This is a genomic window from Streptomyces laurentii, from assembly GCF_040635425.1.
Taxonomy (GTDB): Bacteria; Actinomycetota; Actinomycetes; order Streptomycetales; family Streptomycetaceae; genus Streptomyces; species Streptomyces laurentii.
In genome coordinates, this window is sequence record NZ_JBEYHT010000001.1 from 1 (window position 1) to 56140 (window position 56140).

54 protein-coding genes (1 of these 54 cut by a window edge) are annotated in these 56140 nt (G+C 73.2%); 29 read left to right on the forward strand and 25 right to left on the reverse strand.

Annotated elements, in window-relative coordinates:
* The first annotated feature begins 481 nt into the window (after positions 1 to 481).
* Together upp and ABZ693_RS00010 are read left to right on the forward strand one after the other, a co-directional pair.
* Positions 482 to 1147, forward strand: a complete 666-nt coding sequence (gene upp / locus ABZ693_RS00005; RefSeq protein ID WP_359871554.1) for a uracil phosphoribosyltransferase — start codon at positions 482 to 484, stop codon at positions 1145 to 1147.
* 94 nt (positions 1148 to 1241) lie between these two features.
* Positions 1242 to 2183: a pseudouridine-5'-phosphate glycosidase gene (locus ABZ693_RS00010; protein ID WP_359871556.1), complete on the forward strand. Its 942-nt coding sequence runs from the start codon at positions 1242 to 1244 to the stop codon at positions 2181 to 2183.
* Between the two features lie 109 nt (positions 2184 to 2292).
* Here ABZ693_RS00010 and ABZ693_RS00015 read toward each other — a convergent pair whose 3' ends face one another.
* The 3 genes from ABZ693_RS00015 to ABZ693_RS00025 all read right to left on the reverse strand — a co-directional run bounded on the left by ABZ693_RS00015 (position 2293) and on the right by ABZ693_RS00025 (position 4847).
* Complete coding sequence (locus tag ABZ693_RS00015; RefSeq protein WP_359871558.1) at positions 2293 to 2817, reverse strand: hypothetical protein; 525 nt, start codon at positions 2815 to 2817, stop codon at positions 2293 to 2295.
* Between the two features lie 156 nt (positions 2818 to 2973).
* A complete protein-coding gene (locus ABZ693_RS00020; protein WP_359871560.1) occupies positions 2974 to 3792 on the reverse strand; it encodes a transglutaminase family protein in 819 nt (272 codons plus the stop codon).
* Complete coding sequence (locus ABZ693_RS00025; RefSeq protein ID WP_359871562.1) at positions 3789 to 4847, reverse strand: GNAT family N-acetyltransferase; 1059 nt, start codon at positions 4845 to 4847, stop codon at positions 3789 to 3791. The genes ABZ693_RS00020 and ABZ693_RS00025 overlap by 4 nt, the downstream gene beginning before the upstream one ends.
* Before the next feature lie 112 nt (positions 4848 to 4959).
* On the opposite strand from ABZ693_RS00025, the gene fdxA reads away from it, so the two are divergent.
* A complete protein-coding gene (fdxA, locus tag ABZ693_RS00030) occupies positions 4960 to 5280 on the forward strand; it encodes a ferredoxin (protein WP_031078476.1) in 321 nt (106 codons plus the stop codon).
* Positions 5281 to 5401: 121 nt separating this feature from the next.
* Positions 5402 to 6496: a bifunctional succinyldiaminopimelate transaminase/glutamate-prephenate aminotransferase gene (locus ABZ693_RS00035; protein WP_359871564.1), complete on the forward strand. Its 1095-nt coding sequence runs from the start codon at positions 5402 to 5404 to the stop codon at positions 6494 to 6496.
* Between the two features lie 100 nt (positions 6497 to 6596).
* On the opposite strand, the gene ABZ693_RS00040 is transcribed toward ABZ693_RS00035, so the two are convergent.
* Both ABZ693_RS00040 and ABZ693_RS00045 read right to left on the reverse strand, forming a co-directional pair.
* Positions 6597 to 7073 (reverse strand): ATP-binding protein, encoded by a 477-nt coding sequence (locus tag ABZ693_RS00040; protein WP_359871566.1) that lies wholly within the window; start codon positions 7071 to 7073, stop codon positions 6597 to 6599.
* A gap of 412 nt (positions 7074 to 7485) precedes the next feature.
* Positions 7486 to 8457: a VldE C-terminal domain-containing protein gene (locus ABZ693_RS00045; protein WP_359871568.1), complete on the reverse strand. Its 972-nt coding sequence runs from the start codon at positions 8455 to 8457 to the stop codon at positions 7486 to 7488.
* A 29-nt stretch (positions 8458 to 8486) separates the two neighbouring features.
* Here ABZ693_RS00045 and dapE point away from each other — a divergent pair, with 29 nt between their 5' ends.
* Both dapE and ABZ693_RS00055 read left to right on the forward strand, forming a co-directional pair.
* Entirely contained in the window at positions 8487 to 9599 is a 1113-nt protein-coding gene (dapE, locus tag ABZ693_RS00050) for a succinyl-diaminopimelate desuccinylase (RefSeq protein ID WP_359871570.1), read from the forward strand.
* 79 nt (positions 9600 to 9678) lie between these two features.
* A complete protein-coding gene (locus ABZ693_RS00055) occupies positions 9679 to 10443 on the forward strand; it encodes an LOG family protein (RefSeq protein WP_359871572.1) in 765 nt (254 codons plus the stop codon).
* A 120-nt stretch (positions 10444 to 10563) separates the two neighbouring features.
* Here ABZ693_RS00055 and folP read toward each other — a convergent pair whose 3' ends face one another.
* Positions 10564 to 11424 carry a dihydropteroate synthase gene (folP, locus tag ABZ693_RS00060; protein WP_359871574.1) on the reverse strand — a complete coding sequence of 287 codons (861 nt, stop codon included), beginning with the start codon at positions 11422 to 11424 and terminating at the stop codon, positions 10564 to 10566.
* Positions 11425 to 11527: 103 nt separating this feature from the next.
* Between folP and ABZ693_RS36130 the strand changes: the two genes are divergently transcribed.
* Entirely contained in the window at positions 11528 to 12046 is a 519-nt protein-coding gene (locus ABZ693_RS36130; protein ID WP_435842301.1) for a DivIVA domain-containing protein, read from the forward strand.
* On the forward strand, positions 12043 to 12633 hold the full coding sequence (locus ABZ693_RS00070) for a DNA-3-methyladenine glycosylase I (protein ID WP_359871576.1): 591 nt from the start codon (positions 12043 to 12045) through the stop codon (positions 12631 to 12633). Before ABZ693_RS36130 ends, ABZ693_RS00070 begins: the two co-directional genes overlap by 4 nt.
* 118 nt (positions 12634 to 12751) lie before the next feature.
* On the opposite strand, the gene chcB is transcribed toward ABZ693_RS00070, so the two are convergent.
* Entirely contained in the window at positions 12752 to 13555 is an 804-nt protein-coding gene (gene chcB, locus ABZ693_RS00075; RefSeq protein ID WP_359871578.1) for a 2-cyclohexenylcarbonyl CoA isomerase, read from the reverse strand.
* A gap of 291 nt (positions 13556 to 13846) precedes the next feature.
* Between chcB and ABZ693_RS00080 the strand changes: the two genes are divergently transcribed.
* Positions 13847 to 14014, forward strand: a complete 168-nt coding sequence (locus tag ABZ693_RS00080; protein ID WP_073809075.1) for a DUF3117 domain-containing protein — start codon at positions 13847 to 13849, stop codon at positions 14012 to 14014.
* Positions 14015 to 14146: 132 nt separating this feature from the next.
* Here the strand turns inward: ABZ693_RS00080 and ABZ693_RS00085 are convergent, their stop codons facing one another.
* A complete protein-coding gene (locus ABZ693_RS00085; protein WP_359872101.1) occupies positions 14147 to 14866 on the reverse strand; it encodes an O-methyltransferase in 720 nt (239 codons plus the stop codon).
* Positions 14867 to 14970: 104 nt separating this feature from the next.
* On the opposite strand from ABZ693_RS00085, the gene sigE reads away from it, so the two are divergent.
* The 5 genes from sigE to ABZ693_RS00110 all read left to right on the forward strand — a co-directional run bounded on the left by sigE (position 14971) and on the right by ABZ693_RS00110 (position 19592).
* On the forward strand, positions 14971 to 15729 hold the full coding sequence (sigE, locus tag ABZ693_RS00090) for an RNA polymerase sigma factor SigE (protein WP_359871580.1): 759 nt from the start codon (positions 14971 to 14973) through the stop codon (positions 15727 to 15729).
* Positions 15726 to 16415: a zf-HC2 domain-containing protein gene (locus ABZ693_RS00095; protein ID WP_359871582.1), complete on the forward strand. Its 690-nt coding sequence runs from the start codon at positions 15726 to 15728 to the stop codon at positions 16413 to 16415. The genes sigE and ABZ693_RS00095 overlap by 4 nt, the downstream gene beginning before the upstream one ends.
* Before the next feature lie 108 nt (positions 16416 to 16523).
* Complete coding sequence (locus ABZ693_RS00100; protein ID WP_359871584.1) at positions 16524 to 18314, forward strand: S1C family serine protease; 1791 nt, start codon at positions 16524 to 16526, stop codon at positions 18312 to 18314.
* A 94-nt stretch (positions 18315 to 18408) separates the two neighbouring features.
* Positions 18409 to 18915, forward strand: coding sequence for a sec-independent translocase (locus tag ABZ693_RS00105; protein WP_359871586.1), 507 nt, complete (start codon positions 18409 to 18411; stop codon positions 18913 to 18915).
* A gap of 74 nt (positions 18916 to 18989) precedes the next feature.
* Positions 18990 to 19592: a hypothetical protein gene (locus ABZ693_RS00110; RefSeq protein WP_359871588.1), complete on the forward strand. Its 603-nt coding sequence runs from the start codon at positions 18990 to 18992 to the stop codon at positions 19590 to 19592.
* A gap of 129 nt (positions 19593 to 19721) precedes the next feature.
* On the opposite strand, the gene ABZ693_RS00115 is transcribed toward ABZ693_RS00110, so the two are convergent.
* The 3 genes from ABZ693_RS00115 to ABZ693_RS00125 are packed head-to-tail and all read right to left on the reverse strand — an operon-like array spanning position 19722 to position 22886.
* Positions 19722 to 20855, reverse strand: a complete 1134-nt coding sequence (locus ABZ693_RS00115; protein WP_359871590.1) for an Mrp/NBP35 family ATP-binding protein — start codon at positions 20853 to 20855, stop codon at positions 19722 to 19724.
* 44 nt (positions 20856 to 20899) lie between these two features.
* Complete coding sequence (locus ABZ693_RS00120; RefSeq protein WP_435842302.1) at positions 20900 to 21574, reverse strand: DUF1003 domain-containing protein; 675 nt, start codon at positions 21572 to 21574, stop codon at positions 20900 to 20902.
* On the reverse strand, positions 21567 to 22886 hold the full coding sequence (locus tag ABZ693_RS00125; protein WP_359871592.1) for a magnesium transporter MgtE N-terminal domain-containing protein: 1320 nt from the start codon (positions 22884 to 22886) through the stop codon (positions 21567 to 21569). The genes ABZ693_RS00120 and ABZ693_RS00125 overlap by 8 nt, the downstream gene beginning before the upstream one ends.
* A 235-nt stretch (positions 22887 to 23121) precedes the next feature.
* Here ABZ693_RS00125 and ABZ693_RS00130 point away from each other — a divergent pair, with 235 nt between their 5' ends.
* Positions 23122 to 23967, forward strand: coding sequence for a hypothetical protein (locus ABZ693_RS00130; protein WP_359871594.1), 846 nt, complete (start codon positions 23122 to 23124; stop codon positions 23965 to 23967).
* Between the two features lie 16 nt (positions 23968 to 23983).
* On the opposite strand, the gene ABZ693_RS00135 is transcribed toward ABZ693_RS00130, so the two are convergent.
* Together ABZ693_RS00135 and ABZ693_RS00140 are read right to left on the reverse strand one after the other, a co-directional pair.
* Positions 23984 to 24499: a hypothetical protein gene (locus ABZ693_RS00135; protein ID WP_359871596.1), complete on the reverse strand. Its 516-nt coding sequence runs from the start codon at positions 24497 to 24499 to the stop codon at positions 23984 to 23986.
* Positions 24500 to 24553: 54 nt separating this feature from the next.
* Positions 24554 to 25711 (reverse strand): magnesium and cobalt transport protein CorA, encoded by a 1158-nt coding sequence (locus ABZ693_RS00140; RefSeq protein WP_359871598.1) that lies wholly within the window; start codon positions 25709 to 25711, stop codon positions 24554 to 24556.
* Positions 25712 to 26182: 471 nt separating this feature from the next.
* Between ABZ693_RS00140 and ABZ693_RS00145 the strand changes: the two genes are divergently transcribed.
* The 4 genes from ABZ693_RS00145 to ABZ693_RS00160 all read left to right on the forward strand — a co-directional run bounded on the left by ABZ693_RS00145 (position 26183) and on the right by ABZ693_RS00160 (position 29714).
* A complete protein-coding gene (locus tag ABZ693_RS00145; RefSeq protein ID WP_359871600.1) occupies positions 26183 to 26773 on the forward strand; it encodes a suppressor of fused domain protein in 591 nt (196 codons plus the stop codon).
* A 330-nt stretch (positions 26774 to 27103) separates the two neighbouring features.
* Entirely contained in the window at positions 27104 to 27745 is a 642-nt protein-coding gene (locus tag ABZ693_RS00150; protein WP_359871602.1) for a DUF6758 family protein, read from the forward strand.
* Positions 27746 to 28030: 285 nt separating this feature from the next.
* On the forward strand, positions 28031 to 28891 hold the full coding sequence (locus ABZ693_RS00155; protein ID WP_359871605.1) for a PHP domain-containing protein: 861 nt from the start codon (positions 28031 to 28033) through the stop codon (positions 28889 to 28891).
* A 217-nt stretch (positions 28892 to 29108) separates the two neighbouring features.
* On the forward strand, positions 29109 to 29714 hold the full coding sequence (locus tag ABZ693_RS00160; RefSeq protein ID WP_359871607.1) for a MarC family protein: 606 nt from the start codon (positions 29109 to 29111) through the stop codon (positions 29712 to 29714).
* A 99-nt stretch (positions 29715 to 29813) separates the two neighbouring features.
* Here ABZ693_RS00160 and ABZ693_RS00165 read toward each other — a convergent pair whose 3' ends face one another.
* A complete protein-coding gene (locus tag ABZ693_RS00165; protein WP_359871609.1) occupies positions 29814 to 29966 on the reverse strand; it encodes a DUF8834 family protein in 153 nt (50 codons plus the stop codon).
* Between the two features lie 224 nt (positions 29967 to 30190).
* Here ABZ693_RS00165 and ABZ693_RS00170 point away from each other — a divergent pair, with 224 nt between their 5' ends.
* Positions 30191 to 31030, forward strand: a complete 840-nt coding sequence (locus tag ABZ693_RS00170) for an NYN domain-containing protein (RefSeq protein WP_359872104.1) — start codon at positions 30191 to 30193, stop codon at positions 31028 to 31030.
* Here the strand turns inward: ABZ693_RS00170 and ABZ693_RS00175 are convergent.
* Positions 30942 to 31931: an alpha/beta fold hydrolase gene (locus ABZ693_RS00175; protein WP_359871611.1), complete on the reverse strand. Its 990-nt coding sequence runs from the start codon at positions 31929 to 31931 to the stop codon at positions 30942 to 30944. The genes ABZ693_RS00170 and ABZ693_RS00175 overlap by 89 nt on opposite strands.
* Positions 31932 to 32013: 82 nt before the next feature.
* Positions 32014 to 35082, reverse strand: a complete 3069-nt coding sequence (locus ABZ693_RS00180) for a DEAD/DEAH box helicase (protein ID WP_359872106.1) — start codon at positions 35080 to 35082, stop codon at positions 32014 to 32016.
* Positions 35083 to 35577: 495 nt separating this feature from the next.
* On the opposite strand from ABZ693_RS00180, the gene ABZ693_RS00185 reads away from it, so the two are divergent.
* Positions 35578 to 36309, forward strand: a complete 732-nt coding sequence (locus ABZ693_RS00185) for a ferritin-like fold-containing protein (protein WP_359871613.1) — start codon at positions 35578 to 35580, stop codon at positions 36307 to 36309.
* A gap of 133 nt (positions 36310 to 36442) precedes the next feature.
* Here ABZ693_RS00185 and ABZ693_RS00190 read toward each other — a convergent pair whose 3' ends face one another.
* The 4 genes from ABZ693_RS00190 to ABZ693_RS00205 all read right to left on the reverse strand — a co-directional run bounded on the left by ABZ693_RS00190 (position 36443) and on the right by ABZ693_RS00205 (position 38516).
* Positions 36443 to 36712, reverse strand: coding sequence for a hypothetical protein (locus ABZ693_RS00190; protein WP_359871615.1), 270 nt, complete (start codon positions 36710 to 36712; stop codon positions 36443 to 36445).
* Positions 36713 to 36908: 196 nt separating this feature from the next.
* Complete coding sequence (locus tag ABZ693_RS00195; protein ID WP_359871617.1) at positions 36909 to 37136, reverse strand: DUF3107 domain-containing protein; 228 nt, start codon at positions 37134 to 37136, stop codon at positions 36909 to 36911.
* Between the two features lie 169 nt (positions 37137 to 37305).
* Positions 37306 to 37965, reverse strand: a complete 660-nt coding sequence (locus ABZ693_RS00200; RefSeq protein ID WP_359871619.1) for a TetR/AcrR family transcriptional regulator — start codon at positions 37963 to 37965, stop codon at positions 37306 to 37308.
* Between the two features lie 248 nt (positions 37966 to 38213).
* Positions 38214 to 38516: an Rv3202a family protein gene (locus ABZ693_RS00205; protein WP_359871621.1), complete on the reverse strand. Its 303-nt coding sequence runs from the start codon at positions 38514 to 38516 to the stop codon at positions 38214 to 38216.
* A gap of 186 nt (positions 38517 to 38702) precedes the next feature.
* On the opposite strand from ABZ693_RS00205, the gene ABZ693_RS00210 reads away from it, so the two are divergent.
* From ABZ693_RS00210 to ABZ693_RS00245, 8 genes are all read left to right on the forward strand, one after another.
* Positions 38703 to 39692 (forward strand): alpha/beta fold hydrolase, encoded by a 990-nt coding sequence (locus tag ABZ693_RS00210; RefSeq protein ID WP_359871623.1) that lies wholly within the window; start codon positions 38703 to 38705, stop codon positions 39690 to 39692.
* A gap of 329 nt (positions 39693 to 40021) precedes the next feature.
* Positions 40022 to 41056, forward strand: a complete 1035-nt coding sequence (locus tag ABZ693_RS00215; RefSeq protein WP_435842303.1) for a DUF3152 domain-containing protein — start codon at positions 40022 to 40024, stop codon at positions 41054 to 41056.
* Positions 41057 to 41265: 209 nt separating this feature from the next.
* Positions 41266 to 42972, forward strand: a complete 1707-nt coding sequence (locus tag ABZ693_RS00220; RefSeq protein WP_359871627.1) for a DUF3492 domain-containing protein — start codon at positions 41266 to 41268, stop codon at positions 42970 to 42972.
* On the forward strand, positions 42965 to 44215 hold the full coding sequence (locus ABZ693_RS00225) for a hypothetical protein (protein ID WP_359871629.1): 1251 nt from the start codon (positions 42965 to 42967) through the stop codon (positions 44213 to 44215). The genes ABZ693_RS00220 and ABZ693_RS00225 overlap by 8 nt, the downstream gene beginning before the upstream one ends.
* A 211-nt stretch (positions 44216 to 44426) precedes the next feature.
* A complete protein-coding gene (locus tag ABZ693_RS00230; protein ID WP_359871631.1) occupies positions 44427 to 45389 on the forward strand; it encodes an NAD-dependent epimerase/dehydratase family protein in 963 nt (320 codons plus the stop codon).
* Entirely contained in the window at positions 45377 to 46129 is a 753-nt protein-coding gene (locus ABZ693_RS00235; RefSeq protein WP_435842304.1) for a spherulation-specific family 4 protein, read from the forward strand. Before ABZ693_RS00230 ends, ABZ693_RS00235 begins: the two co-directional genes overlap by 13 nt.
* Positions 46130 to 46207: 78 nt before the next feature.
* The gene (gene moeZ, locus ABZ693_RS00240; protein WP_359871633.1) at positions 46208 to 47386 is read left to right on the forward strand and encodes an adenylyltransferase/sulfurtransferase MoeZ; all 1179 of its coding nucleotides are present in this window, start codon (positions 46208 to 46210) and stop codon (positions 47384 to 47386) included.
* A 398-nt stretch (positions 47387 to 47784) separates the two neighbouring features.
* Positions 47785 to 47991: a DUF397 domain-containing protein gene (locus ABZ693_RS00245; protein WP_359871635.1), complete on the forward strand. Its 207-nt coding sequence runs from the start codon at positions 47785 to 47787 to the stop codon at positions 47989 to 47991.
* Between the two features lie 84 nt (positions 47992 to 48075).
* Here the strand turns inward: ABZ693_RS00245 and ABZ693_RS00250 are convergent, their stop codons facing one another.
* From ABZ693_RS00250 to ABZ693_RS00270, 5 genes are all read right to left on the reverse strand, one after another.
* Positions 48076 to 49656 (reverse strand): alpha/beta hydrolase, encoded by a 1581-nt coding sequence (locus ABZ693_RS00250; RefSeq protein WP_359871637.1) that lies wholly within the window; start codon positions 49654 to 49656, stop codon positions 48076 to 48078.
* Positions 49657 to 49757: 101 nt separating this feature from the next.
* Positions 49758 to 50483, reverse strand: coding sequence for a respiratory nitrate reductase subunit gamma (gene narI, locus ABZ693_RS00255; protein WP_359871639.1), 726 nt, complete (start codon positions 50481 to 50483; stop codon positions 49758 to 49760).
* Positions 50483 to 51226, reverse strand: coding sequence for a nitrate reductase molybdenum cofactor assembly chaperone (gene narJ / locus ABZ693_RS00260; protein WP_359871641.1), 744 nt, complete (start codon positions 51224 to 51226; stop codon positions 50483 to 50485). Before narJ ends, narI begins: the two co-directional genes overlap by 1 nt.
* Positions 51223 to 52758, reverse strand: a complete 1536-nt coding sequence (narH, locus tag ABZ693_RS00265) for a nitrate reductase subunit beta (protein ID WP_359871642.1) — start codon at positions 52756 to 52758, stop codon at positions 51223 to 51225. The genes narJ and narH overlap by 4 nt, the downstream gene beginning before the upstream one ends.
* Positions 52759 to 52761: 3 nt before the next feature.
* A protein-coding gene (locus ABZ693_RS00270) for a nitrate reductase subunit alpha (protein WP_359871644.1) crosses the window boundary here: on the reverse strand, positions 52762 to 56140 show its 3' portion. It continues 305 nt past the right edge of the window; the window shows 3379 of its 3684 coding nt (coding positions 306-3684); its start codon lies off the right edge, out of view — the gene reads right to left on this strand; the stop codon is at positions 52762 to 52764.

The following is a 56140-nucleotide window of genomic DNA, read 5'->3' on the forward strand; positions in this document are numbered from 1 at the left end:
CCCTCGATCCGGGGCGGGAGAACCGGCCGATGGCGGAGGCCCTGCGGCTCTGGCTTCGGGAGTTCACCTACGACAGGGAGCCGGCTGTCGATGAGACAGCCGGCCGCCCCATCGCGTTGCCGCGCACCCCGAACCGGCGGAGACGGGCCATTCACCCTGGCCGCAAACCGAGCCCCCACCCGCCGGGCCGCACACATCCCGACTGCCGGAGCGACACCCGGCCCCACCGGTCACCGGGTCGCCGCTCGCCCCTGGCGGGCGGCCACACCGGAAACCCACCGGGACCTCGGCCTCCGGCACCTCCACCCGGTGTCCACCGGTGCGTCCACTCCTTGGACATGGCTTTGAGGGGGAACTCCGCGCCTGCCGACACTGGGGTGACATGCGCATACCAGGTTTGTGCGACTGAGGACAGGAACGACGGCGGACGTCCCACCCCCCCCGGGCTCCGCCTGGCGGTATCGACCTTCAGGAGTGTGCTGTGACCGCGACCCCCCACGTTCATCTGCTGCCGCAGACGGATCAGCTGCGCGCCATCCACACGATCATCCGTGACCGCGACTGCGCCCACGAGGACTTCGTGTTCTACGCCCGGCGTGTCATGCGGCTACTGCTCGAACACGGCCTCGACCTGCTGCCGTTCACCAAGAAACAGGTCACCACGCCCGTCGGCGTCACCTACGACGGGCTCGAGTTCGCCACCAAGATCTGCGCCGTCCCCGTGATCCGGGCCGGCGAGGCCCTGGAAGGCGAGCTGCGCGACATCCACCCCGGCATCCGGATCGGCAAGATCCTCATCCAGCGCGACAAGCAGACCAAGCTGCCGCACCTCTACTACAGCCACCTGCCCGAGGACATCGCCGACCGGCACGTCCTGCTGCTCGAACCCATGCTGGCCACCGCCGGCTCCGCGCTCGCCGCCATCGACGTCCTCAAGGACGCCGGCGTGAGCGAGGACCGCATCATCATGGTCAACTTCATCTCGTCGCCCGAGGGCATCGCCCGGGTCGGCGCCGAGCGCCCCCACGTGAAGATCGTGACCAGCGCCGTCGAGGAACGGCTCAACGAGCACGCGTTCATGATCCCCGGCATCGGCGACTTCGGCGACCGCTACTTCGGCACCACCGACTGCGGTGCCCGGACATGAGCGGCCCTCCCGGCCTTCCCGGCCCTTCCGGCCCGCCCGGCCTCCCGCCGTACCGCCGCACCCGCCCCACCGCTCTCCCGATCGAAGGAACGCGATGACCCCGCCCAGCCCCACGATCCCCGTCGTCTACGCCGAAGAGGTCCGCGAGGCCCTGCACGAGGGACGTCCCGTCGTCGCCCTCGAATCCAACGTCATCACGCACGGCCTGGCCTACCCGCACAACGTCGAGACCGCGCTCCAGGTCGAGGCCGCCGTCCGCAAGGGCGGCTCGGTCCCCGCGACCATCTGCGTCGAGGACGGCGCGATCCGCGTCGGCATGAGCGCGGACGACATCGAACGCTTCGCGTCCACGTCCGGTATCCCCAAGGTGTCCAGCCGCGATCTCCCCGTGGTCCTGGCGCGCGGCATACGGGGCGCCACCACCGTCGCGTCCTCGCTCGTCGCCGCCGAACTCGCCGGGATCGCGTTCTTCGCCTCCGCCGGCCTCGGTGGCGTCCACCGGGGCGCCGAGACCACCATGGACGTCTCCTCGGACCTGATCCAGCTGACCCGCTCCAAGGTCGCCGTCGTCTGCGCCGGCGCCAAGATGATCCTCGACCTGAAGCTGACCATGGAGTACCTGGAGACCCAGTGCGTCCCGGTCGTCTCCCACGGCTCGGACGACTTCCCCGCCTTCTACTGCGCCTCCAGCGGCGTGAAGGCCCCGCACCGCATCGACGACGAGGATCTGATCGCCCGCGTCGTCGCCACCCACTGGGCCACCGGGCACCCCGGGGCCGTCGTCATCACCGCGCCCCCGCGCGCCGAGGACGCCGTCGACCCCGTCCAGGCCGAGGCCGCCATCGCCGAGGCCCTCGCCCAGGCCGAGCGGGACCAGGTCACGGGCCAGGGGCTGACCAAGTACCTGATGCACGCCGTCGACCGGGCCACCGGAGGCCGTACCGCGCAGGCCAACATGGCTGTCCTCATCTCCACCGCCGAGGTCGGCGGCCGCATGGCCGCCGCCTACGCCCGTCACCGGCAGGCCGCCGGCTGACCGGCGCATAGGAGGACAGGGGACGAGGCCAGCGGAGGAGGAGGACGAAGGGGCTACGGGCCGGGCGGCGCCACGGCGTCGCCCACGGCCTGTCCCCCCGGCGCAGGTCCTAGCCCAGCCACTTCCGCAGCAGTTCCTCGCGCTCCGAGCGGCGCGGCGTCCCGCCCTCCCAGGCGCGCCCCCACGCCGCCATCGCCGCGAGCGTCGTCTCCATCGTCGCCGCGCCCTCCGTGAGGCGGTTCAGGAGCGCCAGGGAGAGGTCCACCTCGCTCTGCGGGTAGCCGGAGGAGGCCGCGACGTACGCCGCCAGGTTCCGCTCGCCGCCCTCGGTTCCCACCCGCACCAGCAGCAGCGGCGGGGCCTCGATCCCGCCGCCCATGCCGGGCAGGGCGATCTCCTTCACCGTCTCCAGGGCCATCCCCGTGACCGTGCCGACCTGGCGGATCAGGGTCTTCATGGGTATGTCCGCCACCGTCAGGGAGCGGATGTCCTCCCACGGATACAGCTGGGACTGTCCGTCGCCGAGGCCCGTCACGCCCTCGTCGGCCAGCCGCACGCCGGGCGCGTGGCCGGCCGGCTTGGCGCCCACGTAGACGTCGCCCTCGGCGATCCAGAACAGGCCGACCATGGCCATGGTTTGCTCACTTCCCCCGACAACGGCTCCGCCGTCGCGCACACTTCGAACACCGAACACCGAACACCGAACGAGATAAACGAGATACAGGTCGACGGCGGAACGAACGGCCGGGCCCGGAAAGTTCCGCTTTCCGGCCCCGGATCCGTCCGGCCGTCAGTTGAGCAGCGCCCGCGCCGCCTTCGCGCGCCGCCGGATCGCCTCCGCCGCGCTCGGCTCGACCGCGTCCATGACCGTCGCGTACGCCTCCATCTCGGCCGCGCCGGTGAGGAAGTCGCCGCGCTGTACGAGCAGTTCGGCCCGCTCGTAACGCAGCCGGGCCGGATGCGAGGGCAGCAGCAGCGACAGTTCGACCGCCCATAGCGCGACCCCGGAACGCTCGGGCCGGGAGGCGGCCCACGCGCGGATGTTGTTGAGGATGCGCAGCACGATCGCCGGCGCCGTCGCGGGCCGCAGCATCGACGGGTCGAGGGCCTCGCCGGTGGCGCTCGTGACGATGAGCTCGGCGTCCGTGCCCGTCATCGGCCGCCCGCCGGCGAACGGATCGGCCAGCCGGAGCTCGGCCGGGTCGCCGAAGCCGACCACGAAGTGACCGGGCAGCCCGAGCCCGTACACCGGCGCCCCGGCCCGGCGGGCCACCTCCAGCCACACCACCGACAGCAGGATCGGCAGCCCGCGCCGCCGTCTCAGCACCTCGTGCAGCAGCGAGGACTCCAGCCGCTGGTAGTCGGCGTCGACGCCCTGGAAGCCCTCGCGCCGGCCGAGCAGCTCGGACAGCGCCGCCACCCACGCGTCGGCGCCCCGCGTCCCGTACGGCACGAGCCCGGCGAGCCGGTCGAGTTCGACCTCCGCGAGGTCGAGGTCGGCCTGGGTCAGCTCCGGGTCGGCGACCGCGCCCACCAGCAGGCAGAGCCGGGCGAGATCGGGCCGGTCGGACCGGGCCTCCTCCGCGAACTCCCGCCGCCAGTCGGTCACGCGTCCGTCCCCTGGTCGCCCGGCCCCCGATCGTCTGTCGTCGGGAGATCCGCGGCCGCGGCCCGGGGGCGGTAGTGGTGGTAGTGGTGGTGCACGGTGAAGCCCATCCCGTCGTACAGCGCGCGGGCGCCGTCGTTGTCCGCCTCGACCTGGAGCCAGGCCGCCGACGCGCCCTCCTCCAGCGCCCGGCGGGCGAGCGCCGTCATGACGGCCGTCGCCAGGCCCCGGCGGCGGTGCGCGGAGGCGACCTCGACCGCCATGAAGCCGGCCCAGCGTCCGTCCACCACGCAGCGTCCGATCGCCGCCGGTACGTCATCGGTGCCCGCGACGGAAGCGAACCACACACTCGGGCCGCTGCCGAGGACCTTGGTCACATGCGGGCCGGGCTCCCCGGTCCGCTGGTAGCGGCGCAGCCACGGGTCGTCGACCGAGCGGCCCAGCCGGACGGCCGAGACGTCGGCGTCCGTGTCGTCGAGCGGCGCGAGGCCCGCGATCCGTACCTCGGCGGACACCTCCCGTACCCAGTCGCGCCGTTCCAGTTCCGCGCAGAGCACCTCCTGGGTGCCCTCGGCGCCGGTCGCGGCCTGGACGTACGCGGGCAGCCCGCGGGCCGCGTACCACGCGCGTACGTGCTCCAGGGCGGCGTCCAGCGGGAGGCCGGGGTCGCCGAGCGGGAGGACCGAATTGGCCCGCCGGGTGAAGCCGGCGGCGGCCCGCAGCGTCCAGTCGCCGAGCGGTTCGCTCTCCAGCGGCTGCCAGCCGCGCGCCGTGACCCGGGCCAGTTCGGGGAAGGAGGCGGCGGGGCCGCGGCGGCGCGCGGGAGCGGCGGGGACGACCTTGCCCGCGGCGAGCCTGTCCTCGGCGACGCGGACGGTGTCACCCGTCCTTCGTGTGATCAGCAACACGCCGGAGTCCCATGAGGTGAGCACCCCGACCGCGTCCGTGAAGTGCTCACCTGGAACTCGTGAGTCCGTCACGTACCGAACCGAGACACGTTTTCCCACGTCAGCAGTGGTAATGCGGATGTCAAGCCGTCCGCCGCCGATGAATTCCACGCCTTCTGCGCCCCTCCTGTTCGGATCGCCCCCGAGAACGGAGATACTAGGGGTGGGCATCGACGACGCCGCGCTCCCGCGCAGACCAGCCCTACCGAGGAGGAACGACAGCGTGACCTACGTCATCGCGCAGCCTTGTGTCGACGTGAAGGACAAGGCGTGCATCGAGGAGTGCCCCGTCGACTGCATCTACGAGGGCCAGCGATCCTTGTACATCCACCCGGACGAATGTGTCGACTGTGGCGCCTGTGAGCCGGTCTGCCCGGTCGAGGCGATCTTCTACGAGGACGACACTCCGGAGGAGTGGAAGGACTACTACAAGGCGAACGTCGAGTTCTTCGACGATCTCGGTTCGCCCGGTGGCGCCTCCAAGCTGGGCCTGATCGAGCGGGACCACCCCTTCATCGCCGCCCTGCCGCCGCAGAACGGCTGAGCACTCCGATATTCCGCCCGGTCCCGTACGGCCTCGCCGCTGTACGGGACCGGCGCGTTTGGACCGACATGCTCCGGTCGGGTTCCGGCCGGCGTGTACGTACGAGGAAGTGAGCCACATCGTGAGCGCCGTCTCTTCGCGTCTGCCCGTCTTCCCCTGGGACCGGCTGGAGCCCTACAAGGCCACCGCCGCCGCCCACCCGGACGGCATCGTGGACCTGTCCGTGGGCACCCCGGTGGACCCGGTCCCCGCGCTGATCCAGGAGGCGCTGGTCGCGGCCGCCGACTCGCCGGGCTATCCCACGGTGTGGGGGACGAAGGAACTGCGGGACGCGCTCACCGGCTGGTGCGCACGGCGGCTCGGCGCGGTGGACCTCGCCCATGAGAACGTGCTCCCGGTCGTCGGCTCCAAGGAGCTGGTGGCCTGGCTGCCGACCCAGCTCGGCCTCGGCGCGGGCGACAAGGTCGCCTACCCGCGGCTCGCCTACCCGACGTACGAGGTGGGCGCGCGGCTGTGCGGCGCGGAGCCCGTCGTCTACGACGACCCCACGGAGCTGGACCCGGCCGGGCTGAAGCTGCTGTGGCTCAACTCGCCGTCCAACCCCACCGGGCGGGTGCTCGGCAAGGACGAACTGACCCGGATCGTGGCCTGGGCGCGCGAGCACGGCGTGCTGGTCTTCGCCGACGAGTGCTACCTGGAGCTGGGCTGGGAGGCCGACCCGGTCTCCGTGCTGCACCCGGACGTGTGCGGCGGCTCGTACGAGGGCGTCGTGGCCGTCCACTCGCTCTCCAAGCGCTCCAACCTGGCGGGCTACCGCGCGGCGTTCATCGCCGGCGACGCCGCGGTCCTGGGCGAGCTGCTGCTGATCCGCAAGCACGGCGGCATGATGACCGCCGCGCCGGTGCAGGCGGCGACGGTCGCGGCGCTCGGGGACGACGCGCACGTGGCCGAGCAGCGCGCGCGGTACGCGGCCCGGCGGGCGGCGCTGCGGGGCGCGCTGGAGGCGCACGGCTTCCGGATCGAGCACAGTGAGGCCAGCCTGTACCTGTGGGCGACGCGGGACGAGCCGTGCTGGGACACGGTGGCGTACCTGGCCGAGAAGGGCATCCTGGTGGCGCCCGGCGACTTCTACGGGGTGGCGGGGGAGCGGTTCGTCCGGGTCGCGTTCACGGCGACGGACGAGCGGGTCGACGCGGCGGTCAAGCGGCTGGGCTGATCCCGGCGCCGCGGGACCTCACGGACACGGCAGAGGCCCGGGAAGCACGTTTCACGCGTGTTTCCCGGGCCTCGGTGTGCGCCGTGGCGGTACGGAACCGTCAGTGGCCGATCGGGAGGCCGCCGATCAGGCCCGAGCCCGGCAGGCCGCCGCCCTTGCCCTTGCCCTTGCCGCCGCCCGCGGCACCCGCGGCCTCGCCGACGGTCTTGCCGGCCTGGCCGGCGGTGTCGCCGACGATCTTCTGGGCGGCGGGGGTGGCGGTCTTGCCGGCCTGGCCGACGACCTTGCCGGCGGCCGGGACGGCCGAGTCGGCGACCTTGCCGGCGGCCGGGACGGCCGAGTCGGCGACCTTGCCGCCGGTCTTGCCGACAGTGCTGGTGGCGGTCTGCGCGGCGGCGTCGACGGCGTTTCCGGCGTTGGACGTGTCCAGGGAGGTCAGACCCGTCAGGGCGCCGGCGGCCGGGGCGAGGGAGGGCTCCGTGGCGCTCGCGACACCGGCCGCGCCGACCACGGGGGCTGCGCCGGCCGCGACGAGGAGGGCGGCCTGGGCGATCCGACGGGTCAGGGGGAGGGACATGATGCTCCTTCGGCGGAGTGGATATGACGCGGTGACAACCGGCCCCGGGGCGGGGAAGGTTGCGGACGCCGAAGGTAAAGACTGGGTAATGCGTCGTATTGTCGGGTGGGGAGGAAAGCGGACGAACGCACTCAACGTGCCGACGGCCGCCGAACCGTCACTTCCCTTGTCCCGTAAGGGGATCGAGGCGGTCGAGGGGCCTCCGACGGAAGATCGGGAGGAGGGGGTGAGGCGGGGGCGCGGATGACGCGCCCGGGGGATCCGTCGTACGGCTGCCCGAGAAGGCCGTGGGAGGCGCATATGCCGCACGACGGTCAGGGGCGGGTGTCCTCTGCCGCACGTGCGTCCGGACGGATCGGCATATGACCACCGCTTCCACGGACGCAGCCGGGGACCGGCCCGAACCGCCCCGCTAACGCGCCAGCGTGAGCCGCACGGACGAGCCGTCCGTGCCCCGCGTGCCCGCGCCGCCCCGTACCGGCTCCCAGCCGCCCGAGGACGCGTCCGCGACCCACCTCCGGTCCCCGTAGACCACCTCGGCTATGCGCAGCTCCTCCGCCCGCGCCACCGCCCACTGCGCCAGCGCCCAGCCCCGCTCCGCCCGCGGGACCCGGGTCTCGCGGACCGGCACCGTCAGCTCCACCCGCGCCGCCGGCGCGCCCCCGGCGGCCGAGCCGGGCGCTCCCGCGGCCCGCTCCGACTCCGCCCCCGGCCTCGTCTTCGGCGCGGACCGCGCGCCGAACGCCCTCACCAGCTCGTCCCGCACCCGCGCCGGATCGCCCGGCCGCCCCTCCGTCGCGTCGGCCGTGCAGCTCAGCGCGGCCGGCGCGCGGCCGGTCAGCGCCGCCGACAGCAGCGTGGCGTCCGGCTCGTGCTTCGCGTACGCCTGCGGGAAACCGCTGCGCTGCACCTTCTGCGCCGCCACCGTCAGCGGCAGCCGCGAATAGCCCGGGACCTTCTCCAGGCCCTCGTAGAACTTCGTCGACGCGTACACCGGGTCGAGGATCTGCTCCGGCGTCCCCCAGCCCTGCGAGGGCCGTTGCTGGAACAAGCCGAGCGAATCCCGGTCGCCGTGCTCGATGTTGCGCAGCGCCGACTCCTGGAGCGCGGTGGCGAGCGCGATCGTCACCGCCCGCTCCGGCAGTCCGCGGGCGCTGCCCACCGCCGCGACGGTCGCCGCGTTCGACGCCTGCTCGGGCGTGAACTCGTAGCGGTTCTGCCCGCTTCCGATCACGCACCGCGGCGGGCCCATGCTGCCCGTCACGTCGTGCAGCGTCACATAGGCGGCCACGCCCAGGAGTGCGGAGAACGCCGCCGCGAACCGGACGGCGCGGCCGCGGCGGGCGGGGGCGGGGACACGGCGGGGCTCGGACACGCGCCCCACCGTACTGGAGGCGGGGATAGGGTCGGCACATGGCCGACACCGCTTCCTCCGCCCCTTCCGCCGACCCCGCACCCGTGCTGGACCTCACGCTCGACGGCGCCGCGCTGACCGCGGCACTCGTCGACGTCCCGTCCGTCAGCGGGACGGAGAAGCCACTCGCCGACGCCATCGAGAACGCCCTGCGCGCCCTGCCGCACCTCACCGTCGACCGGTTCGGCAACAACGTCGTCGCCCGCACCACCCTCGGTCACCCCGAGCGGGTCGTCCTCGCCGGCCACATCGACACCGTGCCGATCGCCGACAACGTCCCCTCCCGCCTCGACGACGAAGGCGTCCTGTGGGGCTGCGGCACCTCCGACATGAAGTCCGGCGTCGCCGTCCAGCTGCGGATCGCCGCCACCGTGCCCGTCCCCAACCGCGACCTCACCTTCGTCTTCTACGACAACGAGGAGGTCGCCGCCCACCTCAACGGTCTCGGCAAGGTCGTCGAGGCCCACCCGGACTGGCTCGCGGGCGACTTCGCCGTCCTCCTCGAACCCTCCTACGGGCAGGTCGAGGGCGGCTGCCAGGGCACCCTGCGGGTCAAGCTGCACACCGCGGGCGAGCGGGCCCACTCCGCCCGCTCCTGGATGGGCTCCAACGCCATCCACACCGCCGCCCCGATCCTGGCCCGGCTCGCCGCGTACGAGCCGCGCAAGCCGGTCATCGACGGCCTGGAGTACCACGAGGGCCTCAACGCGGTCGGCATCGAGGGCGGCGTCGCCACCAACGTCATCCCCGACGCGTGCGTCGTCACCGTCAACTACCGCTACGCCCCCGACCTCTCCCCGGCCGAGGCCCTCGCCCACGTGCGCGAGGTCTTCGCGGACTGCGACATCGCCGAGTTCGAGATCGACGACGAGAGCCCCGGCGCACTGCCCGGCCTGTCCCACCCCGCCGCCGCGGCCTTCATGAAGGCGGTCGGCGGCACCGCGCAGCCGAAGTTCGGCTGGACCGACGTCGCCCGCTTCAGCGCGCTCGGCGTCCCGGCGGTCAACTACGGCCCCGGCGACCCGCTCTACGCCCACAAGCGGGACGAGCACGTGCACGTCGAGCGGATCCACCACTGCGAGGCACGGCTTCGCGAATGGCTCACCGATTGATTCCGGCAATTCGAGTCTTCTTCACCTGACGCGTCCTAACCTGACCGGGACGATCAATGGACGGTGAAAGGAGCAGGCCATGGGCGTACCCCGCGAGCCGAGCAAGCCGGTGGAGCAGCGGCTGGGACCGGTGCTCCGGCGGCGTGAACAAGTCCAGCCCGGCACGACCGACCAGCGGCTGCTCGACACCGAGGGCGACTCGGAGTGGGTGCACACCGACCCCTGGCGGGTCATGCGCATCCAGTCCGAGTTCGTGGAGGGCTTCGGCGCCCTCGCCGAACTGCCCAGTGCGATCAGCGTCTTCGGCTCCGCCCGCACGCTGCCCGACACGCCCGACTACGACGCCGCCGAGCGGATCGGCCGCGCGCTCGTCGAGGCGGGCTTCGCGGTGATCACGGGCGGCGGCCCCGGCGCCATGGAGGCGGCGAACAAGGGCGCCCGGGCGGCCAAGGGCGTCTCGGTCGGCCTCGGCATCGAGCTGCCCTTCGAACAGGGCCTCAACCCGCACGTCGACATCGGCGTGAACTTCCGCTACTTCTTCGTCCGCAAGACGATGTTCGTGAAGTACGCGCAGGGCTTCGTCGTCCTGCCGGGCGGCCTCGGCACCCTCGACGAACTGTTCGAGGCGCTCACCCTCGTGCAGACCCGCAAGGTCACCCGCTTCCCGATCGTCCTGTTCGGCACGGCGTACTGGAAGGGCCTCGTCGACTGGCTGCGCGACTCCGTCGTCGCCGGCGGCAAGGCGGCCGAACACGACCTGCTCCTCTTCCACGTCACGGACGACGTCGACGAGGCGGTGGCGCTGGTGACGAAGGAAGCCGGCACCAAGGAGCACCGGCGGTAGAACCCGCTCCCGGGGGGAGGGGCGGGGCGCATATGCCCCGCCCGTCTCGCGTCCGTCACGCGTTCTCGTGCCCCTACGCGCGTGTACGCGCGTGTACGGGCGTACACGGCGTGCGTACGGCTACGCGAGGCCGCGCCGGGCCACGGCGGGCGGGCGGTGGCCCGCGATCGACGCCACCATGTCGAGGACCTGCCGCGTCTCCGCGACCTCGTGCACCCGGTACACCCGGGCGCCCAGCCACGCGCTCACGGCCGTCGTCGCGAGAGTGCCGAGCACCCGCTCCTTGACCGGCCGGTCCAGCGTCTCGCCCACGAAGTCCTTGTTCGACAGCGACACGAGCACCGGCCATCCGGTGTCCGTCATCTCGCCGAGCCGGCGCGTCGCCTCCAGGCTGTGCCGGGTGTTCTTCCCGAAGTCGTGACCCGGGTCGATCATGATCCCGTCCCGCCGTACGCCGAGCGCGACCGCCCGCTCCGCGAGCCCGACCGTCACCTTCAGGATGTCGGCCATCACGTCCTCGTACTCCACCCGGTGCGGCCGGGTACGCGGCTCCGCGCCGCCCGCGTGCGTGCACACCAGGCCCGCGCCGTACCGCGCCGCGACCTCCGCGAGCCGCGGGTCGACCCCGCCCCACGCGTCGTTGAGCAGGTCCGCGCCCGCCTCGCACACCGCCTCGCCGACGTCCGCCCGCCAGGTGTCCACGCTGATCACCACGTCCGGGTGACGGCGGCGTACCTCGGCGACGAAGCCGACCGTGCGGCGCGCCTCCTCCTCGGCGGTGACCTCCTCGCCGGGGCCCGCCTTGACCCCGCCGATGTCGACGATCGCCGCTCCCTCGGCCACGGCCCGCTCGACCCGGGCGAGCGCCGGCTCGTCCCGGAACGTCGCGCCCTGGTCGTAGAAGGAGTCCGGGGTCCGGTTCACGATCGCCATGATCACCGGCTCGTGCGGCCCGAATTCTCGCCGTCCCAAGCGCAGCATCCCTTTTGTCCTCCCTCGCGTCCGTTCGCCTGCGACCCTAACCGTCAGTGGCGCATGGCACGATCGGCACCGGACGTTTTCCACGGACGGGAGAGGCGCGCAGGTGTTCTGGTTTCTGCTGATCACGATGGTCGTGGTCGTCGCGGCGGTCACCCTTGCGGTGGTCGGCGGCGGCGAGAGCGAGGTCCTGCCCGAGGCCGCCCCCGAACAGCTGGTGGATCCGCTGCCGCTGACCCGGCCGGTCGCCCGCGGCGACATCGAGGCACTGCGGCTCCCGGTCACCGCCCGCGGCTACCGGATGGCGGACGTGGACGACGTCCTGGACCGTCTCGACGCCGAACTCGCGGAGCGGGACGCCCGGATCGCGGACCTGGAGGCGGCGCTCGCGGCCGCCCGGAGCGGGAGTGACGGGACGCCGGCCGACGATGCCGCGGACGGCGGGACTCCCGGCGTGACGATGGACAAGGTGACGGACGACGTGACGGACGACGTGGCCGACGACGTGGCGGGCGACCTGACGGACAAGGCGCCGGACGGGAACCAGGACGAGAAGCAGGACGAGCCGGCGGCCGGCACGGCGACGGACGCGGCCGCGGCGAACGGCAAGGAGGACGCGGCGTGAGCGACGGAACGGCCATCGCGGGGCCGGACGGCCTGCTCCGCTGCCCCTGGGGACTGTCCACCGAGGACTACGTCGCGTACCACGACGAGGAGTGGGGCCGCCCCGTCCACGGCGACGACGCGCTCTTCGAGCGGCTGTGCCTGGAGGCCTTCCAGTCCGGCCTGTCCTGGATCACGATCCTGCGCCGCCGCGAGACCTTCCGGACGGCGTTCGCCGGCTTCGAGATCGCCGAGGTGGCGGGCTTCGGCGAGGACGACCGCACCCGGCTGCTCGCCGACGAGGGGATCATCCGCAACCGCGCCAAGATCGACGCCACCCTCGCCAACGCGCGCGTCCTCGCCGACTGGGAGCCGGGCGAACTGGACACGCTGATCTGGTCGTACGCCCCCGACGCCGAGAACCGCCCGGTCCCGGCCACGATCGCCGACGTCCCGGCCGTGACGGACGAGTCGAAGGCCCTGGCCAAGGCCCTGAAGAAGCGCGGTCTGAAGTTCATCGGCCCGACGACGGCGTACGCCCTGATGCAGGCCTGCGGTCTGGTCGACGACCACGTGGCGGACTGCTTCGCCCGCGGCGCCGGCCGCTAGGTGTATTGACCCACAGGGTTGTTCACGCGGGTCAATACACCTAGGACCTGCCTGACGGGCGTGCCAAAGGAACAGCCCCGCGCGCGTGGGTCGCGCACGGGGCTGTGTGCCGGGAGGCTCAGCGGCCGACGTACTTCGGCTTCTCCTTGGCGAGGAAGGCGCGCACCGCGATCCGGTGGTCCTCCGACGAGCCCGCCTTCGTCTGGAGCTCGTCCTCCTTCTCCAGGGCCTCGGCGAGCGAGTGGTCCGCGCCGTACGCCAGGGACTCCTTCAGCGCCGCGTAGGCGAGCGTCGGGCCCGAGGCGAGCTTGCGGGCGGTCTTCGCGGCCTCCTCGGCGAGCGCGTCCGCCGGGACCAGCCGGTTCACGATGCCCAGCTCGTACGCCTCCTGCGCGGTGAGCGTACGGGGGAAGAGCAGCAGGTCGGCGGCGCGGCTCGGGCCGATCAGGCGCGGCAGCGTCCAGGACATGCCGGAGTCGGCGGTGAGCGCCACCCCGGCGAAGGACGTGTTGAAGGAGGCGGTCTCCGCGACGATCCGGTAGTCCGCGGCGAGCGCGAAGCCGAAGCCCGCGCCGGCGGCCACGCCGTTGACCGCCGCGACGACCGGCTTCGCCATGCCGGTCAGCGCGCGGACGATCGGGTTGTAGTGGTCCCGCACCGTGTTCATGGTGTGGTGGGTGCCGGCCTCGTCGTCGGCCTGGAGCAGGCCCACGTGCTCCTTGAGGTCCTGGCCCACGCAGAACGCCCGCTCGCCGGCGGCGGTGAGGAGCACCGCGCGGACGGCCGGGTCGGCGGCGGCCGCCTCCGCCGCGTCGCGCAGCGCGACCTTGGCGGCGACGTTCATCGCGTTCATGGCCTCGGGGCGGTTGAGGGTGATGGTGGCGAGTCCGTCGCTCACCTCGTACAGCACCGTGTCGGCCATCGCGGGTTTCCCTTCGCCTTTTCGCGTCGTTGACCCGCTCAGCATGGCGGAGATCACGTCGCGATCGGCCGGTCCGCGCATGTGAGCTGCGTCAACAAATCAGGACCCGGCGAGGGGCCGGCAGTGGCGAAGTATCGCAGGTGGAACGGCGAAATGTGTGGCTTTGTGAAAGCGCGTTGCGGAAGCGATGCCTGCTGATGTTGGTCATCGGGTCCTGTGATGCGGGATAATGACCGGGAAGCAATCGTGTTCGATGCTGACGATGAGCTGGTTTCAGGAAGGGGAACGAGCATGGCGGCCATGAAGCCGCGGACGGGTGACGGCCCGCTCGAGGTGACCAAGGAGGGGCGGGGCATCGTCATGCGCGTTCCGCTCGAAGGCGGCGGCCGGCTCGTAGTCGAGCTGACCCCGGACGAGGCCCAGGCACTCGGCGACGCACTGAAGCAGGTCGTCGGCTAGTCACGCCCAGTCGCGTATTTCCGCTTCTGCCCCGGTGCGGTACCCACCGCACCGGGGCAGTGGTGTACCGGGGGCCGGACAGCGGTCCGCCCCGCCGCGCGCGGACGGCCGGGTCGTGAAGGACGTACGGGGTCAGGCGCCCCGGCGCACGGCGCACAGCAGGCCGTCGCCCACCGGCAGCAGGGTGGGGAGCAGCTCACGGCTCTCCCGTACGGTCCGCAGCAGCTCGCGGATGCGCTGCACCTCGGCCGGCTGGGCCGCCGAGTCGACCGTCCGGCCGTCGGCGAAGACACCCTCGAAGCAGACCAGACCGCCGGGCCGCAGCAGCCGCATCGATTCGTCGAGGTAGTCCAGCAGCTCCAGCCGGTCACCGTCGCAGAACACGAGGTCGTAGCCGCCGTCCGCGAGCCGCGGCAGCACTTCGAGGGCGCGGCCCGGGATGAACCGGGCCCGGTTGCCGGCGAAGCCCGCCGCGCGGAACGCCGCCTTCGCGTGCGCCTGCCGCTCCGGCTCCATGTCCACGGTGGTCAGCACGCCGTCCGGACGCATGCCGAGCAGCAGATAGATCCCGGACACGCCCGTGCCGGTGCCTATCTCCGCCACCGCCTTGGCGTCCGCCGTCGCGGCCAGCAGGCGCAGGGCCGCACCGGTGCCCGACGACACCGAGGGAATGTTCGCCTCGTCGGCGCGGTCACGGGCCCAGAGCAGCGCTTCGGCCTCGGCGACAAAGGCGTCGGCGAACGCCAGACTCGTCTGCCGGTTGGCGGTAATGGCCCTCTCCTGTTCCCCTGGCTGTCCCCGTAGTTGACGGACGGCGTCGACTGTATCCGCTGGACGCGGGAACCCGCAGATGGGACCGCGCGTTCACAAGGGCAGGAAGCGACGCCGGGACGGCGGATGAGCCCGTCCCAAATTCGCGTAAAGAGTTTTATCCGGAGCTAACGGGCGAGGTGGCTATGGTAGGGACTCCACTGGACACCACCAGAGCCGACAGGGGAGGTGCGGCTGCGCCTGTGGATCGGGGAGGAGTGCTTCGGCGTCTTCTCAGATCAGCGGGTGAGCCGAAATCCGTGACCGACACCGCTGACCGTTCCCGCGCCGCCGACTCCGCGCCCACCACCGCGACCTTCGCCTCCGAGGCGGACGCGCAGGCATGGACCCCTCCCAGTTGGGAGGAGATCGTCAGCACGCACAGCGGTCGTGTCTACCGTCTCGCGTACCGCCTCACCGGCAACCAGCACGACGCCGAGGACCTGACCCAGGAAGTGTTCGTCCGGGTCTTCCGTTCCCTGTCGTCGTACACGCCGGGCACCTTCGAGGGCTGGCTGCACCGCATCACCACGAACCTGTTCCTGGACATGGTGCGCCGCAAGCAGCGCATCCGTTTCGACGCGCTCGCCGACGACGCCGCCGAGCGGCTGCCCAGCCGTGAGCCGTCCCCGCAGCAGGCCTTCAACGACACGCACTTCGACGCCGACGTGCAGCAGGCCCTCGACACCCTCGCGCCCGAGTTCCGCGCCGCGGTCGTGCTCTGCGACATCGAGGGACTGTCGTACGAGGAGATCGCCGCGACCCTCGGCGTGAAGCTCGGCACGGTCCGCAGCCGGATCCACCGCGGCCGCTCGCACCTGCGCAAGGCCCTCAAGCACCGTTCGCCCGAGGCGCGCCAGGAGCGTGCCCTCGCCACCGTCGGAGGGGAGGGCGGAGCGGCGTGAGCGGCACCAGTCCGTCACCTACCCCCGCGGAACAGCACCTCGGGGACCGGCTCGCCGCGCTCGTCGACGGCGAGCTCGGCCATGACACCCGTGAACGGGTCCTCGCGCATCTGGCGACCTGCCCCCGCTGCAAGGCCGAGGCCGACGCCCAGCGCACCCTGAAGAGCGTCTTCGCGTCCAGCGCGCCCCCACCGCCCTCGGCCGGGCTCCTCGCCCGCCTCCAGGGGCTGCCGGGGGGACCGCTCGACCAGGGGGGACCCTTCGACGACCTGCTGCGTGAGGGCGGTGTGCGCGCCGACGGCTTCGCCACGGCCGCGCCCGTCACCCCGGACGGCGGCTTCCCCATCCACGAGGTCGGCGACCGTTCCTCGTGGCGGGGCAGACGCTTCGCGTTCGCGGCGGCCAGCGCGGTCTCGTTCGCCGCGATCGCCCTCGGCGGCACGCTGACCTTCGACACGGCACGCGGCGGCCAGAGCGGCAGCACCGTGACCCCGCTGCGCGCCCCGGCGACCTTCGCGTCCGGCTCGCGCCGTGACGCGACCCCGGAGCCCGCGCCGCCGACGGTCATCCCGGCCCGTCTCGAACTGTCCCCGTTCGCCCGTCCGATGAACCCGGCGCTGCGGCTCTCCTACCAGCCCGGACCCGGCCCGACCTCCACCCCGGCCCCGAGTCCCTCCCACCGCTGACGGACGACCTGGTTGAATCCAGGGGCGAGGCCGTGTGAAGACACGGCCTAGGGGCGCGCCGTCCGACGACGCGGGCGGCGCGGACAGGTCATCTGTTGCGGGGAGCGCATGAAGAACGGGAAGCCGACGTGGTGGAGCCGTACCTCGACCACGGCCACGGGCACGGACGCCAGACCGGACGGACCTCCTGAACCGGCGGACGACGCCGACTTCACGCTCGCGGCCCCGGCGGCGGCCCCGGAACCCGCGTCGGCACCCGCACCCACTCCCGCGTCGGACCCGGCCGCGGACGTGCCGGCCGCGCCCGAGTCGACGCCCCCTCAGGCGCCCGCGCCCGTCGTGCCCGAGCCGGTGGTGCCTGCCGAGCCCGTGGTGCCCGCGCCCGTCGTCCCGGCCGCGCAGGCGACCGACGCGCCGGCGGCCGAGGCCCCGGAGCCCGTGCCCGCCGAGCCCGTCGCGCACCCGGACCCGGGCCCCGCGCCCGTACCGCCACAGCAGCAGGCCCCGCAGCCGCTGCACGCTCCCGACCCGTACGCGACACCGCCGTACGGCGAACCGGGCCCCTGGGCCCCCGCGCCGCCCGTCCAGCGGCCCATGCCGCCCGCGGCCGCGATGCCGCAGGGCCCCGCGCCCGTACCGGCCCCACCCGTACCCGCCCCGCCCGGCGCCGTTCACGCGCCCGCGCCCGGCCCCGTACCCCCGGCGCCGCCCGCCGGGCCGCCGGTCGGTCCCGCGTACGACCCGTGGGGCGCCCAGCCCGTCCTCCCGGGCGCCGGCAAGCCGCCCCGCAAGCCGCGGCGCGGACTCGCGCTCGTCTGCGCGCTGGCGTTCGCCCTCGTCACCGGCGTGATCGGCGGCGGGGTCGGCGCGTACGTGGAGCGGCACGGCGGCATCTCCGCCATCGAGCTGCCCCAGTCCGACACCAAGGACATCGGCCGCGCCCCCGACAGCGTCGCCGGGATCGCCGCCACCGCGCTGCCCAGCGTCGTCACCATCCACGTCAGCGGCGGCGGCTCGGCCGGCACCGGCACCGGCTTCGTGCTCGACACCCGCGGCCACATCCTCACCAACAACCATGTCGTCGACGCCGCCGCGTCCTCCGGCGAGATCTCCGTCACCTTCAGCAACGGCGAGTCCGCCCGCGCCAAGCTGATCGGCCGCGACACCGGCTACGACCTCGCCGTCATCAAGGTGTCCGGGGTCTCCGGCCTCAAGCCGCTGGCGCTCGGCAACTCCGACAACGTGCGCGTGGGCGACCCCGTCGTCGCCATCGGCGCCCCCTTCGACCTGTCCAACACCGTCACCTCCGGCATCATCAGCGCCAAGGAGCGCCCGATCACCGCGGGCGGCGAGAAGGGCGACGGCAGCGACGTCAGCTACGTCGACGCGCTCCAGACCGACGCGCCGATCAACCCGGGCAACTCCGGCGGCCCGCTCGTCGACTCCGCCGCCCGGGTCATCGGCATCAACAGCGCCATCCGCGCGGCCGGCGGCGGCGCCGACCCCGAAGGCGGCCAGTCCGGTTCCATCGGCCTCGGCTTCGCCATCCCCATCAACCAGGGCAAGCGGGTCGCCGAGGAGCTCATCAACACCGGCAAGGCCACCCACCCGGTCATCGGTGTGAGCCTCGACATGCGCTACACCGGCGACGGCGCCCGGGTCGGCGCGAAGGGCGCCGGCGGCGCCCCCTCCGTCACCCCCGACGGGCCCGCCGACAAGGCCGGATTCCGGTCCGGCGACGTCATCACCAAGGTCGACGGCCAGCGCGTGCACAGTGGCGAGGAGCTGATCGTGAAGATCCGCGCCCACCGTCCGGGCGACACCCTGAAGCTCACCGTGACACGCGACGGCAAAGAGCAGACAAAGACCTTGACGCTGGGGTCCTCCACCGGCGCCTGACGGCCACCTGGAGGACATCACGCGGTACCCGCCGGACAAATTCGGCGGGTACCGTGGAGCGGGCCGCCCGGGACCGGCGAGAAGGAGCGACAGGGTGTTCAACGACATAGGCGCACTCGAGCTGGTGACGCTCGTGGTGCTCGCCGTGCTCATCTTCGGCCCGGACAAGCTGCCGAAGCTGATCCAGGACGTCTCCCGCTTCGTCCGCAAGATCCGCGAGTTCTCCGACGGCGCCAAGGCCGACATCCGCAGCGAGCTGGGACCGGAGTTCAAGGACTTCGAGTTCGAGGACCTCAACCCCAAGAACTTCATCCGCAAGCAGCTCGCGGAGAACGACGACCTGAAGGAACTGAACGAGCTCCGTTCCTCCTTCGACCTCCGCAAGGAGATGAGCGACGTCGCCGACGCCGTCCACGGCCGCGACACCCCGGCCGTGGCGACGTCTTCCCAGGCATCCCAGGCCGCCCCGGTCGCCGCGCCGACGGCCGTCAACGGCACGCCCGACCTCCTGAAGAAGGCCGACGGCACGCCCGACCTCCTGAAGAAGCAGGACAAGCCGGGCACGACCGAGCACCCGCCGTACGACTCCGACGCCACCTGACGACGGCCCGTCACCGGTACCGCGCTCCGCGGTGGCTATCCTCGCCTCTGTCGACGAACGAGGAGGCGGCCGAGATGACGACGACGCGCGGGGTGGAAACCGACGGTTTCCTACGCGCCCCCTTCGCCTGGTACGGGCTCGACGAGGCCTTCACGGGCCCGCGCCGGCTGATGCGGGTGGGGACGGCGGCCGACGGCAGCGTGCGGCACGGTTCGCTGGGCCACGGTGACGAGCCGTCGATAAAGTCCGACGCGGGCACCGCCGAGAAGGAACGGTTCACGGTCGTCGTGACGGTCGCCGCGCACCCCGTGGGCGGCAGCGGCGACGGTACGGGCTTCCTGGACGCCACCACGGTCTCCTCGGCCGCCTGGCTGGCCGGCTCCGGGCTGCTCGCCCACACCTGGCCCGCGCAGCTCGACCACACGCTGCGCGACAACTGGCTGGACCAGCAGACCGAGACCGCCTTCGAGCTGGCCGACGACCTTGACGGGCCCGCCTGGACCACGCTGTCGCTGCCGGTGGACGGCGTCCCGGTGCCGTTCCACTACCGCGAGACCGAGTTCGGCTGGGTGCTGGCCGGCGCGGGCCCGGACGTGCACATCGGCGCGTACGGGCGGGGCATGAGCGCGTACGGCCTCGCCTTCTCGCAGGTGAAGGACCTCGGCCCGTACTCCTGAGGAGCCTGACGGGCCTGACGGGCCCGACGGGACACGTACGTACACGTGAAGGGGCGCCCCGGACGGATGGTCCGGGGCGCCCACTTCACGTACACACGCCGTACACGGATCGCGTACGGCGCGCGCGGATCAGAACTTGTTGCGCGGCGTGATGCCCAGGCTCAGGCCCGACAGACCGCGCTGACGGCCGCCGAGCTTGCCCGCGATGGTGCGCAGCGCCTGGCCCGCCGGGGAGTCGGGGTCGGACAGGACGACCGGCTTGCCCTCGTCGCCGCCCTCGCGCAGCCGGACGTCGATCGGGATGGAGCCGAGCACCGGGACGGTGGCGCCGGTGGTCTTGGTCAGGCCCTCGGCGACCTTCCGGCCACCGCCCGTACCGAACACGTCGACCATCTCGTCGCAGTGCGGGCACGGCATGCCCGACATGTTCTCGACGACGCCGACGATCTTCTGGTGGGTCTGCACGGCGATCGAACCGGCGCGCTCGGCGACCTCGGCCGCCGCCTGCTGCGGAGTGGTGACGACCAGGATCTCCGCGTTCGGCACGAGCTGCGCCACGGAGATCGCGATGTCACCGGTGCCCGGGGGCAGGTCGAGCAGCAGGACGTCCAGGTCGCCCCAGTACACGTCGGCGAGGAACTGCTGGAGCGCGCGGTGCAGCATCGGGCCGCGCCACACGACGGGTGCGTTGCCCGGGGTGAACATGCCGATGGAGATGACCTTCACGCCGTGCGCCGACGGCGGCATGATCATGTTCTCGACCTGGGTCGGCTTGCCGTCCACGCCCAGCATGCGCGGCACGCTGTGGCCGTAGATGTCGGCGTCCACGACACCGACCTTCAGCCCGTCGGCCGCCATCGCCGCCGCCAGGTTGACCGTCACCGAGGACTTGCCGACGCCGCCCTTGCCGGACGCGACCGCGTAGACCCGGGTCAGCGAGCCCGGCTTGGCGAAGGGGACCTCGCGCTCGGCCGTGGTGCCGCGCAGCGCCGCCGCCAGCTCCTTGCGCTGCTCGTCGCTCATCACGTCCAGGGAGACGTCGACGCCGGTGACCCCCTCGACGCGCGAGACGGCGTCCGTCACGCGCTGGGTGATGGTCTCGCGCATCGGGCAGCCGGAGACCGTCAGATAGACCGTCACCGCGACCCGTCCGTCGGACCCGATGTCCACCGATTTCACCATGCCGAGTTCGGTGATCGGCTTGTTGATCTCGGGGTCGTTCACCGTCGCCAGTGCTTCGCGCACCGCGTCTTCCGTAGCCATGACTCCGATGGTACGGCGACCACCACCGGCCGGTGAAAGCCCCGTCAGCGGTCGGGTAGATCACTCCGTTTCCCGTCCCCGTACGGGAATAGACCGCCGTGCCGTCCTTGTCGCTCTCCCTGCCGGTTCCCGGGCCCCTCGCGGCCGCCGTCCCGGTGTCCGTTCCCGTGCCGGTCGTCCAGCTCCTTGAGCAGGTCCTCCAGCTCCGAGCGCATCCAGTCGCGGGTCGCCACCTCGCCCAGGCCCATGCGCAGCGCGGCGATCTCCCGCGTCAGGTACTCGGTGTCGGCGATCGAGCGCTCGTTCTGCTTGCGGTCCTGCTCCAGATTGACCCGGTCCCGGTCGTCCTGCCGGTTCTGCGCGAGCAGGATCAGCGGGGCCGCGTACGAGGCCTGCAGCGACAGCATCAGGGTCAGGAAGATGAAGGGGTAGTTGTCGAAGCGCAGCTCCCGGGGCGCGGACACGTTCCACACCACCCAGGCGATGATGATCACCGTCATCCAGACGATGAACCGCCCCGTGCCCAGGAAGCGGGCGATGCGCTCCGACATCCGCCCGAACGCCTCGGGGTCGTACTCCGGCAGCAGCCGGGCGCGACGGATGCGGGGCTGGTCGAGCCGGATCCGGGGCAGGGCCCGCTCCCGGTCGCGCTCGCGGTCCCTGTCGCGCTCTCGCTCGCGGTCCCGTTCCCGGTCCCGGTCCTGCGTCCGTTCAGCCACCGCGCACCCCCTCGTCCCGTTCGGCCCGCTCCCGCTCCGCGCGCTCGTGCGGCGCGTGGAACTCGGTCTCCCGCCAGTCGTCCGGCAGCAGGTGGTCGAGGACGTCGTCCACGGTCACCGCGCCGAGCAGCGAGCCGCTCTCGTCCACCACCGGCGCCGCGACCAGGTTGTACGCGGCGAAATAGCTGGTGACGGCGGGCAGCGGGGTGTCCGGCCCGAGCGGCGGCAGATCGCTGTCGATCAGCGCCCCGACCAGCGTGAACGGCGGGTCCCGCAGCAGCCGCTGGAAGTGCACCGTGCCCAGGTACTTGCCGGTCGGCGTCTCGTCCGGCGGCCGGCACACGTACACCTGCGCCGCGAGCGCCGGGGAGTTGTCCTGCTGGCGCACCCGGGCGAGCGCGTCGGCGACCGTGGCGTCCGGCCGCAGCACGATCGGCTCGGTGGTCATCAGACCGCCCGCGGTCCGCTCCTCGTACGCCATGAGCCGCCGTACGTCCGCCGCGTCGCTCGGCCGCATCAGCGTGAGCAGCCGCTCCTTCTCCTCCTCCGGCAGCTCCGACAGCAGGTCGGCCGCGTCGTCCGGGTCCATCGCCTCCAGGACGTCCGCGGCCCGCTCCTCCTTCAGCTTGCCGAGGATCTCGATCTGGTCGTCCTCCGGCAGCTCCTCCAGGACGTCGGCGAGCCGGTCGTCGTCGAGGGCGGTGGCGACCTCGGCCCGGCGCTTGGGGGAGAGGTGGTGCAGCATGTTGGCGAGGTCGGCGGGGCGCAGGTTCTCGAAGGTGGCGACCAGGTTCTCCGCGCCCTGCCCGTGTTCTTCGAGCGAGAAGCCGGTGACGGCCGACCACTCCACCGTCAGCGTCTCGCCCTTGCGCCGCAGCGCGCCGCCCTTGCCGCGCCGGACGAAGACCTTGTCGATCTCCCAGTCACGGCGGGCCGGCAGCTGCTGGATGGCCACGTCGAGGACGGTGACCTCCTCGCCCTCGCGGCCGTCCGGCTCGACGAGCCGGACCCGCCGGTCGAGCAGTTCGCCGAGGACGAGCCGTTCGGTGGGGCGCTGTTCGAAGCGGCGCATGTTGACCACGCCGGTGGAGATGACCTGGCCGGACTCGACGCCGGTGATCCGGGTCATGGGGACGAAGACCCGGCGCCGGGACAGCACCTCGACGACCATGCCGAGCAGCCGTGGCGGGCGGCGGCCCACCCGCAGCATGGCCACCAGATCGCTGACCCGGCCGACCTGGTCGCCGACGGGATCGAAGACGGGGACGCCGGCGAGATGGGAGACGAAGATCCGAGGGGCGCCTGCCGCCATGCCGCGCGCCTCCTTCGTGCCGGATGATCCGGTTTGTGGCCTTCTTGTCGCTGAATGTGCCTGATTCAGGCTAGCCCGTGTCGATCTATGACGCTTCGGCAGCACCCCCGGACGGCGTCCCGTGGGCGGCTGCGGGACGCGCGGGCCGGCCCCGGTACGCTGCCGTCGGCCGCCCCCACCGGACTCCGGTTCCGCCGGCCCCCCGTCCCCCCTCACCGAACAGAGAGGTGCCCTGGTGACCCTTCTCCGTCCGTTCCCGCGCATCCGCCGCGCCGCGCTTCCCCTGGCCCTGTGTGCCGGCCTCGCGGCCACGCTGACCGGCTGCGGCGGCGACGAAGTCGATCCGGACGCGGGGACCAACGGGGTCGGGAAGCTCGAGGCGCCCGCCATCGAGAAGAAGGCCCAGGCGGCGGCGGACGGGGCGAAGGCGGTACGGCTCGCGGGCACGCTGGTCAGCAAGGGCGGCACGTACAAGCTGAACATGCGGCTCAAGCCGGACGGCGGCACCGGGTCGGTGACGACGAAGAACGGCACCTTCGAGCTGCTGCGGGTCGGGGAGGAACTCTTCCTGAAGGCGGACGCGGGTTTCTGGGCGCACGAGGAGTCCGGGTCGGGCTCGGGGCCGGGCCCGGGGTCCGGATCCGGCACAGGGTCGGGTTCCGGTTCCGGTTCCGGTTCCGGTTCGGGTTCGGGCAAGGGCGGGGACGGCGGGGCCCAGGCCGCCGACAAGCTCGACGACAAGTACGTGAAGGTGCCCGAGGACGACCCCTCGTACAAGCAGCTGCGCGGCTTCACCGACATGGGGCTGCTGCTCGACGGTCTGGTCGCGCTGCACGGCACCGTGGTCAAGGGCGACCACGAGAAGATCGGCGGCATCCGCACCATCAACATCCGGGGCGGTCAGAACGGCGACGGCGGCTCCCTCGACGTCTCCCTGGACGGCAAGCCGTTCCCGCTCCGCCTGGCGCGCGGCGGCGGCGCGGGCGTGGTGGTGCTGTCCGAGTGGGACCGCGACTTCCCGCTGGCCGAGCCCGCGGAGGGCCAGACCGTGGACTACGGGCAGCAGCTGCCCCGTACCTGACGGCCCCCGTGCCGGGTCAGCCCCGGCGGCGCTTACGCCTCAGCAGCAGCTTCGGCAGTGCCGCCGGCACCGGCTCACGGGTGATCGCCGCCGACGGCAGCGGTACGGCGGCCAGCGAGCCGTCCGGCAGCTCGGTGGTCGACTCCCGGGGGACGAGGCGCAGCACCCGGCACTCGCGCGCCCAGCGCGCGGGCATCGTCTCGGCGTCGGGCGCGTTCAGCCGCTTGCCCCGCAGCTCGGCGACGGCCGCGTCCCACTCCTCCGTACCGGGCGGCAGCTCGTGTACGGCGGCGGTCCAGGCCACGAGCCGGCCGCCCTTGTCCTTGCTGCGGACGGTGACCTCGGCGGTGGCGCCGTCGACGAGCCCGGGCAGCGGCTGCTCGCCGGGGCCGTCGCCGACGACGAGCGCCCCGCCCTCGTGCCATACGTGCCAGAGTGCCCGGGCGGCCGGGGCCTGGCCCCGTACCCAGACGAGGCCGGACTTCCTGGTGGCCTCCTCGACGAGGGCGGACCCGAACAGCGCGTCTGTCATGCCCGCAGCCTATCGACCGGCGGGCCCCCGACCCCCTGCTTCCTGCCAGGCGGGCTACAGCCAGCCGTTGCGCTTGAGCGTGCGGTGGATGGTGAAACAGATGGTGGCGATGCCCACGAGCACCATGGGGTAGCCGAACCGCCACTCCAGCTCCGGCATGTGCTTGAAGTTCATCCCGTACACGCCGCAGACCGCCGTCGGGACGGCCACGATCGCCGCCCACGAGGTGATCTTGCGCATGTCCTCGTTCTGGGCGACGGTCGCCTGCGCGAGGTTGGCCTGGAGGATCGAGTTCAGCAGCTCGTCGAAGCCGACGACCTGCTCCTGGACGCGCGCGACATGGTCGGCCACGTCCCGGAAGTACTTCTGGATGTCGGGGTCGACCAGCCGCATCGGCCGCTCGCTGAGCAGCTGCAGCGGGCGCATCAGCGGCGTGACGGCCCGCTTGAACTCCAGCACCTCGCGCTTGAGCTGGTAGATCCGCCCGGTGTCGGCGCCGCGCGTGGAGCCTTTGGCGGGCGGCGAGAAGACGTCGATCTCGATCTGGTCGATGTCGAGCTCGACGGCGTCCGCGACCGCGATGTAGCCGTCGACGACGTGGTCGGCGATGGCGTGCAGGACCGCCGAGGGGCCCTTGGCCAGCAGCTCCGGGTCGCCCTGGAGGCGGTGGCGGAGGTTGCGCAGCGAGCCCTGGCCGCCGTGCCGGACGGTGATGACGAAGTCGGGGCCGGTGAAGACCATGACCTCGCCGGTCTCCACGACCTCGCTGGTGGCGGTCAGCTCGGCGTGCTCGACGTAGTGGATGGTCTTGAAGACGGTGAAGAGGGTGTCGTCGTAGCGCTCCAGCTTGGGCCGCTGGTGGGCGTGGACGGCATCCTCTACGGCGAGCGGGTGCAGCCCGAACTCGGCGGCGATACCGGCGAATTCGGCCTCGGTCGGCTCGTGCAGACCGATCCAGGCGAAGCCGCCGCTCTCCCGCACCTGCTGCATCGCGCCGCGCGGCGTCAGGCAGTCGCGGTCGTCGATGCGGCGGCCGTCGCGGTAGACGGCGCAGTCGACGACGGCGGTGGGCGCCGACGGGTCGCGGGTGGCGTCGTAGCCGGCGTACGGGGAGGCGGGCGCGGCCGGGCCGGTGTGCTTGCGCAGCGGGTGCCGAAGAGAGTGCCGCAGGGAGGGGCGTACGGCGGCGCGCAGGTCACGGATCATCGACATGGGCGTACTCCTTCACGGAGAGGCCGTCGGCGAGCGTGGCACAGCCCGGAATGGGGACGTGGAACCATGTCGTCCACAAAGCGGGCGGCACCGGGGATCGCGGTGACGGCGTTCGCAACAGACGGGGCGAAGAGCGCTGCTCTCGGGGGAGAGCGGTGCTCTCGGGAGACGAGGGCGCTCTTCCGTCGTGCGAGGTGCCGGAGATGAGGACCGCGGTGGGGTCCTGACGTCACCGGCCACCTGAGGAGACCGTCCGCGCCGGGGTTACGACTGCGGCGGTGTGGCGGCGGAAGAGCGGCTGGTACTGCCCGATCGACTTCGATCCATCGCAGTCCCACCTCCTCCGGCCGGTCCCTGGTGAGGGATGACGTGTGACGAGCAGTCGGAAGTCCGACCAGTGGCCAAGACTATCAGCCGACTGAGGGTCAATCCCTTACTTTGCCCGTTCCATACGCGCTTTATGCTCGCTCCATGGCAGAAATTCTCGCTCTGGTCGAAGCCCGGCTGCGCATGGCCCTCGGCGAGCCGGACGCCCGCGCCGCCGTCACCTTCCTCGGTACCGACCGGATCGAGGTGCTTCGCTTCATGGACGCCGAGGCCGGCCTGGTGCGCTACGCCACCCTCGGCATGTCCGCCCAGCCGATGGCCGACCCGACGGCCGTCCTCGCCGACCCCGTCAAGGGCCCCCGCGCCGAGCTGGTCCTCTCGATACGGGCCGGCCGCGCCGACACCGACAAGGTGCTCCGCCCGCTCGCGGTCCTGGCCGCGAGTCCGCAGGTCGAGGGCGTGATCGTGGCCCCCGGCGCCTCGCTCGACGTGGGTGACCCGCTGTGGCCGGGCGCGCCCTTCAGCTCCGTCCTGGTCGCCGAACCGGGCGGCCTCGTCGAGGACCTCGACCTGGACGAGCCGATGGACCCCGTGCGGTTCCTCCCGCTGCTGCCGATGACCTCCAACGAGGCCGCCTGGAAGCGGGTGCACGGGGCCGAGGCCCTGGAGGAGCGCTGGCTGGTGAACGGCACGGACCTGCGCGACCCGCGGCGGACGTCCGTACGCCTGGACTAGGGCCTTTCTTTTGGATCTTGCTGGGGTCGCGTGCCCCGGCACGCGCGCTCGCCGCGTTGTCGTCGGTCGCCAACGCTCCGCGTTGTCTCCCTCCTCCGCCTTGCGATCACACGCACCGGACCCCGCTCCCTGATCCAGCCTGACCCAAAAGAAAGGCCCTAGCGCGGGGTCTCCGGCGCGCTGACATACGGGGCGCGTGGGGCGCGGGAGACGGGTGGGGGACGTGTCCATGGCCGCGCGTTCAGGCCCGGGTGAACCTTTCGGGCCGGACGGGTGATCGCTGGTGATCGTCCTTGACGCGAGGCCCGAGAGCTAGGACCGTTGAGCCCTATGAGGGGCGAACCCAGTTGCCCGAAGTGCGGTGGCCGGGTCAGGGCGCCCGGTCTCTTCGCCGACTCCTGGCAGTGCGACGTACACGGCTCGGTGTACCCGCTGCAGCCCGTGATCCCGCCCAGCGTCGAGGCCCTCGGCGTGGTGGTGCACCGGGCCCACGTGCCCGTGTGGATGCCGTGGCCCCTGCCCGTCGGATGGCTCTTCACCGGAGTCGCGTACGCCGGCGACGACCGCAGCGGCGGGCGCGCGACCGCCGTCGCCTGCTCGGGCCCCGGCCCCCTGGGCGGCATCGGCGAGCTGCTGCTCGTCGCCGAGGAACTGGGCGTCGGCCTCGGCGCCCGCTTCGCCGGCATCGACGGCCCCGACCCCGGCTCCGGCGGCATGTCGATCGACAAGCCGCCCCAGGTCAAGGTCCTCGCCGCGGGCCGCCCCACCCCCCTCTGGCACGTCACCGACGCCCCCCACGACCGCGCGGTCTTCGCGGGCGAGGCGCGCGGCCTGTGGCTGTGGGCGATCGTCTGGCCCGAACAGTCCGGCCTGCTCATGTACGACGAACTCATCCTCACCGACATCCGCGACGCGGGCGCGGAAGTGGACCTGCTGCCGTTCGGGGCGCTGACGCCGAGGCTGCTGGGCTGATCCCGCCCCGCCCCGCCCCGCCCCGACCCGACTCGACTCGCCGTGACGTGCGGGGTGCGGGGTGCCCGGTGCCGGTGCCTTTGTGTGCGGGCCGCGCTCACACCCGTACCGGCAGACGCTCTGCGCCCATGCCGGTCCCCGACCTCACCCCGTACCGCCCCCTGGCGTCCCCCACCCCACCCCGTAAGGGGCGTCGGGTTTGTCGAGTCCGTACGAGGGCGTTCGATTCGCCCGTTATGCTGAAGCGTTGCTCTCGTCCGCCCCGAAACCCTGGAGTCCCGCGTCGTGCGTATCGACCTGCACACCCACTCCACGGCCTCGGATGGCACGGACACCCCCGCCGAGCTGGTGCGCAATGCCGCGGCCGCCGGGCTGGACGTCGTCGCGCTGACCGATCACGACACGACCCGCGGGTACGCGGAGGCGATCGCCGCGCTGCCGGAGGGGCTCACGCTCGTCACCGGCGCCGAGCTGTCGTGCCGCCTGGACGGGGTGAGCCTGCACATGCTGGCGTACCTCTTCGACCCCGAGGAGCCCGCGTTCGCCGCCGAGCGCGAGCTGGTCCGGGACGACCGGGTGCCGCGGGCGCGCGGCATGGTCGAGAAGCTTCGGGCGCTCGGTGTCCCGGTGACGTGGGAGCAGGTCGCCCGGATCGCCGGTGACGGCTCGGTGGGGCGCCCGCATGTCGCGGAGGCGCTGGTCGAGCTGGGTGTCGTACCGGATGTGTCGGGCGCGTTCACGCCCGAGTGGCTGGCGGACGGCGGCCGGGCGCACGTCGAGAAGCACGAGCTGGACCCGTTCGAGGCGATCCGGCTGGTCAAGGCGGCCGGCGGCGTGACGGTCTTCGCGCATCCGCTGGCGGTCAAGCGCGGCCAGTGCGTGCCCGAGTCCGCGATCGCGCGTCTCGCCGCGGCCGGTCTCGACGGCATCGAGGTCGACCACATGGACCACGACGAGCCGACCCGGGCGCGGCTGCGCGGGATGGCCGGCGAGCTGGGGCTGCTGGCCACCGGCTCCAGCGACTACCACGGCAGCCGCAAGACCGTCGGCCTCGGTGACTTCACGACCGATCCCGAGATCTACGGCGAGATCACGCGCCGCGCCACGGGTGCCTTCCCGGTGCCCGGCGCCGGCGGGCTCCGCTGACCCTCCTTTTTTCGGCCCGCGCTCTTCCGCGTATCCGGCCCGGCTGCCCTTCACCCACCCCGTCCCGCGGGGTGACCGGTGGGGTGCGCGCCCGGGCCATGGCCCCCTGATCTGACGTCCTGCGTGGGACCCCCATCCCGGCCCCATGCCGCCCTTTTTCCGGAATCACTCATTCCGGATGTCGTGTTCGCCCCTTTTCCCGCAAGGCCCATACACCGTGTTCGACGTCGCCGTCTTCGGCTCGCTCTTCCTGACCCTCTTCGTGATCATGGATCCCCCCGGGATCACGCCGATCTTCCTCGCCCTGACCTCCGGCCGCGCCACCAAGGTGCAGCGCCGGATGGCCTGGCAGGCCGTCGCCGTCGCCTTCGGCGTCATCAGCGTCTTCGGCGTCCTCGGCCAGCAGATCCTGGCGTATCTGCACGTCTCCGTCCCCGCCCTGATGATCGCGGGAGGTCTGCTCCTGCTGCTCATCGCGCTCGACCTGCTCACCGGCAAGACCGACGAGCCGAAGCAGACCAAGGACGTCAACGTCGCCCTCGTCCCCCTGGGCATGCCGCTGCTGGCCGGCCCGGGCGCGATCGTGTCCGTCATCCTGGCCGTACAGAACGCCGACGGCTTCGGTCAGCAGATCTCGGTGTGGAGCGCCATCGTCGCCATGCACGTGGTGCTGTGGGTGACCATGCGCTACTCGCTGCTGATCATCCGCGTCATCAAGGACGGCGGCGTCGTCCTGGTGACCCGGCTCGCGGGCATGATGCTCTCCGCCATCGCCGTCCAGCAGATCGTGAACGGCGTCACCCAGATCATCCAGGGAACCTGATCCCGGCCGACCCCCGAGCGGCCCGGACAGCACTGCGCCCCCGTACGGATTCCGTCAGCGGAGTCCATGCGGGGGCGCGGTGTCCAAAGGCGGTAGCCGCTACGAAGCCGAGGCGTCGGCCGGCCGGATCCAAATGCGCTGGCCGATCGCTGCGGCCTGCTGCACGATCCCGTTGACGGAGGCGGCGTCGACGACGGTCCGGTCGACGGGCGTACCGTCGATGTCGTCGAGGCGCAGGATTTCGAAGCGCACAGGCTTCTCCCTTCGTCGAGTGATCCTCCACATGGAGAACTGGGGTTACATACCTACTCAACGAGGTGTACCACCCAAACATTCCCTACGCTAAGGAAATTTTTCGGATGACTAACTACTCGCTGGTAGAGAGCGACGGGCCGGACGAGCCGCCCGACGGGCGGACGGCGGCGCTGGCCGCGGTCGAGGCACGCCTGGAGCACACCAACGAGCTGCTGCGCCGCATGCTGGCCGAGGTGGCGAAGACCCCCTCGACACACGCGATCTTCGTCGACGCCGGGTACGTGTACGCCTCCGCCGGCCTGCTGGTCGCCGGAACCGAGGACCGGCGCAACTTCGACCTCGACGCCGAAGGTCTGATCGACGCCTTCATCGACACCGCGCGCACGATCTTCGCCGACAGCCGGCTGCTGCGCGTCTACTGGTACGACGGGGCCCGCCGCCGTATCCACACCTCCGAGCAGCAGGCCATCGCCGAGCTGCCCGACGTCAAGGTGCGCCTCGGCAACCTCAACGCCAACAACCAGCAGAAGGGCGTCGACTCCCTCATCCGCACCGACCTGGAGTCCCTCGCCCGGCACCGGGCCATCAGCGACGCCGCCCTCGTCGGCGGCGACGAGGACCTGGTCTCGGCCGTCGAGGCCGCGCAGGGCTACGGCGCGCGCGTGCACCTGTGGGGCATCGAGGCCGCCGACCACGGCAACCAGGCCGACCCGCTGCTGTGGGAGGTCGACAGCCAGCGCGTCTTCGACCTCGACTTCTGCCGGCCGTACGTGACCCGCAAGCCCGTCACCCTCTACGAGAACGAGAACGCGCCGCTGCCCTCCCGCGAGGACGTCGCCTTCGTCGGCGCGCGCATCGCCGCCACCTGGTTCGCCGAGCGCGGCCGCGACCGGCTGGCCGAGCTGCTGCCCGGCCACCCGTATCTGCCCGGGCCCGTCGACGGCGAACTGCTCACCGAGGCGGAGCGCCTGCTCAAGCGCTCGCTGCGCGGCCACCCTCCGCTGCGCCGGGCGCTGCGCGACGGTTTCTGGCAGCACCTGCGGATGGTGTGCCAGAACTGAGGTCCCGGGAGCCGAGGCCGCGCGAGCGAGGATCCCGCGCGGCGAGGTCCCAGAAGGCGGTGAGCCGCGCCGCCAGCTCCACCGGGTGCGACACGTTGGGGGAGTGGCCGGCGCCGGCCACCACCGTGTGATGGGCGCCGGTACGGGCGGCGGCCGCCGCCAGGTCCGGCACCGGCCAGACCGTCTCCTCCGCCCCGTACGCGATGTGCAGCGGCAGGGGCAGCGCCCGCAGCGCCGCCGTCCCGTCCGGGTCGCCGACCAGCAGCCGGCCCGCGCCCGCGAGCTGGGCGATCCGGGTGCGCATCCAGCGGCGGCGCAGGAACCGTACGATCTCCGGCGGATCCGCCGCCCCCGGCTCCTCGCCGCGGGTGTCCAGCCAGCGGGTCGCCGACCAGACCCGTTCCTTCGACAGCAGCGCGAGCGCGGTGCGCAGCGCGCGGACGCGGACCCGCTGGCCGCGGGCGACCCGGCCGGGGCCGGAGGAGAGCAGCGTCAGGGAGAGGTACGCCTCGGGGGCGAGGTCCGCCGCCGCGCGGGCCACCAGGCCGCCGAAGGAATGGCCGAGCAGATCCACCGGGCCGTCGCCGAGCGCCGCGGCCTGCGCCACCGCGTCGAGCGCGAGCGCCTTGCGGCGGTAGGCCGCCCGGCCGCGCGGGCCCGGGGTCTCGTGCTGGCCGCGGCCGTCGACGGCGACCGCGCGGTAGCCGGCCTCGCTCAGCGGCCCGAGCAGGGCCAGGAAGTCCTCCTTGCTGCCGGTGAAGCCGGGCAGCAGCAGCGCCGTGCCGTGCCGGGGGACGCCGGCGGGCGGCGCCGTGTCGAGGACGGCGAACTCGCCGCGCGCGGTGGACAGCCGGTAGGTGCGGGTGCGGGGCGGCAGCGCCAGGGAGCGGGGCTTGCTCATGAAAGGACTGTAACCGGAGCCGTACGCACCGCGGCCCGGTCCCTCGACGAGGAACCGGGCCGCGGTGCGGTCATCGCAGCCGTCACGCCTCGGGCGCGGCGGCCTTCTTGGTGGCGCGCTTGCGCGGCGCCGCCTTCTTCGGCTGCTCCGCGGCGGCCGGGGCCTCCGCGGTCACGGCCTCGACGGCCTTCTTCGCCGTACGACGCCGGGGCGCCGTCTTCGGCTCGGACGCGTCCGGGGCCACGGCGGCGACCGCCTTCTTCGTGGTCGCGCGCTTGCGGGGCGCGGCCTTCTTCGGCGCCTCGGCCTCGGCCTCGGCGGCGACCGGCTCGGCGGCGACCGGCTCGGCGGCCGGGGCCGCGACGGTCTTCTTGGCGGTGGCGCGCTTGCGCGGGGCCTTGGGGGCCTCGGCGGGCGCGTCGGCCTCGACGACCGGCTCGGCGGTGACGGCCTTCTTGACGGTCCGCTTGCGCGGGGCGGCCTTCTTCGGCGCCTCGGCCGGGGCCTCGTCGGCCTTCGGCTCGGCGACCGGCTCCGCGACGGCCTTCTTGGCGGCCGCGCGCTTGCGCGGCGCCTTCGGGGCCTCGGGCTCCGCGGCCGGCTCGGCGGCGACGGGCTCGGCGGTGACGGCCTTCTTGACGGTCCGCTTGCGCGGGGCCGCCTTCTTCGGCGCCTCTGCCCTGGGCTCCTCCGCCTGGGGCTCGGCGGCCTGGGGCTCGGCGGCCTTCGGCGCCTCGGCCTTCGGCTCCGCGACGGGCGCGGCGGCCGGGGCCGACTCGACGATCACCACGGCACCGGTGCCCGCGGTCGACGTCACCGGGCTCGACGCCCGGCGGGTCGCCCGGCGACGGGCCGGCTTCGGCTCCTCCACCGGCGCGGCGGCCACGGGGGCCACCGGCTCCTCGGCCTTCGGCGCGGCGGCGGGCTCGGCGGTGTCGGTCACCGGGCGGGTGACCCGGCGGCGGCCCCGCGGACCGGCCGAGGCCGGTGCGGCGGCGACCGGCGCGGCGGTGGCCTGCGCGGGAACGGCGGCCGGGGCGGTCGCGGCGGGAGCGGCGGCCGTACGGACCGGCTTCCGCTCCTGGGCGGCCTGGGCCGGGACGACCGCGGCGGCGGCCAGCGCGGCGGCGGCCGACTCCACGGTCTGGAAGGACACGCCCTCCTCCGTACGGCGCGGACGCACCGGACGCTTGCGCGGCGCGGAGGCGGGCGCCGAAGCGGCCCGCTGACGCGGCTCGGCGACGGCCGGCGCGGCCGGAGCCTCGGCGGTACGGCCACGGCCACGCGAACGGCGGCCACGGCCACCCTCGGCGGCGGGGGCCTCGGCGCGCGGCGTCTCGGCCGGCGCGGTCACCGGAGCGGCCTGGGCGGCCGGCTCGGCGGCCTCCGCGCGCCCGCCACGACGGCGGCGCGGGGCCTCCTCCGTGACGGTGACGGCGGGAGCGACATCGACGGGCGCGGACGCGGACACGGTCTCGGTCACGGCCTCGGCGGTCGCCGGGGCCGTACGGGCCTCGCCACCACGGCCACGACGTCGGCGGGGACGGCCTTCGGCGGCCGGGGTCTCCACGACGGGGGTCTCGACGACCGGGGCCGGGGCGACCGGGGTCTCGACGGCGGCCGGCTGCGCGGGCTCCACCGTCTTCACGGGCTCGGGAGCCTCGGCCGGCTCCACCGGGGCGGCAGCGGGGGCCGGGGTCGCACCCGCGACCGGCACACCGGCGCCGACTCCGCCACCACGGGTACGGCGGCGGCGCGGGCGACGCGGACCGGCCGGCGCCTCGGCACCGTCGGTCGCCTCGGGGGTGGTCTGGTCCACGGCCACGGGAGCGGTGGTGGTCGCCGCGTCGGCGACACCCTCGCCACTCCGCGTACGGCGGCGCTGGCGCGGGGTGCGGGCCGGACGCTCCTCGGCGGCCTTCTCGCGCTCCTGGCGTCCGCCGCGGCCACGACGGCCGCCCGGCTCGCCCAGGTCCTCGATCACCTCGGCGTCCAGACCGGCACGGGTGCGCTCGGCGCGCGGCAGTATGCCCTTGGTGCCGGCGGGGATGTCGAGGGCCTCGTAGAGGTGCGGCGAGCTGGAGTACGTCTCGACCGGGTTGTGGAAGTCGAGGCCGAGCGCCTTGTTGATCAGCTGCCAGCGCGGGATGTCGTCCCAGTCGACGAGGGTGATCGCCGTACCGCTCGCGCCCGCGCGGCCGGTTCGGCCGGTGCGGTGGAGGTAGGTCTTCTCGTCGTCGGGGATCTGGTAGTTGATGACGTGGGTGACGCCCTCGACGTCGATGCCGCGGGCGGCGACGTCGGTGGCGACGAGCACGTCGACCTTGCCGTTGCGGAAGGCGCGCAGCGCCTGCTCGCGGGCGCCCTGGCCGAGGTCGCCGTGGACGGCGCCGGAGGCGAAGCCGCGGCGCTCCAGCTGCTCGGCGATGTCGGCGGCGGTGCGCTTGGTGCGGCAGAAGATCATCGCGAGGCCGCGGCCGCGGGCCTGCAGGATGCGGGAGACCAGCTCCGGCTTGTCCATGTTGTGGGCACGGAACACGTGCTGCGCGATGTTGGCGTGGGTCACGCCCTCGTCGTCCGACGAGGTGGCGCGGATGTGCGTGGGCTTCGACATGTAGCGGCGGGCCAGACCGATGACGGCGCCCGGCATGGTCGCCGAGAACAGCATGGTCTGACGCTTCGCCGGAAGCATGCTGAGGATCTTCTCGACGTCGGGCAGGAAGCCCAGGTCGAGCATCTCGTCGGCCTCGTCGAGGACGAGCGTCTTGATCTTCGACAGGTCGAGCTTGCGCTGGCCGGCCAGGTCGAGCAGGCGGCCCGGGGTGCCGACGACCACGTCGACGCCCTTCTGCAGCGCCTCGACCTGCGGCTCGTAGGCCCGGCCGCCGTAGATGGCGAGGACGCGCACGTTGCGCACCTTGCCGGCGGTCAGCAGGTCGTTGGTGACCTGCTGGCACAGCTCACGGGTGGGGACGACGACGAGGGCCTGCGGGGCCTCGGTCAGCTCCTCGGGGGTGGCACGCCCGGCCTCGGCGTCGGCGGGGACGACGACGCGCTCGAGGATGGGGAGGCCGAAACCGAGGGTCTTGCCCGTACCGGTCTTGGCCTGGCCGATGACGTCGGTGCCGGACAGGGCGACCGGGAGCGTCATCTCCTGGATGGGGAAGGGGGTCACGATGCCGACGGCTTCGAGGGCCTCGGCGGTCTCGGGAAGGATCCCGAGCTCTCGGAAAGTCGTACTCAGGGTGCTGCCTCTTCTGTGAGACGCGGCGCGAGGCGAACGAAGGGGGTCTCACCGTGCCGCAATCCGTCGGCGGGATCGCGAGGATCACCGCCCGGTAGGGCGCGGGACCACTGCCGTCGCTCGAGCGTCGTGCCGCTGAGGGGCCCTTCCGCGGGTCCGCCGGAAGGGTTGTCGGGCCGGAGCCGATCGGGCCACCGACCGGGCATCCTCATTCATGAGTCGGCCTCCTGGGTACGTCCGAACGTGCGAAAACTTGTCCGCATACTCAGCAGGCGCATTACCACTGTACCCCGGAATCGCGCAGGTGTGTCGGGAGAATTCCGGACGAGGCCACGGTCACAGGGCCGCACCGGCGCGGACCGGGCCCCGGGCGGACCGCCCGAGCGGGCTATTGTGCGGCTCATGGAGACGCCTGACAACGCCACACCCACCGGTATCGCCGCCCAGGACTGGGCCACGGCCTCCGCCGTGCCGCAGTACCGCGCCGCCGTGATCGACCTGCTCGGCGCGCTCGCCTACGGCGAGCTCGCGGCCTTCGAGCGGCTCGCCGAGGACGCCAAGCTGGCGCCGACCCTCGCGGACAAGGCGGAGCTGGCGAAGATGGCCTCCGCCGAGTTCCACCACTTCGAGCGGCTGCGCGACCGGCTCGCCGCCGTGGACGCCGAGCCGACCGAGGCCATGGAGCCGTTCGCCCGCGCGCTGGACGACTTCCACCGCCAGACCGCCCCGTCGGACTGGCTGGAGGGCCTGGTCAAGGCGTACGTCGGCGACTCGATCGCCAGTGACTTCTACCGGGAGGTCGCGGCCCGCCTCGACTCCGACACCCGCGCCCTGGTGCTGTCGGTCCTCGACGACACGGGCCACGGCAACTTCGCCGTCGAGAAGGTCCGGGCCGCGATCGACGCCGACCCGCGGGTCGGCGGCCGGCTCGCCCTGTGGGCCCGCCGGCTGATGGGCGAGGCGCTGTCGCAGGCGCAGCGGGTGGTCGCGGAGCGCGACGCGCTGTCGACGATGCTGGTCGGCGGCGTGGAGGGGATGGCCGCGGGCTTCGACCTCGCCGAGGTCGGCCGGATGTTCTCGCGGATCACCGAGGCGCACACCAAGCGGATGGCCGCGCTGGGCCTCGCCGCCTGACGCCGTCTCTTCTGATCTCCCGCAGGCTGTACGTACGCGGTCGGCGCGTCCCGCACGGGATGCCCGGCCGCGTCGTGGTGTCCGCGCCGTGACGACGCCTCAGCCGCGGGTCCGCCGGCGGCCGGAGGGTCCGTCAGACGGTGGCTGAGCGGCGCAGCCGTCGCGCGGCCGGCCGCAGCAGCAGCGACAGCAGGACCGCCGCGATCGCGACGGCGCCGACGAGAGTGGCCAGGAAGTGCCCGGGCCCGAGCGCCCCATGGGTCACGAGCGCGCCGAAGACCGCGCCGAGCGCGCCGGTGAGGAGCACGGCGCCCCGCACGGGGAGGCGGCCGGCGAAACGGTGCGCGGCGGCCCAGGCCAGTGCGGCACCGAGCAGGGCGGAACCGAGAGCTTCCAGGAACACGGGGGATCACCTCGCGGGGGATGCGGGGCGGGCAGTGCGGTCACACCCGTCCTACCCGGTCACTCGGGATGACAATCCTCTCGGCGCCCCCGGCCGACCCTGATCCGACCCTGAGATGTCCGCGGGTGTCCGCGTAGCCGAAAGGCCCGGCGGACTCACGTCCACCGGGCCTTTCACACGCCTTCGGGCGCGTCGCTCAGAGCGCGCCGAAGCCCACCCGGCGCACCGCCGGCTCGCCGAGCTCGACGTATGCGATCTTGTCGGCCGGTACGAGGACCTTGCGGCCCTTCTCGTCCGTCAGGCTGAGCAGCTGCGACGTGCCCGCGAGAGCGTCGGCGATCGCCTTCTCGACCTCCTCGGCGGACTGTCCGCTCTCCAGCACGATCTCCCGGGGTGCGTGCTGCACGCCGATCTTGACCTCCACGGCTATGTCCCTCCGAACGGTCAGCCTTGCGCGAGGATCCCGCGCCGTACCAGCCCACATTAGCCCGGTGAGGGGACGGGCACGGCCCGCGTACGGCACGCCAAGAGCGAACAGGGCCTGTCACCGGCCCCGTGGGGCGCGGTGACAGGCCCTGTCCTCGCGTGCGCGGTCAGTGGCCTTCGGCGGTCAGCTGTCCGTCGGTGGCGTGCAGCGGGAAGCCCGCGATGCCGCGCCAGGCCAGCGAGGTCAGCAGGGCCACCGCCTTGTCCCGGGGCACCGGGGACGAGCTGGACAGCCAGTAGCGGGCCACGACCTGCGAGACGCCGCCGAGGCCGACGGCCAGCAGCATCGACTCGTCCTGGGAGAGACCGGTGTCCTCGGCGATGACGTCCGAGATCGCCTCGGCGCACTGCAGCGAGACCCGGTCGACGCGCTCGCGCACGGCCGGCTCGTTGGTGAGGTCGGACTCGAAGACCAGCCGGAAGGCGCCGCCCTCGTCCTGGACGTACGCGAAGTAGGCGTCCATGGTGGCCGCGACGCGCAGCTTGTTGTCCGACGTGGACGCGAGCGCGGTGCGCACCGACTGGAGCAGGGCCTCGCAGTGCTGGTCGAGCAGCGCCAGGTAGAGCTCCAGCTTGCCCGGGAAGTGCTGGTACAGCACCGGCTTGCTCACGCCGGCCCGTTCGGCGATGTCGTCCATGGCCGCCGCGTGGTACCCCTGGGCGACGAACACCTCCTGGGCCGCGCCGAGGAGCTGGTTCCTTCGGGCACGGCGCGGCAGGCGCGTGCCCCGAGGGCGTGCTGCCTCTGTCTGCTCGATGGCGCTCACGCCGCCTCCCAAAGATCGATCCATGCGCGCATTGGCGTCGCGCCCGCCATCGTACTTTTGGGTAACGCGGCCGTGCGCGGTGCGCACGCAGAATTTCACGGACCGGACGCCCAGGGCGAGGGGGAATGGTCATCTCCCTGGGAACACGGTCCCGGATCCGTCCGTCTTCCGGACTCCGCCGGCCCGGGATCCGGCTGCCGGCGCCTTGCCCGTCCGGCGTCCGGGGGCCGGTTCCGTCCGGCCGCCGTTCAGCGGTAGTCCTCCTCGTCGGCCGCGACGACCCGGCCCTGCTCGACGATGTCCGCGTCGTTCGCCTGGTCGCGGCGCCGCCGCAGCCGGCGCAGCGGCTCGTCCTCGCGCTGCTGCACTTCCTTGCGCTGGTCCGCCGCGTCGGCCTCCGGCACCTCCTCGTCGATCGGGACGTCGTGCTCCGAGGGGAACGTGTGCCGCTCCTCGGCGCCGGTGCCGCCCTGGGCGCCGTCCGGTTCGCGGGCGTCGTTCGCCTGATGCGCCTCGTTCGCCTCGTTCGCCTCGTGCGGGTCGGCGGTCATGCGGCTCCTTCCGTCGAGCGGGTCCGCGGGCCGGGGGCCGGTGGGCCGGTGGATCGGTGTGCCAGGGGGCCGGCGCTGGTCGCCGGGCCTCCCTTACGAGCGTAGGAGCTTCGCCGGAGGGCCGCACCCGAGCCTGTGACGGCGCACACACGCATCCCGGCGTGATCGTCTCGTAATATCGCTGCCATGTCCTCGACCGAGCTGCCGGAAACCCGGACCGCCGACGCGCCACCCGCGACCCGGCCGTCCCGCACGGCGCGGATCGCCGACGGCGAGGAGCTGCGGTCCGTGGCGCTGCCCGGACTCACCCTGGCCGTGCGGAGCCGCCCCGGCGACCGCCCGGGACTGCCGCCCGCGCTGTACGTGCACGGGCTCGGCGGCTCCTCGCAGAACTGGTCCGGCCTGATGCCGCTGCTGGCCGACCTCGTCGACGGCGCCGCGGTCGACCTGCCCGGCTTCGGCGACTCGCCGCCGCCGGACGACAGCAACTACTCGGTGACCGGCCACGCCCGCGCGATCATCCGGCTGCTCGACGCCGAGGGCCGCGGCCCGGTGCACCTGTTCGGCAACTCGATGGGCGGCGCGGTCGCCACCCGGGTCGCCGCCGTGCGCCCCGACCTGGTGCGCACCCTCACCCTCGTCTCCCCGGCGCTGCCCGAGCTGCGCCCCCAGCGCTCCGCCTGGCCGACCGTGCTGCTCGCGGTGCCCGGGGTCGCGGGCCTGCTCGCGAACCTCACCAAGGACTGGACGGCCGAGCACCGGGTGCGCGGGGTCCTCTCCCTCTGTTACGGCGATCCGCGCCGGGTCACCGAGGAGGGGCTGCGCGAGGCCGTCGAGGAGATGGAACGCCGCCTGGAACTCCCGTACTTCTGGGACGCCATGGCCCGTTCCTCGCGCGGCATCGTCGACGCGTACACGCTCGGCGGCCAGCACGGTCTGTGGCGGCAGGCGGAGCGGGTCCTCGCCCCCACGCTGCTGGTGTACGGCGGGCGCGACCGGCTCGTCTCGTACCGGATGGCGCGCAAGGCGGCCGCCGCGTTCCGCGGCTCGCGGCTGCTGACGCTCCCGGACGCGGGGCACGTGGCCATGATGGAGTACCCGCGGGCCGTCGCCGCGGCGGTACGGGAGCTGATCACCGACGCCGGGAGCGAGGCGGCGGCCGAGGGCGGGAGCTGAACCGGACCGTGGGACGACATCGTCGCAAGAACCCCGACGCGCCGGCGGACGAGACCGGGCGGACGGAGCGGGCAGGACAGGCGGGGGCGGGTGCCGGGCCGGGGACGGGGCGACGCAGGCGGGCCGACGGGCCGGCGCCGCTCCCGCATCCGGACCAGGGCCCGGACCAGGGATCGAGGCAGGGCCCGAGGCAGGGACCGGCCCAGGGCCCGGGGCAGGTTCCGTACCCCGCTCAGGGGAGCCCCGCCGGGCGCCCGCGGGCGCCGTACGGCACGGCCGCGCCCGGCGGTCCCGCCGTACGCGGCGGGCATCCGGCGCACGACGAGGGCGTGACGCCCCCGCCGCCCGCCCGCTACCCGTATACCAAATCCGGCCCGGCGGCCCCCTTCATACCCGCGCCGCGCCGCGCGGCCCCGCCCGCGCCGCCGCTGCCGTCGCCGCCTTCCCCTCCGGCCCCGACGGCGGGCGGGACGATCGAGGCCGGCGACGACGAGCGGCCGGAGCCGGCCGAGCCGGCCGGCGAGAAGCAGGAGAGCCGGAGCGGCGGGGTCGGCCGCACCCTCACCGGGATCGCCGCCGCCGCGATCACCACCGTCCTCGCCGTGGTCGTCGCCGGGCAGGTCGCCGACAGCGAGCCGGGCGGCACGTCCCAGGCCCGTTCGGCCGACGGCGCCCCCAGCCGCGCGGGCGGGGAGCACCCGGGCCGCTCCGACGACCGGGGTGCACAGGCGAGGCCGGCGATACCGGCGAAGGCCGCGCCGCCGACGTACGACCAGCTGATGGCCCGGCCGTTCCCGATCGACCCCAAGCTGAAGGGGCCGGGGCGGTTCGAGACCGTCCCCGGCGCCGACAAGGCGCCCGGGCGCGGGCACAAGATCCGCTACCGGGTCGACATCGAGAAGGGGCTCGGGCTCGACGGCCGACTGTTCGCGCAGGCCGTCCAGCGCACCCTCAACGACCGGCGCAGCTGGGCCGGCGACGGCGACATGACCTTCGAGCGGGTCTCCGGCGGGACGCCGGACTTCGTGATCACCCTGGCCAGCCCGGGCACCACCGGCACCTGGTGCGCGAAGTCCGGTCTGGACACCACGGTGGACAACGTCTCCTGCGACTCCGCCTCCACCGAGCGCGTGATGATCAACGCGTACCGCTGGGCCCAGGGCTCGGAGACCTTCGGGCAGCAGGAGATGCACGCGTACCGGCAGATGCTCATCAACCACGAAGTCGGGCACCGGCTCGGCCACGGCCACCAGAGCTGCCGTACACCCGGCACGCTCGCGCCGGTGATGCAGCAGCAGACCAAGTCCCTGGACATCGACAACATCAAGTGCCGCGCCAACTCCTGGGTGCACCCGGACGCGTGACGCCGCGTCAGCTGTGCGCGGAGAGTGATCCGGCCGCCCCGTAGCGCGACGAAACGCGCGCGGGGCGGGAAAGTCACGCGCATTCACCCCTTCCGGTGGTGCGACGGACAACCGTCCATCACGCCCCCCGTTCGTCCGCTTACGTTCATCCCGCCGCGGGTCACCGGAGCGACCGGTGACCGCCGTCGCGGGAGAGCGGAGGTGTACCCATGCGGATCGGACTGCTCACGGAGGGTGGCTATCCGTATGCCACGGGTGAATCCGCCCTCTGGTGCGACCGGCTCGTCCGCGGGCTCGCGCCGCACACCTTCGACGTCTACGCGCTGACCGGCGACGCCGGCCAGGAGCCGGCCGGCCGGCTGCCGCTGCCGCCCCACGTCCGCGCCGTGCGTACCGCCGCGCTCGGGGACGCCGAGGGCGGGGGGCCGGGCGGACGGAGCGACCGGTGCGGGTACGGGCGGCGGGAGCGGGGGCGCTTCGAGGCCGCGTTCGCCGACCTCGCGTACGGCGTCTGCGCCGGTGACGTCGACACCGGAGCCGGGCCGCACGCGGACCCCGCCGAGCGGTTCGCCGCCGGGCTCTACGCCCTCGCCGAACTCGCCCGCGCGCACGGCGGACTGCCCGCCGCGCTCCGCTCCGAGACCGCCGTCCGCGTCCTGGAGTCCGCCTGCCGCGCACCCGGCGCCCGCCGGACCCTCGCCGCCGCCACCCTCCCCGACCAGCTGGCCGTCGTCGAGCAGTGGGAGCGCCTCCTGCGCCCGCTCTCCCTCGACTGGTACGACGCGTCCGACGGCCTCGGGCGCGTCGACCTCTGCCACGCCGCCTCGGCCGGGGCCGCGGCCCTTCCCGGGCTGGTGGCCAAACGCTTCTTCGGCACCCCGCTGCTGGTCACCGAGCACGGCTCCCGGCTCCGCGCCCACTACCTCGCCACCGCGGGCGCCCCCTTCACCACCCCCGTACGCGCCCTGCTCGCCGCGTTCCACGGCCGGCTCGCCGGCGAGGCCTACCGCCGGGCCGACCTGCTCACCCCGGGCAACGCGCACACCCGCCGCTGGCAGGAGCGCTGCGGCGCCGACCCGGACCGGCTGCGCACCGTCCACCCCGGGATGGACGCCGAACGCTTCGCCGAGACCGGCGAGCACGAGGACAGCGGCGACCCGGCGACCCTCGCCTGGATCGGCCGGGTCGAACCCGCCAAGGACCTCGTCGCCCTGCTGCACGCCTTCGCCGCGATACGGCGCCGCCAGCCCGACGTCCGGTTGCGGATCATCGCCGCGCCGGTACGGGACGCGGACGCCGCCGGGTATCTCGCGCTCTGCCGGAGCCTGGCCGCGCAGCTCTTCCCGGCCGAGGCGGCGGGCGCCCACGCCGCCGGCGAGAGCCCGGTGTCCTTCGAGGAGCTGGGCAGCCCCGAGGCGCCCACGCTGGAGGACGCGTACGCCGCCGGCGCGGTCGTCGTGCTCTCCAGCGTCGCCGAGGGCTTCCCCGTCGGCCTGGTCGAGGCCATGCTCTGCGCCCGGGCCACGGTCTCGACCGACGTCGGCGCGGTCGTCGAGGTCGTCGGCGGCACCGGGCTCGTCGTCCCGCCGCGCAACCCCACGGCGCTCGCGGACGCCTGCCTCGCGCTGCTGCGCGACCCCGGGCGACGGCACCGCCTCGGCGCCGCGGCCCGCGCCCGGGCCCTGGAGCTGTTCACGGTCGAGCAGAACCTCGCGGCGTACCGCGGCCTCTACCTCGAACTGCTCTCCCACGCTCCCGTCCGCCACCGCGCCGCCCCCGGCGTGCCCTTCGCCCACCCGGCCGAGTCCCACGTGCCGGGCAGCTGGGCGGACCGGCCGGCCGCCCCCGCCATGTCGGCCCCCGTGACGGCCACCGCCACGACCGTCGCCGCCGCCCCGGGAGACCCCGATGCCTGATGAAGGAGGCACCCCCATGCGCGGCCCCGCCGCTCCCACCAGCCCCGGCCCCTGGGACTCCCGCTCCCGGGCCCTGCTCACGGCCGCCGCGCCACCCGTCCCCGTCGCCGACCCGGCCGTTGTCGCTGCGGAAGCGATTCAGCAGACGCCGGCCCGCCCCGCCCGCCCGGTACGGCGCGGCCCCGCCGACCCGGTCACCTCGCTCCTGCACCGGCACCGCGCCCTGTGCGAACGAGCCGTCGACCCGCTGGAGATCGCCGCCGGACTGGAAGCGTGGGGCATGACCGACCGCACGGCCGCCCGGTTCCGGCACCGGGACGTGTTCTCCCTCGCCGAGGAGCTGTACGCGCGCGTGCCCCATGACGAGATTCTTCCCGTACCTCCCGCCCCGCCCCGCACTCCCTGGACCGGCCGGGCCGGCTGGACGCTCGCCGCCTGCGCGCCCGGCGCCGTCGCGGTCCTCGCCCTCGCCGGACTCGCCCTCACCACCGGGCCGGTACGGCTCGTGGCGGGCGTGCTCGGAGCCCTCGCCACCGGCGCCGCCCTCTCCCTCGCCGTACGCGAGGGCCCGCTGCGCGCCCCCGCCCGCCCGCTGCCCACCCTCCCGCTGTGGACCCTGTGGCTGCTCGCGTACGCGGCGGCCGGCGACGGGTTCCTCGACCAGGTGCTGCGCGGCGGACCCGACCACGCCCCGGCCGTCGTCACCCCCTGGGGCCCGGACGCCCCCGGCGGCGCCTGGGTCCTCGACACCGGCCCGCTCCTCGCCCTGGCCCTCTCGGTCGCCCCCGCCGCCTGGTGCGCGCACCTCTTCGCCGTCCGCGCCCGGAGCGGACTCGTCACCAGCCGCGGCCTGGCCGCCTTCGCCGCGCGGACCCGCCCCCTGCTGCTCGGCGCCGTCGCCGGCCACCTCGCCGTCCTCACCGGGCTGCTCCTGCTCACCGGCTTCCACCCCGGCGCCCTCGCGCTCGGCGTCCTGCTGCTGCTCGCCCGGCTGCTCACGGCGTACGGCCTCGCCGAGGCGGCCGGCGCCGTCCTCGCCACCACCTGCGCCGCCGAGGCGGTCGCCGTCGCGAGCGTCCTCGCCTCCCGGCTCCCGGGCTGCACCGCCCTCGGCGTCCCGGTCCGCGCCGTCACCGACCTGTGGGGCCCGGCGGCACTGCCCGTCCTGCTCTGCGGCACGGCGGCCCTCGCCCTGCTCGTCCACGCCACCACGGCGCTCTCCCGGGCCTCGGCCCACGCCTGAGGCCGCGCCCCGGGTCCTCGCGACCCCGCCCCCGTACCCCACGACCCCACGAGACCCCCCACGCGCGCGTCCGCCGAGCCGACGAGACGGCCGCGCACCACCCGTAACCGAACACCTTCCTAGGAGACGGATCAGACATGACGCACCACCTCCCCACGACGGCCGCGCACGCGGCCACGGCCGCGGCCGGTCGGCACGAAGGGGTCGCGCGATGAGGGTGCTGCTGCTCGGAGCCAACGGATTCATCGGCCGGTTCGTCGCGGACCGGCTGCTCGCCGACCCCGCCGTCCACCTGACGGCGCTCGGCCGCGGCGACGACGCCGACGTACGGTTCGACCTCGCCACCGGCAGTCCCGGCGCGCTGACCCGCTTCTTCGACGCCGTCCATCCCGGAGTCGTCGTCAACTGCGCGGGCGCCACCCGGGGCGGGGCCCGCGACCTCACCCGGCACAACACCGTCGCCGTCGCCACCGTCTGCGAGGCGCTGCGCCGCAGCGGCTGCGGCGCCCGCCTGGTCCAGGTCGGCTGCGCCTCCGAGTACGGGCCCAGCCAGCCCGGCTCCTCCACCGCGGAGGACGCCGTGCCCCGCCCCGGCGGCCCGTACGGCGTGTCCAAGCTCGCCGCGACCGAACTGGTCCTCGGCTCCGGGCTCGACGCGGTCGTGCTGCGGGTCTTCTCGCCGGTCGGCCCCGGCACCCCGGCCGGCTCCCCGCTCGGCCGGCTCGCCGAGGCGATGCGGCGCGCCATGCAGGCCGGCGACAGCGAACTGAAGCTCAGCGGCCTCGGCGTGCAGCGCGACTTCGTGGACGTACGGGACGTGGCCCGGGCCGTGCACGCCGCCTCGCTGTCCGCCGCCCAGGGCGTCGTCAACATCGGCACCGGCCGGGCCGTGAAGCTCCGCGACGCCGCCGCCGTCCTCGCCCGGGTCGCCGGCTACCCCGGGCAGCTCCACGAACTCGACGGCCCGCCGCCGCGCGCGGTCATCGGCGCCCCGCGCACCGAGGCCACCATCGCCGAGCAACTGGCCGCCGCCCCCTACCCGTACCCCGACGGCTGCGGGCCCTGGCAGCAGGCCGACGTCCGCACCGCGCGCGACCGGCTCGGCTGGCGCCCCCGGATCAATCTGGAGGAGTCCCTGGCGGACATCTGGATGGAGGCGGCGTGCCGCATCTGACCGCCGCCGGGGCGCTCAGGGCGGGGGCGGCGGTCGGCATGGGGGTGGGCGTCCCCGGATACGCCCACCCCCTGCTCGCCCCGGAGGAGTGGGCCGCACTGGCCCGCCCCGGCGCCCCGGTGCACTGGGCCGTACTCGACGTCGCGGGCGGGCCGGGCGACCGGCCCGACCCGCACTGCCGGAAGACGGCCGGTCTGCTGCGGCGGGCCGGCGTCCGGATCCTCGGCCACATAGGCATGGCCGGCGGGACTCGCCCGTACGAGGAGGTCGTCGCGGACGCCGACCGTTTCCTCGACTGGTACCGGGTCGATGGTTACTATCTGGACCGCTGTCCCACAGAGCGGACGGATTTACCCGAAGTGCGGCGGATCGCGGCGACCTTGGAGACGCTGGGGGACGACGGGGCCCATCTGGTCCTCGGGCACGGCGTCCACCCGTATCCGGGCTACGCGGAGACGGCGGACCAACTGGTCACCTTCTCCGGCCCCTGGGACGAATACCGCTGGTCACAGGCGGCGTTGTGGACGGCCGACTACCCGGCGGAGAAGTTCGTCCACCTGGTGCACGGGGTGCCCCGGACCCATCTGGAGGAGGCGCTGCGGGTCGCCCGCTGGCAGGGCGCGGGCACGGTCTTCATGACCGACCATCGGGCCCGTCCCGGGCATAACGCCCCATTTCAAGCGCTGCCCGGCTACTGGGACGAAATCGTCTCGCGGATCGGACGGGGAGTCTCGGAATGAAATAAGGCGTGGCACTGTTGAGCGGAGAACGATGACAGTCCCGTTCCCCGCGCCCGCGGGGATGACCTTGGAGTCCCCGTGTCGCTGCCACCCCTGGTCGAGCCGGCTGCCGAGCTCACCGTCGACGAGGTCCGTCGGTATTCGCGCCACCTGATCATCCCGGACGTCGGGATGGAGGGCCAGAAGCGCCTGAAGAACGCGAAGGTTCTCTGTGTGGGCGCCGGCGGCCTCGGCTCGCCCGCCCTCATGTACCTGGCCGCGGCCGGTGTCGGCACGCTCGGCATCGTCGAGTTCGACGAGGTCGACGAGTCGAACCTGCAGCGTCAGATCATCCACAGCCAGGCCGACATCGGCCGTTCCAAGGCCGAGTCGGCGCGCGACAGCGTGCTCGGCATCAACCCGTACGTGAACGTGGTCCTGCACCAGGAGCGGCTCGAAGCCGACAACGTGCTGGACATCTTCGGCCAGTACGACCTGATCGTCGACGGCACCGACAACTTCGCGACCCGCTACCTCGTCAACGACGCGTGCGTGCTGCTCGACAAGCCGTACGTGTGGGGCTCGATCTACCGCTTCGACGGCCAGGCGTCCGTCTTCTGGTCCGAGCACGGCCCCTGCTACCGCTGCCTCTACCCGGAGCCCCCGCCGCCGGGCATGGTCCCCTCCTGCGCCGAGGGCGGCGTGCTGGGCGTGCTGTGCGCGTCCGTCGGCTCCATCCAGGTCACCGAGGCCATCAAGCTCCTCGCGGGCATCGGCGAGCCGCTGGTCGGCCGTCTGATGATCTACGACGCCCTGGAGATGCAGTACCGCCAGGTCAAGGTCCGCAAGGACCCGAACTGCGCGGTCTGCGGCGAGAACCCGACCGTCACCGAGCTCATCGACTACGAGGCCTTCTGCGGCGTCGTGTCCGAGGAGGCCCAGGAGGCGGCGCTCGGCTCCACGATCACTCCGAAGCAGCTCAAGGAGTGGATGGACGACGGCGAGAACATCGACGTCATCGACGTCCGCGAGCCGGGCGAGTACGAGATCGTGTCGATCCCCGGCGCCCGCCTGATCCCGAAGAACGAGTTCCTCATGGGCACCGCCCTCCAAGACCTCCCCCAGGACAAGCGCATCGTCCTGCATTGCAAGACGGGTGTCCGCAGTGCGGAAGTCCTCGCCGTCCTCAAGGCCGCGGGCTTCTCGGACGCGGTCCACGTCGGCGGCGGCGTGATCGGCTGGGTCAACCAGATCGAGCCCCACAAGCCGGTCTACTGAGCCGTCGGCCGCGTGCCGGCCGGCTGAGCGCGCAGGGACGTAGGGAAGGGGGTCGGATCCGCGAGCCGGATCCGGCCCCCTTCGTCATGCGCGCGAAGGCGCTCGCGAGGTGCTGATGACGCGAAGCGCGCCCTTCGGGGTGATCGTCAGCCGCTCCTCGCGACTCGCGGGCCAGCAGTGGCCCGCATCTTCGGTGGGTCGTGCGGGTGGTTGCGGACTTCGACCTTCAGACCGAAGCGCCATCCCAAGAGGAATCCGTGGCCATGATCGAGCAGGTACGAAAATCCCCCAGCAGCTCGGGACCAAGGCGGGGCTTCGTTGTGGTCTGGCTGAGGCCGCTGACACGGCGTACCGTGCGCGAAGGACCCCCTGCGAGTCTTCGCGCGAAAGGGCACCAGATGCCGACCGAGTCTCCCTGCTGGTTTACGTCCTCCTACAGTGGCAACGGCGGCGCGTGTGTGGAGGTCGCCACGAACCTTGTCGCCTCGCGCGGCGTCGTTCCCGTCCGTGACTCGAAGGTCGCGGGCGGGCCTTCGCTCAGCGTCTCCGCCGCCGCGTTCTCGTCGTTCGTCGCCTGTGTGAAGGCCGGCCGTCTCGGCGCCTGACCCGCTTGCCAAAGGCCCCGCCCCGCACCCGAATCGTGCGTGAGGCGGGGCCTTGGCGTGCTGCCGTGAACCGGCCTTCGCTGTTCAGCGGCAGACCGTGCCGGACTTCGGGACGCGGCCGTCGAGGAGGTACGCGTCCGTCGTGGTCTTCACGCAGGCGTTGCCGCTGTTGTAGGCGCCGTGGCCTTGGCCCTTGTAGGTGAGTTCCACGCCGACGCCCGGGCCGAGGGCGTTCACCATCGAGCGGGCGCCCTCGTACGGGGTGGCGGGGTCGCCGGTGTTGCCGATGACGAGGATGGGGGCGGAACCGGGGGCCGAGACGTCCGGGTGCTGCCAGGTGCCGGGGACCGGCCAGTGGGCGCAGCTCGCGATGCCCCAGCCCATGTAGTCGCCGAAGACCGGGGACGCCTTCCGGAACTCCGGGAGCTTCGCGCGGGCCTGGTCGAGGGTGTAACGCTCCTTGTAGTCCACGCAGTTGATGGCGGCGTTGGCGGCCTGGAGGTTGCTGTACGCGCCGTTCTGGTCGCGGCCGTTCATCGAGTCCGACAGGGCGAGCAGCAGTGCGCCGTTGCCGCCGTCGGCCTCGTCGAGGCCCTGTTCGAGGTAGGGCCAGAACTCCTTGGAGTAGAGGGACTGCGCGATGCCGTTGGTGGCCTGGGTCTCGGTGAGCTGCCGGCTGCCGATGCCCGGGATGGGCTTCTTGTCGAGCGAGGCGAGCAGGTCGGTGACGAACCGCTCGATCTCCGCGACGGAGGAGCCCGGCAGCACGCACTGGTCGCCCCTGTTCAGGCAGTCCTGCGCGAAGTTGTCGAGCGCGAGCTGGAAGCCGCGCGCCTGGCCGAGACCGCCGCCGACCACGCCCGCCTTCGGGTCGACGACGGCGTCGAAGACCGCCCGGCCGACGTTGTGCGGGAAGAGATGGGCGTAGACGCCGCCGAGTTCGGTGCCGTACGAGATGCCGAAGTAGTGGAACGTGGAGTCGCCGAGGACGCGGCGCATCAGGTCCATGTCGCGGGCGGCGTTCTCGGTGCCGACGTACGGCAGTTGGGTGCCGGAGTTCTTCTGGCAGGCCGCGGCGTACCGCGCCTGCGCGTCCGACAGGGTCTTCTGCTCCGCCGCGTCGTCCGGGGTGAAGTCGAGCGCGTAGTAGGCGTCGAGTTCGGCGTCGGACAGGCACTCGACCGGTTTGCTGCGGCCGACCCCGCGCGGGTCGAAGGAGACCAGGTCGTAGCGGGAGCGCAGACTCTCGAAGTCGCCCGCGAAGCTGGGCAGACCACTGACGCCGGAGCCGCCGGGGCCGCCGAAGTTGAAGATCAGGGAGCCGATCCGGTGGCTCTGGTCGCGGGCCTTGGCGCGGATGAGGGCGAGGTCGACCGTGCCGCCGTCCGGTTTGGCGTAGTCGAGCGGGGCGGAGAGGTACGTGCACTCCCAGGATCCGCCGCCGGGCAGCGGCGACGGGGCGGGCCCGCCGCCCTCGGCCTCGTTCGGCGGCAGACAGGGCGCCCACTCCAGCTTCTGCGCCGCGAGCCGGTCCAGGCCGGTGGGGCCGTTGCTCGCGGGCGGCGCGGTCTTCCGCGAGCCGTCGGAGCAGCCGGCGGTCCCGGCGGTCAGCAGCAGGGCGGACGCGGTGATCAGCGCGGCGCGCTGGGCGGCGGAGATCGGCATGGCTTCATCCTCGGCCGCCCGCCGGACCTCCGCGCGGGGCGCTGGGCCATGCGGGTGGCCCCCCCGCCCGGCACCAGCGCCCGCGCCCCGTTTCGCCGGCCCTACCGCACCCGCTGCCAGCCCGGCCGCGGCTCGCGCTCGCCCAGCTGGCCGGGCCGCCGGCGCCGGTAGACCACGAACGGCCGGAACAGGTACCGCACCGGCGCCGCGAACATGTGCACGAGCCGCGAGTACGGGATGAGCGCGAAGAGGGTGAGCCCGAACAGCACGTGCAGCCGGAAGGCCAGCGGCGCGTCCGCCATCAGCGCGTACTCGGGATCGAGCGCGAACAGCGAGCGGAACCACACCGAGACGCCCTCGCGGTAGTTGTAATCGTCCGTCTGCCCGGTCGAGTTGAGCACGGTGGCCACCAGTCCGAGCGTCATCGCGCCCAGCAGCACCGCGTACATCACGCCGTCGCTGCGCAGGCTCGCCCGCCGTACCGCCGGCACCCGCAGCCGCCGGTAGACGAGGATCCCGATGCCCGTGGCGGCGGCCAGACCCGCGACGGAGCCCGTCGAGACGGCCATCAGGTGGTACGCGTGGTCGCTCAGCCCGAGCGCGTCCGTCCAGCTCATCGGGATCAGCAGCCCGACCACATGGCCGAGCACCACGAACACCATCCCGAAGTGGAACAACGGGGAGCCGATCCGCAGCAGCCGCGACTCGTGCAGCTGGGAGGAGTGGGTGGTGATCCCGAACCGGTCGTAGCGGCCGCGCCAGATACCGCCCGCGACGAGCAGCACGACCGCGACATAGGGCAGCACGCCCCACAACACGAGGTCCATCAGTGCACCGTTCCTTCCGTACGACGCGGATGACGCTCCCGGCGCTCCTGCCGAGCGGCGCCGGGACGCGGGGCCGGCCAGGGCAGGTCCACGCCCGGGCCCTGTGGTTCCAGACCGGCCAGCAGGTCGAGCCCGGGCCCGGGGCCGACCACGAGGTCCGGTCCGGCCGGCCCGTCCAGACCCACCAGCTCGCGCGGCGGGCCCGAGCGGGCCAGCGCCTTCGCCTCCTCCTTGGTGCGCGGCGATGGGCCGGGCAGCGTCGCGCACACGGCCTCGACGACCCGGGTGTACGGGGTGTCCGCCGCGTCCAGGGCCAGGCGCAGCAGTTCGAGCCCGGCCCGGTGCTCCTGGAGCAGCTCCGTCCCGGCCTCGACGCACTGCCCGGCGAACTCCAGGGCCGCCGGCAGGAAGTCGGGCAGCTCCTCGCCGCCGAACTCCAGGCCGTGCCGCCGGTAGATCCGCTTGATCCGGACGAGGGAGAGGCCGCGCCGCCGGGTGTCGCCGTCCGTCCACCACGTCAGGTAGAGGCAGCGCCGGTTGCGGGTGTCGAAGGTGTCGGAGTAGTGCGCGGCCATCTCCAGCGGCTCGGTGGCCGCCACGTGGTCGAGGAAGCCGGTCAGGCCCTCCGCCCCCGGTGTGTCCGCCACCACCTCGCGCAGCAGCGGGAGTTCGGCGTACAGCCGCTCGTCCGGGTACGCGAGGCAGCGGGCGGCGACCAGCCGGATCAGGGCGTCGTGGTTCATGCGTCGGTCCTCCGGGTCCGCCCGAGGTTGAGCATCACGCGGCGGCCGTTCCCGCCGGTCTCGCCGACCGGGCAGGTGTCCTCCAGGGGCAGCGGGTGCGCGGTCGCCAGATCGTCGGCGTCCCGCCGGGCCGCCGTCGGGATCACGTACCGGTCCTCGTACTTGGCGATGGCGAGCAGCCGGAACATGTCCTCCATCTCCTCGCCGGTCAGTCCCACGGCCTTGGCGATGGTCTCGTCCCGTTCCTCGCCGAGGTTGACCGCCCGCATGTAGGAGCGCATCGCCGCCATCCGCCGCAGCACCGCCTCCACCGGGTACGCGTCGCCGGCCGTGAGCAGTTCGGCCAGGTACTCGACGGGGATCCGCAGCGCGTCGATCGCGCCGAAGAGATTGCCCGCGTCCTCGCCGTCGTGCCCGGTCGCGGCCACCGCGTCGACGACCGGCGAGAGCGGCGGCACGTACCAGACCATCGGCATCGTCCGGTACTCCGGGTGCAGCGGCAGCGCCACCTGGTAGGTCGCGATCAGGTCGTACACGGGGGAGCGGCGGGCCGCGTCCAGCCACTCCTCGGTGATGCCGGACGCCCGGGCCGCCTCCGCGACGGCCGGGTCACGCGGATCGAGGAAGCACTCCAACTGGGCGGGATACAGGTCGTGTTCGTCCTCGACGGCCGCCGCCTCCGCGACCCGGTCGGCGTCGTAGAGCATCACGCCCAGGTAGCGCATCCGGCCCACGCAGGTCTCCGAGCAGACCGTCGGCATGCCGACCTCGACCCGCGGGAAGCAGAAGGTGCACTTCTCGGCCTTGCCGGTGGCGTGGTTGAAGTAGACCTTCTTGTACGGGCAGCCGGTCACGCACATCCGCCAGCCGCGGCAGGCGTTCTGGTCGACGAGGACGATGCCGTCCTCCTCGCGCTTGTACATCGCGCCCGACGGACAGGCCGACACGCAGGCCGGGTTGAGGCAGTGCTCGCAGATCCGGGGCAGATAGAAGAGGAAGCTCTGCTCGAACTCGAAGCGGATCTTGTCGCCGACCTCCTTGCGCACCTTCTCCACCAGCGGGTCCCGCGGCCCGTGTTCGGGCGCGCCGCCCAGGTTGTCGTCCCAGTTCGGGCCCCACTCGACCTTGTCGAGCGGTGCGCCGGTGAGCTGGGAGACGGGCCGGGCCACCGGCAGGTCGTCGCCCGCCGGGGCCTCGGTGAGGTTGCGGTACTCGTACGTCCAGGGCTGGTAGTAGTCGTCGATCTCGGGCAGTTCGGGGTTGGCGAAGATCTGCCCGAGCCGCTTGAGGCGCCCGCCGGCCCGCAGCCGCAGCCGGCCCGAACGGGTCCGCTCCCAGCCGCCCTTCCACCGCTCCTGGTCCTCCCAGCGGCGCGGGTAGCCCTGTCCGGGCAGCGTCTCGACGTTGTTGAACCACACGTACTCGGTGCCCTGCCGGTTCGTCCACGCCTGCTTGCAGGTGACCGAACACGTATGGCAGCCGATGCACTTGTCGAGGTTCATCACCATCGCGATCTGAGCCATCACGCGCATGAGTCAGTACTCCACCTTCTGGTCGCGGCGGCGGATCACCGTCACCTCGTCGCGCTGGTTGCCGGTCGGGCCGAGGTAGTTGAAGGCCCACGTCAACTGGGCGTAGCCGCCGACCAGATGGGTCGGCTTGAGCATCACCCGGGTCAGCGAGTTGTGGATGCCGCCGCGGCGGCCGGTCGACTCGGTCTTCGGCACGCCGACCGTGCGCTCCTGCGCGTGGTTCATGTAGACCGTGCCGGCCGGCATCTTGTGGGAGACGATCGCCCGCGCGGTGACCACGCCGTTGCGGTTGACCGCCTCGATCCAGTCGTTGTCGGCGACCCCGATGGCCTCGGCGTCCTCGGGCGACATCCAGATCGTCTGGCCGCCCCGGCCGAGCGTCATCATGTACAGGTTGTCCTGGTACTGGGAGTGGATCGCCCACTTGTTGTGCGGGGTCAGATAGCGCACTGCGACCTCCCGCCCGGCGGCGCCGTCCCGCCTCGTGCCGGGCGCCGGCTCCCCGTACAGCCGGTGCATGTCCAGCGGCGGCTTGTAGACCGGCAGCGCCTCGCCGACCTCGTGGATCCAGTCGTGGTCGAGGAAGAAGTGCTGGCGGCCGGTGAGCGTGTGCCAGGGTTTCAGCTGCTCGGTGTTGACGGTGAAGGCGGTGTAGCGGCGCCCGCCGGACTCGCTGCCCGACCACTCCGGCGAGGTGATCACCGGTACCGGCCGCGCCTGGGTGTCCGCGAACGTGATCCGCTTGCCCTCGGCCTCCGCCGCGAGGTGCGCCATCGGCTGCCCGGTCCGCTTCTCCAGTTTCTCGAAACCCTGGGTCGCCAGACGGCCGTTGGAGGTGCCGGACAGGGACAGGATCACCTCGCAGGCCCGCTGCGCGGTGTCGAGCCGGGGCCGCCCGTCGGCGACCCCGCCGCGCACCCGCCCGTTCTTCTCGCCGAGGTACGCGACCTCGTCGGCGACGTCGAAGGTGATCGCCTTCGTCGTCACCCCGAGCCGGTCCACCAGCGGCCCGAGCGCCGCGAACTTCTCGCCGACCGCCCCGTAGTCCCGCTCGACGACCGTCAGGTTGTACATGGTCCGTCCCGGCACCGGCGCGCACTCGCCCTTCGACCAGTCGAGGGCCACCCCGCCCGGCTGGGCCATCTCGCCGCCGGGGGTGTCGTGCTGGAGCGCCGTCGCCACCAAGTCCCGCCGCACGCCCAGGTGTTCCTTGGCCAGCTCGCCGAAGCGGCGGGCGAGCGCGTGGAAGGTGTCGTAGTCGGAGCGGGCCTGCCAGGGCGGGTCCACGGCCGGGGTGAAGGCGTGCAGGAAGGGGTGCATGTCGGTGGAGGACAGGTCGTGCTTCTCGTACCAGGTCGCGGCCGGCAGCACGATGTCGGAGAGGAGCGAGGTGCTCGTCATCCGGAAGTCCAGCGACAGCAGCAGGTCGAGCTTGCCCTCGACGTCCTCGTCCCGCCAGCGCACCTCGCGCGGCACGCAACGCGGGCCGTCCTCGGGCAGGTTGGAGTGGGTGCCGAGGAGATGCTTGAGGAAGTACTCGTTGCCCTTGGACGAGGAGCCGAACAGGTTCGCCCGCCATACGGTCATCACCCGGGGCCAGTTGGCCGGCGCGTCCGGGTCCTCGCCCGCGAAGCCGAGCGTGCCGTCCTCCAGCGCCTTCACGGTGTCACCGACCGGGTCCGCCTGGTCGCCGAGGTCCAGCGGGTTGCGGTCGAAGGTCGGGTACGAGGGCATCCAGCCCATCCGGGCCGCGGCGGCGAGGCAGTCCGCGCCGGTCATGCCCTCGAAGCGGCCCTCGGCGAGCGGCGAGGCCAGCGCCTCGGCCGGCAGCGAGTCGTACCGCCACTGGTCGGTGTGCAGATAGAACCAGCCCGCGCCGATCATGTGCCGGGGCGGCCGGGCCCAGTCGCCGCCGCTCGCGAGGGTGGCCCAGCCGGTCACCGGACGGCACTTCTCCTGGCCGACGTAGTGGCCCCAGCCGCCGCCGTTGCGGCCCTGGCAGCCGGTGAGGGTGAGCAGGGCGAGGAAGGTCCGGTAGATCGTCTCGGAGTGGAACCAGTGGTTGGTGCCCGCGCCCATGAGGATCATGCAGCGGCCGTGCGAGCGCTCGGCGGTGTCGGCGAACTCCCGCGCGATACGGGTGACTTGACCGGCCGGGACCGAGGTCAGTGTCTCCTGCCAGGCGGGCGTGCCGACCGTGCTCGCGTCCTCGTACGAGCCGGGCCAGTCGCCCGGCAGACCCGGGCGCCCCACCCCGTACTGCGCGAGCAGCAGGTCGTACACCGTGGTGACCAGCGGCCCGTCGCCGCCGTCCTGGGACAGCCGGCGCACCGGGACACCGCGCCGCAGCACCGCGTCCTCCTCGTCGAAGCGCGGCAGCACGACCTCCGCGGACGCGCCCTCGCCTTCGCCCTCGCCCTCGCCGAAGAGGGTGAGCCGGGGGACGGTGTCGCCCAGGTCCAGGTTCCAGTCCGGCTTCCCGTCCGTCCCCCAGCGGTGCCCCAGCGTGCCGTTCGGCACCACCGGCTCCCCGGTCGCGTCGTCGACCAGGACCGTCTTCCAGGCGGCGTGCTCGACGTCCTGCCCGAGATCGGCGGCGGTCACGAACTTGCCCGGTACCAGGCCCCGTTCGGTCTCCCGCAGGGTCACCAGGAACGGCAGATCGGTGTACCGCCGCACGTAGTCCGCGAAGAACGGCGTCTCGCGGTCGACGAAGAACTCCTTGAGGACCACATGCCCCATGGCCAGGGCCAGCGCCCCGTCCGTGCCCGGGTGCGGATGCATCCACTCGTCGGCGAACTTGGTGTTGTCCGCGTAGTCCGGCGAGACCGTGACGACCTTCTGCCCCCGGTAGCGGGCCTCCGTCATCCAGTGCGCGTCCGGCGTCCGCGTCACCGGCACGTTCGAGCCCCACATCAGCAGATACGCGGCGTCCCACCAGTCGCCCGACTCCGGTACGTCGGTCTGGTCGCCGAACACCTGCGGCGAGGCCACCGGCAGGTCCGCGTACCAGTCGTAGAACGACAGCATCGGCGCGCCGATCAGCGAGTGGAAGCGGGAGCCCGCCGCGTGCGAGGCCATCGACATCGCCGGGATCGGCGAGAAGCCGGCGACCCGGTCCGGCCCGTGCTCCTTGATGGTGTGCACATGCGCGGCGGCGGCGATCTCCAGCGCCTCCTCCCACGTCGCGCGCACCAGGCCGCCCTTGCCGCGGGCCTGCTGATACGCGCGCCGGCGCACCGGGTCGCGCTGGATGTCGGCCCAGGCGAGCACCGGGTCCTTCAGCCGCTTCTTCGCCTCCCGGTACATCCGCAGCAGAGTGCCCCGGACGTACGGGTAGCGGACCCGGGTGGGGGAGTAGCTGTACCAGGAGAAGGACGCG

Excerpts from the sequence above, each read along its gene's own strand:
- ABZ693_RS00010 (WP_359871556.1), top strand. The coding sequence starts at position 1,242 with ATGACCCCGCCCAGCCCCACGATCCCCGTCGTCTACGCCGAAGAGGTC.
- ABZ693_RS00015 (WP_359871558.1), bottom strand. The coding sequence starts at position 2,817 with ATGGCCATGGTCGGCCTGTTCTGGATCGCCGAGGGCGACGTCTACGTG.
- ABZ693_RS00040 (WP_359871566.1), bottom strand. The coding sequence starts at position 7,073 with ATGTCCCTCCCCCTGACCCGTCGGATCGCCCAGGCCGCCCTCCTCGTC.
- dapE (WP_359871570.1), top strand. The coding sequence starts at position 8,487 with ATGGCCGACACCGCTTCCTCCGCCCCTTCCGCCGACCCCGCACCCGTG.
- ABZ693_RS00055 (WP_359871572.1), top strand. The coding sequence starts at position 9,679 with ATGGGCGTACCCCGCGAGCCGAGCAAGCCGGTGGAGCAGCGGCTGGGA.
- folP (WP_359871574.1), bottom strand. The coding sequence starts at position 11,424 with ATGCTGCGCTTGGGACGGCGAGAATTCGGGCCGCACGAGCCGGTGATC.
- chcB (WP_359871578.1), bottom strand. The coding sequence starts at position 13,555 with ATGGCCGACACGGTGCTGTACGAGGTGAGCGACGGACTCGCCACCATC.
- ABZ693_RS00080 (WP_073809075.1), top strand. The coding sequence starts at position 13,847 with ATGGCGGCCATGAAGCCGCGGACGGGTGACGGCCCGCTCGAGGTGACC.
- sigE (WP_359871580.1), top strand. The coding sequence starts at position 14,971 with ATGGTAGGGACTCCACTGGACACCACCAGAGCCGACAGGGGAGGTGCG.
- ABZ693_RS00100 (WP_359871584.1), top strand. The coding sequence starts at position 16,524 with ATGAAGAACGGGAAGCCGACGTGGTGGAGCCGTACCTCGACCACGGCC.
- ABZ693_RS00110 (WP_359871588.1), top strand. The coding sequence starts at position 18,990 with ATGACGACGACGCGCGGGGTGGAAACCGACGGTTTCCTACGCGCCCCC.
- ABZ693_RS00115 (WP_359871590.1), bottom strand. The coding sequence starts at position 20,855 with ATGGCTACGGAAGACGCGGTGCGCGAAGCACTGGCGACGGTGAACGAC.
- ABZ693_RS00125 (WP_359871592.1), bottom strand. The coding sequence starts at position 22,886 with ATGGCGGCAGGCGCCCCTCGGATCTTCGTCTCCCATCTCGCCGGCGTC.
- ABZ693_RS00135 (WP_359871596.1), bottom strand. The coding sequence starts at position 24,499 with ATGACAGACGCGCTGTTCGGGTCCGCCCTCGTCGAGGAGGCCACCAGG.
- ABZ693_RS00140 (WP_359871598.1), bottom strand. The coding sequence starts at position 25,711 with ATGTCGATGATCCGTGACCTGCGCGCCGCCGTACGCCCCTCCCTGCGG.
- ABZ693_RS00145 (WP_359871600.1), top strand. The coding sequence starts at position 26,183 with ATGGCAGAAATTCTCGCTCTGGTCGAAGCCCGGCTGCGCATGGCCCTC.
- ABZ693_RS00150 (WP_359871602.1), top strand. The coding sequence starts at position 27,104 with ATGAGGGGCGAACCCAGTTGCCCGAAGTGCGGTGGCCGGGTCAGGGCG.
- ABZ693_RS00170 (WP_359872104.1), top strand. The coding sequence starts at position 30,191 with ATGCTGGCCGAGGTGGCGAAGACCCCCTCGACACACGCGATCTTCGTC.
- ABZ693_RS00175 (WP_359871611.1), bottom strand. The coding sequence starts at position 31,931 with ATGAGCAAGCCCCGCTCCCTGGCGCTGCCGCCCCGCACCCGCACCTAC.
- ABZ693_RS00180 (WP_359872106.1), bottom strand. The coding sequence starts at position 35,082 with ATGACGCTCCCGGTCGCCCTGTCCGGCACCGACGTCATCGGCCAGGCC.
- ABZ693_RS00185 (WP_359871613.1), top strand. The coding sequence starts at position 35,578 with ATGGAGACGCCTGACAACGCCACACCCACCGGTATCGCCGCCCAGGAC.
- ABZ693_RS00205 (WP_359871621.1), bottom strand. The coding sequence starts at position 38,516 with ATGACCGCCGACCCGCACGAGGCGAACGAGGCGAACGAGGCGCATCAG.
- ABZ693_RS00210 (WP_359871623.1), top strand. The coding sequence starts at position 38,703 with ATGTCCTCGACCGAGCTGCCGGAAACCCGGACCGCCGACGCGCCACCC.
- ABZ693_RS00220 (WP_359871627.1), top strand. The coding sequence starts at position 41,266 with ATGCGGATCGGACTGCTCACGGAGGGTGGCTATCCGTATGCCACGGGT.
- ABZ693_RS00225 (WP_359871629.1), top strand. The coding sequence starts at position 42,965 with ATGCCTGATGAAGGAGGCACCCCCATGCGCGGCCCCGCCGCTCCCACC.
- ABZ693_RS00230 (WP_359871631.1), top strand. The coding sequence starts at position 44,427 with ATGAGGGTGCTGCTGCTCGGAGCCAACGGATTCATCGGCCGGTTCGTC.
- ABZ693_RS00245 (WP_359871635.1), top strand. The coding sequence starts at position 47,785 with ATGCCGACCGAGTCTCCCTGCTGGTTTACGTCCTCCTACAGTGGCAAC.
- ABZ693_RS00250 (WP_359871637.1), bottom strand. The coding sequence starts at position 49,656 with ATGCCGATCTCCGCCGCCCAGCGCGCCGCGCTGATCACCGCGTCCGCC.
- narI (WP_359871639.1), bottom strand. The coding sequence starts at position 50,483 with ATGGACCTCGTGTTGTGGGGCGTGCTGCCCTATGTCGCGGTCGTGCTG.
- narJ (WP_359871641.1), bottom strand. The coding sequence starts at position 51,226 with ATGAACCACGACGCCCTGATCCGGCTGGTCGCCGCCCGCTGCCTCGCG.
- narH (WP_359871642.1), bottom strand. The coding sequence starts at position 52,758 with ATGCGCGTGATGGCTCAGATCGCGATGGTGATGAACCTCGACAAGTGC.